Below are 56,649 nucleotides of genomic sequence, written 5' to 3'. Positions count from 1 at the left end.
CTGCAACAGGGAAACCCAGCCCTGGCGGGTATCCAGGCCAAAACCGGCGCTGATACTATCGCCGACAACCAGCAGTGTTCCCGCTGCCGCGCTCTGGGTCAGGCAATACAGGGCCAGACCGGCACTCAACCACCACACTCGCATCGGATTCTCCATGAGCCCCAGCATTCTCGTTGCGCAGAACCTTAGCAAAGTGGTCCCTAGCGCGGAAGGTGACCTGACCATCCTGCACGCGCTGTCCCTCGACCTGGCCCAGGGCGACAGCCTGGCCATCGTCGGCGCCTCGGGCTCGGGCAAGTCGACCCTGCTTGGCCTGCTCGCCGGCCTCGACCGACCCAGTGCCGGCCAGGTCATCCTCGCCGGCCACGACCTGGGGCCGCTGGATGAAGACCAACGCGCGCGGGTACGCGCCGAACATGTGGGCTTCGTGTTCCAGTCGTTCCAGCTGCTCGACAGCCTCAATGCGCTGGAAAACGTCATGCTGCCGCTGGAGCTGGACGGCCGCCGTGATGCCCGCGAACACGCGCGCACCCTGCTCGAGCGGGTCGGTCTGGGCAAGCGCCTGAGCCACACTCCTCGCCAGCTGTCGGGTGGCGAACAGCAACGGGTGGCCATCGCCCGTGCCTTCGCCGCACAACCGGCCGTGCTGTTCGCCGACGAACCCACCGGTAACCTCGACAGCCATACCGGCGAGCGCATCAGCGACCTGCTGTTCGAACTGAACAAGGAACGCGGCACCACCCTGGTGCTGGTGACCCATGATGAACGCCTGGCCCGGCGCTGCCGCCGCCAGATCCGCCTGGATGCGGGCCGACTGGTGGCCCCGGTGGAGGCCTGATGACCCACATGCCGCTGTCCCGCCTGGGCGGCCTGGCCCTGCGCCAGTTGCTGCGCGACATTCGCGCCAGCGAAGTGCGCGTGCTGTTCTTCGCCCTGATGGTGGCGGTGGCGGCCAGCACTGCCATCGGCTATTTCGGTGCCCGCCTCAACGGCGCCATGCAACTGCGCGCCAGCGAGTTTCTCGGTGCCGATCTGGTGCTGCAGGGCAGCGCCCCGGCCCGCGACCAGCAGATTGATGCCGGCAAGGCGCTTGGCTTACGCCACGCCCAGGTGGTCGAGTTCACCAGCGTGGTCGGCGGCGACAACGGCATCCAGCTGTCCAGCGTCAAGGCCACCGATGGCGCGTACCCGTTGCGCGGGCAAGTACGCAGTGCCGCGGAGCCCTATGCCGCAGAAACCCCGGGCGGCGGCCCGGCACCTGGCGAAGCATGGGTCGAACCACGCTTGCTGGCGGCACTGGGGCTGAAGGTTGGCGACAGCATCGACGTGGGCATGAAGACGCTGCGCATGTCCCGCGTACTCACCTACGAACCGGACCGCGCCAACAACTTCTACAGCCTTACCCCACGGGTAATGATGAACCTGGCCGACCTGCAGGCCACCGGCGTGATCCAACCGGGCAGCCGGGTCACCTACCGCGACCTGTGGCGCGGCGATGCCGAAGCGTTGGCGCAGTACCGCGGGGCGCTGAAAAAGAACCTGGCCGCCAACCAGCGCCTGCGCGACACCCGCGATGGCAACCAGCAGGTCGGCGGCGCCCTGGGCAAGGCCGAGCGCTACCTGAACATGGCCAGCCTGGTGGCGGTGCTGCTGGCAGGCGTCGCCGTGGCCCTGTCGGCCAGCCGCTATGCCGCACGCCGCCTGGACGCCAGCGCCCTGCTGCGCTGCCTGGGCCTTTCGCGCCGCCAGGCACTGGGTCTGTACTGCCTGCAATTGGCCATGCTCGGCCTGGTCGCCGCGGTGGCCGGCGCCCTGCTCGGCTGGCTGGCCCAGTTGGGCCTGTTCCGCCTGCTGCATGGCCTGCTGCCAAGCGTGGTGCCTGCAGGCGGCATCGTCCCGGCCCTGGCCGGCATCGCTACCGGGCTGGTGGCCCTGGCCGGCTTCGCCCTGCCGCCAATTGCCGCCCTGGGCCAGGTGCCGCCATTACGCGTGCTACGCCGCGACCTGCTGCCGATACCGCCCAGCAGCTGGCTGGTGTACGGCGCGGCCCTGTTCGCCCTGGGCCTGATCATGTGGCGCCTGAGCCTCGACCTGCTGCTCACCTTCGCCCTGCTCGGAGGCGGCCTGGTCGCCGCACTGCTGCTCGGTGGCCTGCTGCTACTCGGTTTGCGCAGCCTGCGCCAATTGCTGGCCGGGGCCACACTGACCTGGCGCCTGGGGCTGGGCCAACTGCTGCGCCACCCTATGGCCGCCGCCGGCCAGGCCCTGGCCTTTGGCCTGATCCTGCTGGCCATGGCCCTGGTCGCCCTGCTGCGCGCAGAACTGCTCGACACCTGGCAAGCTCAGTTGCCCAAGGATGCGCCCAACCATTTCGCCCTGAACATCCTGCCGGATGATCGTGAGCCCTTCGCCCAACATCTGCAGCAGGTCAATGCCACCTCGGCACCGCTATACCCGGTGACACCTGGCCGCCTGGTGCGCATCAATGAGCAACCGGTGCAACAGGTGGTCAGCAAGGACTCGGCAGGCGAGCGCGCGGTGCAGCGCGACCTCAGCCTGACCTGGGCGGCCGAACTGCCTGAAGGCAATGCTCTGAAGGCCGGCAACTGGTGGCAGGCGTTGCCAGCCGAGGATGAAGTCCCCGGTGTATCGGTAGAGGCGGAACTGGCCAGCAGCCTGAAGCTGCAACTGGGCGACCTGCTGACCTTCGACATCGGCGGCCAGCAGCGCCAGGCCCGGGTCAGCAGCCTGCGCAGCGTGCACTGGGACAGCTTCCAGCCGAACTTCTACATGATCTTCCAGCCCGGCACGTTGCAGGGGCTGCCGACTACCTACCTGACCAGCTTCTATCTGGCACCGGGTCATGACCTGGAGGTAGTGGCGCTATCACGAGCGTTCCCGGCGGTGACCATCCTGCAGGTGGACGCCTTGCTCGAACAGCTGCGCAGCATCCTCGCCCAGGTGACGCTGGCGGTGGAGTATGTGTTGCTGTTCGTGCTGGCAGCCGGGCTGGCGGTACTGTTCGCCGGCTTGCAGGCGACACTGGACGAACGCATCCGCCAGGGCGCCTTGCTGCGCGCGCTGGGCGCGGCGCGACCATTGCTGGTCAGGGCGCGCCGGATCGAATTCGGCTTGCTTGGTGCAGCCAGCGGTTTGCTGGCGGCGGTCGGGTGTGAGCTGATTACCCTGGTGCTGTACCGCTATGCCTTCGACCTGCAATGGAGCCCACATCCGTGGTTGCTGGTATTGCCGCTGGCAGGGGCGCTGCTGGTGGGCGGTGCGGGGGTGCTGGGGACACGGCGGGCGTTGAATGCCAGCCCGTTGGCGGTTTTACGCGAGAGTTGATGACTGCCTGTGCCGGCCGCTTCGCGGGCTTGCCCGCTCCCACAGGTTCACCACATAACGTGAAACCTGTGTCGGACCTGTGGGTGCGGGTTTACCCGCGAAGAGGCCGGCACAGGCAGTATCAACTCACTGACCGTAAGTGATGCTGTTCACATACCAGGTCGCTTCACCGGTAGGCGTGTGCACCACCACCTCGTCACCCTCCTCCTTCTTCAGCAAGGCGCGGGCCATGGGCGAGTCGATCGATATGTAGTCATTGCGCCCATAGATCTCGTCATAACCGACAATGCGAAACTTCATGGTTTCGCCCTCGTCGTTCTCGACCTCCACCCAGGCACCAAAAAACACCTTGCCCTCCTGCTGCGGCGAGTAGGCCACCACCTTCACATCTTCAAGACGCTTGCGCAGATAGCGCACCCGACGATCGATCTCGCGCAGCAGCTTCTTGTTGTACTGGTAGTCGGCGTTCTCACTGCGGTCGCCCAACGACGCTGCCCAGGTAACCTTCTGGGTAATCTCCGGGCGATACACCCGCCACAGGTGGTCCAGTTCTTTCTTCAGCGCCTCATGGCCTTCCGTGGTGATGATGTTGGTACTCAACAGCGCACTCCTCAGCGGCGGGTAATCAGGCCTTGGCGCGCAATGCGGGTGAGGTGGCCGATGATTTCGGCGGCCTCGTCCTGCGCCGGTGCCTGGATCACGGCCAGGTCGAAACGGTCATTGCCATACTGCGCGAGGTGGCAGCCGGTATCGGCGAACTGGATCAGAAAGGCGCGCGCCTGGCCCTTGCGTCGGGACAGGCCTTCCAGGTGACGTAAAAGAGTGGGTTGATGCTGGCCGCCGAGCAGAATACGCGGTGTACGGGACGCCTGGCTGGCAGGCAAAGGGGTCAGACAGACACTGGTACGTGGGCAACTCATGGAGCTTCTCTCCGCCTCGCGAATCCCGCTGGGCAGCGGTGGGAGGCGTCACCGAACCAGCGCTTTAGCGGTATTTCGGATGACCCGGAAAGGGGCTTTCCTGCGCCCCGCAAGTAGCTGTTTAAATCGGCGCAGACGGTATGCTAGAGCGATGAGTTACAAGTTGCAAGCTACGAGCCGCAAGTAGTGGCAGGCCGATACTCGGCCTGCTCTTGCTTGCGGCTTGTAGCTTGCAGTTCCTTACCGGGCGATCAGACGGTCCAGCGAGAAGCGGCCCGCGCCTTCGATCAGCACCGCGACGGTACCGGCCAACAGGGCCAGGCCGAATTCGTAGCCGTTATTGGACATGAACAGGCCGTTGCCGATGTGCACCGAGAAAATCGCTACCACCAAGGTTACTGTCAGCGCCAAGGCCGCCGGGCGGGCCAGCAGGCCGATCACCAGGGCAAGGCCGCCGAAGAACTCGGCGCTACCAGACAGCAGTGCCATCAGGTAACCCGGGGCCAGGCCGATGCTTTCCATCCACTGGCCGGTGCCTTCCAGGCCATAGCCGCCGAACATGCCGAACAGTTTTTGCGCGCCATGCGCCATGAAGATGATGCCAACCAGGATACGGATGACGCTGAGGCCAGCGCCGGCGCGGGTGGAGAACAGGGCGTTGAGGAGAGCGTTGTTCATGTCGAAGTTTCCTTGAAGCTGGGAAGTTGTGTTGGGATGGGCGCCATCATAATCAATTCAATAGATATGAAAATCGCAAAAAATCCACATTAACAATCGATAAAATCGATTTGTCACCGCTTCGCCACGCGCTCCAGCGCAGCACGCTCCCGGTTGAACGCCACAAAGTACTTGTTGACGCTGTTGACGAAATTGACCGGCCCCATCCCCACCTGCTCCATGGCAATGCGTTCGGTCTGGAAGAACCACTGGTTGCCATTCAACCCGCGCCGCCGCGCCTCGGCGCGCATGGCCTGGACCCGCTCGGGGCCCAGGTTGTAGGCTGCCAGCACGAAGGCCATGCGCTCGCGTTCGTTGATCTTGGCACTGGCAAAGAACTTGCGCCGGATCAGCGCCAGGTAGCGGGCGCTGGCCTGGACATTGCCATCCACCGTGGCGGTGTTGCTCACCCCCACGCGCTGCGCTGCGGACGGCGTGATCTGCATCAGGCCATGGGCCCCACCGGTGCCGCGCGCGGCCGGGTTGAGCGTCGACTCCTTGAAGGCCAGCGCGGCCAGGTTGAGCCAGTCGATCTGCTGCGCCTCACCGTGTTTCTGCAGTACTGCCCGCAGCGCGGTCAGGCGCTGGCGATTCTTGCTGGCCAGCGGGTTGTGCACCCGATACTGGCGGCGGTAGATGCGCTCGAACGCGGCGTCCTGGTTGTCCGGCGCTCGGTAGCCCTGCAGAAAGCGATCCACCGTGGCCAGCAACTGCGGCGCATCGCGCCCCACATACCATCGCATGGCTTGCGGGGCCCCAAGCTTCACGCGGCTGTCCAGGCGCAGGCGCGGCATCACCCGGGCCCAGCGCCGGGCAATCGGCTGCTCGACCACAGTCAGGTGATAGATACCGGCCTGGACCATTTCCAGCACATCCTCTACCGCCAGGGTCGAGTCGACCCACTCCACCTTGATCGGTGCGCGCTTGCGCAGCGCCAGTTGCTGGTTGACCTGCTGAATCAACGGGCCGGCAGCACTGGCGCTGGTCAAGGCCACGGTACGCCCGGACAACTGCTCGACATGGCTGAAGCTGCGTTCACCCTTACGCCCCACCAGCAGCAGCGGCACCTGGTCGAGCACCGGCGCGCTGCTGCTGACCCCACGCACCATGCCGGGGTCGAGCAGCTCGCCCGGTGCGGCCAGGTCACCCTCGCAACGGGCCAAGGCGCCCAGCAGCTGCTCCTTGGCCCGCGGGATCAGCTTGAGCTGGATCTCCTGGCCATCGGCGGCGCGGGCATTGAGGTAATGCTCCAGGGCACGCAGGCGATAGTATTCGATGCCGACAGGCTCGCCCTTGACCTCACCGGAGCTGTTGCGGCTCTGGTTGACCAGCACACGCAGCACCTGGCTGGTGCGAATCTGTTGCAGGTCACGGACCTTGGCCGGCGGAATGTTCTGCTGCGGTCCTGGCACGCGCGCGTGGGCAGGCACTGTCAAGGTCAGCCCAAGCGTCAGCAGGAAAATGAGCCAGCATCGCAGCATGCGAAAACGTGTCCGTGGTCGGTGGGCGGCATCCATGGGGTTGCACCGCCAAGAGAGAAATGACGGCAAAAGACCACGGCAACAGTATGAAGTTCTTGGTTTTTTCAGAAAAACGCGGTTTTTGCTATGCTGGCCGACCCGCGGCACGAGGTAGCACCATGCAACTGATCGATATCGGCGTCAACCTGACCAACAGCAGTTTCCACAACCAGCAGGCGGCAATCGTCGAGCGTGCCCTTGAGGCCGGGGTCACGCAAATGGTGCTGACGGGCACCAGCCTGGCAGTCAGCGAACAGGCGCTGGAGCTATGCCAGCAACTGGATGCGAGCGGCGCGCACCTGTTCGCCACGGCAGGCGTACACCCCCATGATGCCAAGGCCTGGGATGCCGACAGCGAGCGCCAGTTGCGCCAATTGCTGAATGAACCGCGTGTGCGCGCCGTGGGTGAATGCGGTCTGGACTTCAACCGCGACTTCTCCCCTCGCCCGCTGCAGGAAAAAGCCCTGGAGGCACAGCTGGCGCTGGCTGCCGAGCTACGCCTGCCAGTATTCCTGCACGAACGCGACGCCAGCGATCGCCTGCTGGCGATCCTCAAGGATTACCGCGACAGTCTGGCCGGCGCGGTGGTGCACTGCTTTACCGGCGAACGCGACGCGCTGTTCGCCTACCTGGACATGGACCTGCACATCGGTATAACCGGCTGGATCTGCGACGAACGCCGCGGAACCCACCTGCATCCGCTGGTGGGCAACATTGCCGAGGGGCGGCTGATGCTGGAGAGCGATGCGCCCTACCTGCTGCCGCGCAGCCTGCGGCCCAAGCCGAAGAACGGGCGCAACGAGCCGGCGTTCCTGCAGGAAGTGTTACGCGAAGTGGCCTTGCACCGGGATGAGTCGGCCGAGCATACGGCGGCACATACCACGGCAACGGCGCGGGCGTTTTTCCAACTCCCCTGAACCCGACGCGCCCCTTTGTAGGAGCAGCCTTGTGCTGCGAAGAGGCCATAACAGCTACAACATTCGATTGGCCTTACCTGCCCCTTCGCAGCACAAGGCTGCTCCTACAGGGGCTGGTGCTTGGTGTTGATATGCATCAACAAATTCCATGGCGCACGCCGGCACAATGATGGCACCTTGCCAATATTGTTCCCGCTCAACTCAGAGAAGACCTGCCCATGGGTGCCTGGCTTAGCAATGTTTCCCTGAAGTACAAGTTCTGGGCCGTCAACGCGGTGGCCTTTGTCACGACCTTGCTGCTGGTGCTCTATGCCGTGCACCTGGAGCAGCGCGCACGCGCCGAGGCCGCTCAGGCCCAGGCTGCGGCGCAGGCCCAACTACTGGCTGCCTGGCCGGCCGGGCAGCCGCTACCCCGCCAGCCCAATGTCATCAACTGGTCGGCCGGGCAAACGCCTAGCTTCGCAGGTGAACCCCTTGAGGCCCTGCGCAACGCCCAAGGCTGGGTCGAACTGCCCGCCGCCCGGCTCTTCGGCAACAACCCAGTACATGGCGCGCAGGTGCTGCGCAACGGCGATCAGCAAATGGCTGTGCTGGCCCAGTCGCCGAGTCTGCGCCAGGTGTTCTTCGACCGCTTCAGCAACTACGCGGTGTGCGTACTGGTCCTGATGCTGGCCATGCTCGGCGCCTCGCAACTGCTGATCCGCTTCCTGCTCAGCCAGCTCAATACTCTCAAGGACGTGATGCTGCACGTGGAAAAAACCGGCGACCTGTCGGCCCGCGTGCCACTGGCCTGTGGCGACGAGGTCGGCCAGATGGCCGGGGCCTTCAATGCCATGCAGGCGACCTACCACCGCGTGGTCAGTACCGTCGCCCACACCGCCGCACAACTGGACTCCGGTGCCGCACGCCTGGCAGCGAGCATGAGCGATGTGCGCCACGGCATGCTCGGCCAGCAGAGCGAGACCGACCAGGCCGCTACCGCCATCAACGAAATGTCGGCGACAGTGCACCACATCGCCCAGCATGCTGGCGCCACCCGTGACCTGTCACAAACCGCCGACACCCTGGCCGGTAGCGGCCAGGAGGTGGTCAGCCGGGTGCAAGATTCGATTTCCGGGCTGTCCAGCGGCGTGCAGCAAACCGCCGAGATGATTCGCCAACTGGCCGAAGACAGCCAGAAGATCAACGGCGTGGTCAGTGTGATCCACAGCATCGCCGAGCAGACCAACCTGCTGGCGCTCAACGCCGCCATCGAAGCAGCGCGCGCCGGCGACCTGGGCCGCGGCTTTGCCGTGGTGGCCGATGAAGTGCGCAACCTGGCCAAGCGCGTGCAAACCTCCACCGACGAGATCACCACCATGGTCTCGGCCCTGCAGTCGGGCACCCGCGATGCGGTGGAATTCATGCAGGAAAGCTCGTACAAGGCCGACGACTGTGTCAGGCAGGCCCGAGAGGCCGGTGAAGCACTGGCCGAGATTACCGGTGCCGTGGCGCAGATGCGAGAAAGTAACACCCAGATTGCCGTGGCAGCCGAGCAGCAAAGCCAGGTGGCCGAGGAAATGAACCGCGCCGTGGTGAGTATCCGCGATGTCACCGAACAAACCGTGCAGCAGACCGTGGGCTCGGCGACGACCAGCAGCGAACTGGCGACCCTGGCCGGCGAATTGAACAAGGCCATTGGCCAACTCAAGCTATAGTCATCATAGCCAGCCTCGATTGGCCCCCGTCCGGGGGCCGCACTACGCTTTGGGCATGACCGAGAGGAAATACCCATGAGCAAACGTCTGCCCAACCTGCCCGCTTGGCAATGGCGCGGCTACCACCATAACCACCGCCACCCGACCAACCTGGTGCTGCACCTGATCGCCGTGCCGTTGTTCATCCTCGGGGCGTTGCTGATTCTGTCCGGCCTGCTCGGCCTGGATCTGGGCCAGATTGCCGTTGGCATCATTGCGCTGATCGCCGGCCTGGGTCTACAGCGCCAGGGCCATCGCCTGGAAGCCGAGCAACCCGAGCCCTTCGCCAACCGCAAGGATGCCGTGCAACGCCTGCTGACCGAGCAGTTCATCACCTTTCCGCGCTTCTTGCTGAGCGGGGCCTGGTGGAAGGCCTGGCGGGAGCGGCATAAACATCGGCGCTGATGCCATTGGGGCTGCTCTGCAGCCCAATCGCGACGCAAGGCCGTTCCCACAAAATCGCGCATGGCCTGAAATTTACACGATCCCTGTGGGAGCGGCCTTGTGTCGCGAAAGGAGCGCAACGCGCTCCCCCGGCTCGGTCAGGCAAACACGGTAACCGTCTGCCGGCTCAAGGCCAGCAACTCGCCCTGCGCCGTCCTCAAGGCGGCGGCAGCATGCCCATATCCATCTCGCGCATGTTCGGTTTCCACGCAATAACGGCACCAGTCCAGGGTGGACAACTTCGCCGTGGGCTGCATGAATTCAATGGTCCAGGTCAACGTACTGCCGGCAGCGGGCTGCTTGAGAAATGGCATCAGGCTCGGTGGCCAGGCATCGACCAATGCCAGCAGGTGCGCCTCGTTGACCGGTTCTTCGGCCACTCCACGCAAACGTACCCAGCCACCCATCTGGCGCGACTGATTGCCACTGAACGGCAACCCACCCACCGCCCAGCGCAAGGCCACATGTTGCATGAACTCCGGGGTAACGCCTTTGATGTGGGGTAGCTCGGGGGCTGCGTCTTCGAGCGCTTTCATTTCCGTGGCGGGCAACGCCGGCAAATCGACCACCGACGGCCGCCCTGCACCGAAGTTGCCCTGCACCAAGGTCACCACCTGGCCGTCTTGAACGGCACGGCCCAGCAAGGTGCTGACAGCCTTGCCTTCACGCAGCACCTCCACATCGAAGCGGATTGGCACGTCCGCCGCGGCCGGCGCCACAAAGCTGATGGCCAACGAACGCACAGGGCGCTCATCGGAGATTTTCTGGCGCATGGCCTCATACACCATGGCCGCCATCAGCCCGCCAAAGGCGGCGCGACCCTGGGCCCAGCTTGGCGGGACGCTCACAGCTTCGGGGTTGGCCCGCACGGCGTCGAGCAGTTGGTTGAAATTCATTGGCCGGCTCCTGCCTGCAGCGAGAAAGGTCTGCTCATCCTAGCCAGCAAACCCTTGCCGATCAGCCCGCATATCGGTCATTTTTCGGGCTTTCGCCGCGCCAGCGCCTGCTGCAGTGCATCCAGCGTCACATCCGAACGGCGCTCGGCCTCGTGCAATTCCTGCTCCCAGGCGGCCTTGCAGGGTGCCAGGTCGGCATGGTCGCGGGCCTGCAGCAACCATTGCAGGCGATCGTGCCAGTCACCGAGGTCGCCCTGGGCCTGCTTCAGCAAGCGCCGCAACTGTTTGCCCGCATGGTCGAGCTGCGGATAGGCCTCGTCGCCATAGCGCGCACGCTTGATCAGCAAACGCAGGCGGTGGCGGTCGTGGGACGGGTCCTGCAACGCTTTGTGCAACTTGCGCCACTGTTTGACCAGGCGTTTGTCGATACGCTTTTCCAGCGCCTTGACCAGCCCTTCGCGGCCGGCTGCCCGCAGGAACAGCGGAAACGCGTCGACAATCGCCAGCACCCGGGTCAGCTGCGGGCTGGCGGCAACATTGGCGAAGGTCCTGCCACGCCCTTCCAGGCGCCGCTGCCCGGCCTCGGCAAAACCACGCCCGATCAATTCCGCCGCCAGCACCTCACGGTCACGCAGCGGCGTGGTGAGGGTACCCAACATCCTGGCGGCGTCCTCCAGTTGCTCCACCCCCGGCAGCCCACGCAGCGGTCGCAGCAGGCTGCGCAGACGCCGCAGCGTGGTGCGCAGGTCGTGCAAGGCCTCACTGTCAGTATCAGCAGCCAGGCGTTCGCGGCAGGCCAGCAGGCGCACCTGCAAGGCCACTATCTGGGCAACCACATGATCGAGCATGGCAGACATTGAAAGACGCTCCTTGGTCAGCGCCCGGCGCGAGACTCACGAATGTAGAAGCGGGCCTTTTCGGCTTTTCTGGTACAGCTTTCATAACCTTCGAACTGCTGCTGGGTCTTGGCCCCGGTCAGCAGCGACAAGGCCTTGGAGTAACTCACGGCACCGGCAAAGCCTTCGGCCTTGGCCAGGTCCAGCTCCTTCCAGGCGGCATCCAGCTGGGTCGCACAACTCTCGCGATAGGCCGTCTTGCCTGCGCAGCCAGCAAGGGCCAAGGCAATCAGTGGAAGGCAGATCCAGGCTTTCATCGGTAATACCTCAATGGAAAAAACGGTGGCTGTTCGACGCCCCGGCAACAAAAAAGTGCCCTGCCCAGCCAGCTTTGCCTGGCCAGTTTTATTACACTAGCTCAGTGCGATGTACATTGAAGCACAGGCAGCGATGGGTGCATTGTAGGACCATGGTTGCACTGGCCGGGGAATGTTCATGAGCAAGCGCGTGGCACTGGTACTGGGATCGGGCGGAGCCCGGGGGTATGCACACATCGGCGTGATCGAGGAAATCGAGCGCCGCGGCTACGACATCGCCTGCATCGCCGGCTGCTCCATGGGTGCGGTGATTGGCGGCATCTATGCCGCCGGCAAGCTGGAAGAATACCGAAACTGGATCGAGAGCCTCGACTACCTGGATGTGTTACGCCTGGTCGATGTCAGCTTTCGCCTCGGCGCAATTCGCGGCGACAAGGTGTTCGGGCAAATCCGCAAGATCGTCGGCGAGATCAACATCGAGCAGTTGCGCATCCCCTACACGGCAGTTGCAGCCGACCTCACCAACCAGCAGGAAATCTGGTTCCAGGAGGGCTGCCTGCACCAGGCGATGCGCGCCTCGGCGGCCATCCCCAGCCTGTTCACGCCGGTGATGCAAGGCAACCGCATGCTGGTCGACGGCGGCATCCTCAACCCACTACCAATCGTGCCGGTGGTGTCCAGCCACTGCGACCTGATCATTGCGGTAAACCTCAACGCCACCAACCAGAAGCAGTACCAGTTGCCGGTGATCGAACGCCCGGCAGCATTCAAGATGCGTTTCGATGCCCTGCTCAGTTCGCTGGGGTCGCGCTTGCCGTTCCGGCGCAAGCCTGCGGAGGAACTGATCCGTATCGAGCAGGAAATCGTCGCCGAAGGGCTGGCGCCGCCGAACCCGTGGCTGGCCGATACCGCCGACCCGGAAGGCCAGCAACCGGCCGCGGCGCCGGAGCGCGAGGGCGCGCCGAAGTCGGCGACCGGCTCGTTCATCATCGACAACGTGGGGCCCGCTTCGCTGCTGGATTTGATCAACCAGAGTTTCGAGGTCATGCAAACCTCGTTGGCACAGTACAAGATCGCCGGCTATCCACCGGATGTACTGATCAACGTGCCCAAACGGGTGTGCCGGTTCTTCGAGTTCTACAAGGCGCCGGAGCTGATTGCCCTGGGGCGGGAGATTGCGCGGGATACGCTGGACAGCTATGAAGGGACGAAGCGCTAGGCCTTGTGATGCCTGTGCCGGCCTCTTCGCGGGTAAACCCGCTCCCACAGGTACCGCGCCGGGTTCAAGGTCAGCGCGGTACCCGCGAAGAGGCCGGCACAGACAACAGAAACGAAACAGGCCGCACTGGGCGGCCTGTTCGTTCATGCTTCCATCACCTTAGTAACGGGTGATGTCCGCCTTGGCTTCCAGCTGCTTGCGGTACGCCGCGAAGTCCTGCTGGCCTGCACGCGACGCGAGGTAGCGGCGGATCTGCTGCTTCTCTTCGTCAGTGGCAGTAGCGCCTTCGTTGACACCCTTGAGCTGCAGTACCACCAGGCTACCGTCACGCAGCACCACACTGCCATATACCGGCTTGTCCTTGGCCTGTGGCTTGCCCAGACGGAACAGCGCCTGCAGCTCGGCCGGGTCGATACCGTCCTCGCCGCGGGTGACTGCTTCATAGGCCTTCCAGCCCTGCCCTTCGTGCACGCTGCCCGCCGCGATGGAACCGTCACGCAGACCGGCAATCAGCTTGTCCGCCTTGGCTTTGAGCTCGGCAGTTGCCTTTTCTTTGGCCAGGTGTTCGCGGATGTTCCCGGCCACGGCTTCCAGCGGCAGCTGCTCCGGCTTGCGGTGCTCCTTGACACGCAGCACCACAGTGGTTTCCGGGTCGAGCTCGATGGCGGTGCTGTTGGCACCCTCCTCCAGCACTTCTTCGGAGAATGCGGCCTGCACTACCGAACGGTTGGCAGTGATGCCTTCGCCACCCTCGCGGCCGAAGGCTGCGGAGGTGTGTACCTTCAGGTTCAGGTCCTGGGCCGGCTGGGCCAGGTCGGAAGCCTCGTAGGCGGCATCCTGCAATTGCTTGCTGGCGTCGACGTAACGCTGCTCGACCAGCGGGATCTTCAGGTCACGGGTCAGCTTGTCCTTCAGGCTGGCGAAGCTCGGCACTTCCGGCGCCTGAACGCCCAACAGCTTGATCAGGTGGTAGCCGAACTCGGTGCGTACCGGCGCCGAGACCTGGCCATCTTGCAGTTTGTACAGCGCATCCTCGAACGCCGGGTCATAAACGCCTGGGCCGGCGAAGCCAAGGTCACCACCGCTGTTGGCCGAACCCGGATCCTGGGAGTACTCCTTGGCCAGCGCGGCAAAGTCTTCACCCTTGGCCAGGCGCTGCTCGATCTCTTCAGCGCGGGCCTTGGCCTGGGCATCGGTGACCTTGTCGTTGACCTCGATGAGGATGTGCGCGGCATGGCGCTGCTCGGCGAGGTTGGCGATTTCCTTCTCGTACTGGGCCTTGAGCTCTTCGTCGGTCACCTTGACCTGGTCGAAGAACGCCGACTTCTTCAGCTCGACATAGTCGATCACCACCTGGTCAGGCGACATGAACTCCTTGGCGTGCTGGTCGTAGTGTGTCTTGACCTCTTCATCGCTGACCTTGACCGCGGCCGGGTCGGCCTTGAAGGTCAGGGAGGCGAAGTCACGGGTCTGCTTCTCAAGGCGGGCAAAGGCATCGACCTGCTGGTCGGTGACGAAGCTGCTGCCGGCAAGGCCGGTGCGCAGCTGACCGATGAGCATTTCCTCGGCCAGCATGTCGCGGAACTGCATGCGGCCATAGCCCATCTGGCGAATGACCTGGTCGAAACGGTCGGCACTGAACTTGCCGTCCACCTGGAATTCCGGCGTCTGCAGGATTACCTGATCTAGCGCGGCCTCGGAGAAGGCGAACTTGGCATCTTCGGCGCCTTGCAGCAGCAGCTTGCGGCTGATCAGGCCCTTCAGTGCCTCTTCACGCAGCAATTTGTCGTCCAGCAGTGCCGGGTCGAAATCCTTGCCCAACTGTTGCATCAGCTGACGGCGCTGCATGTCGGCCGCCTGGCTCAGCTCGTTCTGGCTGATGGTCTGGCCGTTCACCTTGGCGGCGTCCTGGCTGTGGGTGGCGGCCTGGAAAATGGCTTCGAAGCCGGTCAACGCCATCAACACGACGATTAGGCCGATGATGGTCTTGGCAATCCAACCTTGTGAATTGTCCCTGATATTTTGCAGCATGCGTCCCCCAGAAACGGCTGTACCACTGCGTCGACAACCGCGGAGCGTGGGTAGAAACCTGATAAAAGAAAGGCGCATCCGAGGATGCGCCTTTTCTTAGCAAACGTGTCAGGCGGGAACGTTTGCACCCCGCCATCACCGTGCTCGAACCTGGCCAGGCCAGGTCCGGCTGAAAGAGACGACTTAGTTGACGGCGTCTTTCAGGCCTTTGCCAGCCTTGAAGCCTGGAACCTTGGCGGCAGCGATCTTGATCGCGTTACCGGTTTGCGGGTTGCGGCCGGTGCGCTCTGCACGCTCCTTGACCGAGAAGGTACCGAAGCCAACCAGTACCACATCGTCACCTTGCTTCAGGGCGCCGGTGACGGATTCGATGACTGCGTCCAGCGCACGGCCGGCTACAGCTTTCGGGATGTCAGCAGATGCGGCGATAGCGTCAATCAGTTCCGACTTGTTCACTCTAAGTCCCCTTATTTCTCAATTGAGTTTGTTTCTAAGTATGTAATGAAAAGCTTATGAAACGTGTGCTGGGTGGCCTGATGACAATAGCGTGCCGCTTTATAGCAAGGCCCCGAAAAAACTGTCAAGGAAAGCCCCCCAGCCAAAAACTACTAGTGCGTGCTGATTCTTTCCTTAGCATCGCCGTCGCGCTTTTCATCTTTCGCGACAATCTCCGGAGCCACATCTGGCAAGGGCTCCGGGGCGTATTGCAGCGCAATTTGCAGGACTTCGTCAATCCATTTGACTGGTTTGATCTGCAGATCCTGTTTGATATTTTCAGGAATCTCCTTCAGATCGCGAACATTCTCCTCGGGAATGATCACCGTCTTGATCCCGCCACGGTGTGCCGCCAGCAGTTTTTCCTTCAGCCCGCCAATGGCCAGCACCTGACCACGCAGGGTGATTTCGCCGGTCATGGCCACGTCGGCACGTACCGGAATCTGCGTAAGCGCCGACACCAGTGCGGTGCACATGCCAATACCGGCACTTGGGCCGTCCTTCGGCGTGGCGCCTTCAGGCATGTGGATATGCACGTCATGCTTCTCATGGAAGTCAGCGGCGATACCCAGGCTGCGGGCACGGCTGCGCACCACGGTCTGCGCGGCGGTGATCGACTCGACCATGACGTCGCCCAGCGAGCCGGTCTTGATCAGTTGGCCCTTCCCGGGAATGACCACGGCTTCGATGGTCAGCAACTCGCCGCCCACCTGGGTCCAGGCCAGGCCGGTGACTTGGCCGATCTGGTCCTGCTGCTCGGCCAGGCCATAGCGGAACTTGCGCACGCCCAGCAGGTGCTCCAGCTGCTCGCTGGCCACCTTGACCTTGACCTGCTTCTGCCCGGTATGTTCCTTGACCACCTTGCGGCAGACCTTGGCGATTTGCCGCTCCAGCCCACGCACACCGGCTTCGCGGGTGTAGTAGCGAATGATGTCGCGGATCGCCGAGACATCGACCTCCAGCTCTTCCTTCTTCAGGCCGTTTGCCTTGACCTGCTTGGGCACCAGGTACTTGACCGCGATGTTGATCTTCTCGTCCTCGGTGTAGCCGGGCAGGCGGATGACCTCCATCCGGTCGAGCAGCGCCGGCGGGATATTCATCGAGTTCGAGGTACACAGGAACATCACGTCCGAGAGATCGTAGTCAACCTCCAGGTAGTGATCGTTGAAGTTGTGGTTCTGCTCCGGATCGAGCACTTCGAGCAGTGCCGAGGCCGGGTCGCCACGCATGTCGCTGCCCATCTTGTCGATTTCGTCCAGCAGGAACAGCGGGTTGCGCACTCCCACCTTGGTCATCTTCTGGATCAGACGGCCAGGCATGGAACCGATGTAGGTACGGCGGTGGCCACGGATCTCGGCCTCGTCACGCACACCACCCAGGGCCATGCGCACGAACTTGCGGTTGGTGGCAGCGGCGATCGACTCGGCCAGCGAGGTCTTGCCGACGCCGGGCGGGCCGACCAGGCACAGTACCGGGCCGCGGATTTTCTTGACGCGCTTTTGTACGGCAAGGTACTCGAGGATGCGTTCCTTGACCTCCTCCAGGCCATAGTGGTCGGCATCGAGAATTTCCTCGGCCTTGGCCAAGTCCAGGCGCACCTTGCTCTGGGCCTTCCAAGGCACCTGCACCAGCCAGTCGAGGTAGGAGCGGACCACGGTGGCCTCGGCCGACATCGGCGACATCTGCTTGAGCTTGTTCAGCTCGGCCTGGGCCTTGGCCAGGGCGTCCTTGGGCAGGCCAGCGGCTTCGATGCGTTTTTTCAGCTCTTCGACTTCGTTGTGGCCTTCGTCGCCATCGCCGAGCTCTTTCTGAATGGCCTTCATCTGCTCATTCAGGTAGTACTCACGCTGGCTGCGCTCCATCTGCTTCTTGACCCGACCGCGAATGCGCTTTTCGACTTGCAGCAGGTCGATTTCGGCATCCAGCAGCGCCAGTACATGCTCGACACGGGTCGGCAGGTCGACGATTTCGAGAATTTCCTGTTTCTGCTCGATCTTCAGGGCCATGTGTGCAGCCATGGTATCGACCAGGCGCCCTGGCTCTTCGATGCTATTCAACGAAGACAGCACTTCGGCAGGGACTTTCTTGCCCAACTGCACATATTGCTCGAACTGCGACAGCAGCGTGCGCACGAACACTTCCGATTCGCGCTCTGCGGCGTCGACTTCGTCGATCAGGGAAACTTCGGCACGGATGTGCCCTTCTACTTCGCTGAAACGCTCGACAGCGCCGCGCTGCTCGCCCTCGACCAGCACCTTTACAGTGCCATCGGGCAGTTTCAGCAATTGCAGCACGGTGGCAACGGTACCGACGCGGTACAGGGCATCCTCGCCGGGGTCGTCATCAGCTGGGTTTTTCTGGGCAAGCAGAAGGATCTGCTTTTCGCCCGTCATCGCCGCCTCGAGGGCTTCGATGGACTTTTCGCGCCCCACGAACAGCGGGATGACCATGTGCGGGTAAACAACGACATCGCGCAATGGCAAAAGAGGCAAGTCGAGGGTGGTCTTCATGATTTCGCCTCTACAGCGGCCTTATGGCCGGAAACCGGTGGAAATGATGCTTGGACCTAATGTGGGGGCACACTTGGGAAATTACAAGCGCTAGCGCAGGAAAAGCAGAAAGGGGCCCGTAGGCCCCCTTCTTGCTTGCAACCGTCAACCGGTCATTGCCTGGATCAGGCGTCCGGTGCGGCCTTGGCTTGCGGCTCGCTGTTTTCGTAGATCATCAGCGGCTGCGAGGTGCCATCGATGACGCTCTCGTCGATCACCACCTTGCTGACATCCTTCTTCGAAGGAATCTCGTACATGGTGTCGAGCAGCACGCCTTCGAGGATCGAACGCAGGCCACGGGCACCGGTCTTGCGCTCCAGGGCCTTGCGCGCCACGGCCTTGAGCGCATCACTGCGGAACTCGAGGTCGACGTTTTCCATCTCGAACAGCTTGGCATACTGCTTGGTCAAGGCGTTCTTCGGCTCGGTGAGAATCTGCATCAGCGCAGCCTCGTCCAGCTCGTCGAGGGTTGCCAGTACCGGCAGGCGGCCGACGAACTCCGGGATCAGGCCAAACTTGACCAGATCGTCCGGCTCGACCTCACGCAGGGACTCGCCAACCTTCTTGCCCTCTTCCTTGCTGCGTACTTCGGCGCCAAAACCGATGCCACCCTTGGTGGAGCGGTTCTGGATGACCTTTTCCAGGCCGGAGAAGGCGCCACCGCAGATGAACAGGATGTTGCGGGTATCGACCTGCAGGAATTCCTGTTGCGGGTGCTTGCGGCCGCCTTGCGGCGGAACCGAAGCCACGGTGCCTTCGATCAGCTTCAGCAGTGCCTGCTGCACACCCTCGCCCGAGACGTCACGGGTGATGGACGGGTTGTCCGACTTGCGCGAGATCTTGTCGATCTCGTCGATGTAGACAATGCCCATCTGGGCCTTTTCCACGTCGTAGTCGCACTTCTGCAACAGCTTCTGGATGATGTTCTCGACGTCCTCACCCACGTAACCGGCTTCGGTCAGGGTGGTGGCGTCAGCAATGGTGAACGGTACGTTCAACAGGCGTGCAAGGGTTTCGGCAAGCAGGGTCTTGCCCGAGCCGGTCGGCCCGATGAGCAGGATGTTGCTCTTGCCGAGTTCGACTTCGTCACCCTTCTTGTCACGCTGGTTCAGGCGCTTGTAGTGGTTGTACACCGCTACGGCAAGCACCTTCTTCGCGCGCTCCTGACCAATGACGTACTGGTCCAGGATACCGCTGATTTCTTTCGGCGAAGGCAATTTGTGCGCGCTGCTCTCGGCCTGGGCTTCCTGCACCTCCTCACGGATGATGTCGTTGCACAGGTCGACGCACTCGTCGCAGATAAATACCGAGGGCCCGGCAATCAGTTTGCGCACTTCGTGCTGGCTTTTGCCGCAGAAGGAGCAATAAAGCAATTTGCCGCTGTCCTCGCCGTTACGGGTGTCAGTCATTCGATCGATCCAATCCGGTAGGCTTGCAACACAAGATGAAGGCAATTGCGGGCTTTTTCAAGTCCGCAGGTAGGCGCTTTCCGCGCCCACCTGCTCTGGCACCCCGGTTCAGGAGGCCAGTTGCCGCTTGTCGTAGACCGAGTCGATCAGGCCGTACTCGGCTGCGCGCGAGGCGCTCATGAAGTTGTCACGCTCGGTGTCGCGCTTGATGGTCTCGAGCTCCTGGCCAGTGTGGTAGGCCAGCAGTTCGTTCAGACGGGCCTTGATATTGAGGATTTCCTGGGCGTGGATCTCGATATCGGTGGCCTGACCCTGGAAGCCGCCCAGCGGCTGGTGGATCATCACGCGCGAATTTGGCAGGCAGTGACGCTTGCCCTTGGCACCTGCAGCCAGCAGGAAGGCGCCCATGCTGCAGGCCTGGCCGATGCAGATGGTCGAGACGTCCGGCTTGATGAACTGCATGGTGTCGTAGATCGACATGCCGGCGGTAACGGAACCGCCCGGCGAGTTGATGTACAGATGGATATCCTTGTCCGGGTTTTCCGCTTCAAGGAACAGCAGTTGCGCCACGACGAGGTTGGCCATGTAGTCCTCTACCGGGCCAACCAGGAAGATTACACGCTCCTTCAACAGGCGCGAGTAGATGTCGTAAGCGCGTTCGCCACGGGCGGACTGCTCGATAACCATCGGGACCAGGCCGCCTGCGGCCTGGATGTCAGAGCTCTGCTGAATATAAGAATTGCGGGACATGTCCTGCGCTCACTCCCAAATAGTCATGGCTTGAATACGCACAAGCCAGCGCGAAGGCTGGCTTGTGGGGGTTTCCTACGAGAGAAGCCTGTTACTCAGCGGCGGCAGGAGCCTGTGCTGGCTTAACGGCATCTTCGTACGAGACCGACTTGTCGGTCACAGTCGCTTTCTGCAGAACAGTATCTACAACTTGTTCTTCCAGCACAACCGAACGGACTTCGTTCAGTTGCTGGTCGTTCTTGTAGTACCAGGCGATGACCTGCTCAGGCTCTTGGTAAGCCGAAGCCATTTCCTCGATCATTTCGCGAACCTTGCCTTCGTCCGGCTTCAGTTCGAATTGCTTGACCACTTCAGCCACGATCAGACCCAGGACCACGCGGCGCTTGGCTTGCTCTTCGAACAGCTCGGCCGGCAGTTGCTCAGGCTTGATGTTGCCACCGAACTGCTGAACAGCCTGCACGCGCAGACGGTTGACTTCGTTTTCCAGCAGGGCTTTCGGCACTTCGATCGGGTTGGCAGCCAGCAGACCGTCCATGACCTGGTTCTTCACCTTGGCCTTGATGGCCTGGCGCAGTTCACGCTCCATGTTCTTGCGAACTTCGGTGCGGAAGCCTTCCAGGGTCGATTCCTTGATGCCGAACTGGGCGAAGAACTCTTCGTTCAGCTCTGGCAGCACAGGAGCGGCAACGCTGTTGACGGTGATGGTGAACTCGGCGGCTTTGCCAGCCAGGTCCAGGTTCTGGTAGTCCTCAGGGAAGGTCACGTTGACAACGCGCTCTTCACCAGCCTTGGCGCCAACCAGGCCGTCTTCGAAGCCAGGGATCATGCGGCCGGAGCCCAGTACCAGCTGGGTGCCCTTGGCCGAACCACCGGCGAACACTTCACCGTCGACCTTGCCGACGAAGTCGATGTTGACCTGGTCGTCATTCTGCGCAGCGCGCTCGACGGCCTCGAAGCGGGTGTTCTGCTTGCGCAGCACTTCCAGCATGTTGTCCAGGTCGGCGTCAGCCACTTCGGCGCTCAGGCGCTCGACGTTGATCGACTCGAGGCCGCCAACGGTGAATTCCGGGAACACTTCGAAGATGGCGACGAATTCCAGGTCCTTGCCCTTTTCGAAGGACTTCGGCTCTACCGCAGGGGCACCAGCCGGGTTCAGCTTCTGCTCGACGATGGCTTCGTAGAAGGAAGCCTGGACCAAGTCACCGAAGGCCTCTTGGCGGGCATCGGCCTCGAAACGCTGACGGATCACGCTCATCGGCACTTTGCCTGGGCGGAAGCCGGCAACCTTGGCGCGCTTGGCAGTCTGTTGCAGACGCTTGTTGACTTCGTTCTCGACACGCTCGGCCGGAACGGCGATGGTCATGCGACGCTCGAGAGCGGAAGTGTTTTCAACAGAAACTTGCATGGATATTCCTCGTTGCACAGACGTTAGCCGGCGTTAGCCCGACTCCAGAATCAAGGGCAAGCATTCTAGTGAGTCGCGCAGCAGAAGTCACCCCACTCGGGACGACGGGAAACCACGCCGGTCGATTAACTTTCCAGGCCCGCACGACATGACGCCGGGCCCGCTTCAAAGGGGGCCGCACGACGCCCGGGGCGACCTGCAGCCGAAATACCTTGTCAAACAACTGCCACGAACGAATTCGCTTCCTTATTCAGGATCGATTTCGTTGAACTGGCAGTACTCCTCCCACTCCATCCCCAGCGCCTCGGCGACCTCGCGGTGCGTCTCCAGGCGCATGACCTGCAGTTGCTCCGGGGTTTCGGCGATCAGTTGCAGGGCCAGCTCCCAAGGCTGGATACCCTGCTCCTCGGCCGCATCCTCGAATGCCCATTCGATCTGCTGGGCCCGCTCGCGCGGATCCAGCTCGCGGATCTCTTCGAGCAGCTGCGGATTGGCCTCGGCAAAGCGCTGTAGCGCCAGGGCCTGACGGGCTTCTTTTGCGATCATCGGGTTGTTCCTCTGCCGGCCAAATGGGCCGATGTTTCAACCGGCTGAAATCTAACAGCTTTTATTGGGGTGCCACCAGAGGATTGCAAGGGGGAATTGCGTCGCGGTCGCTAGTTTCTGGCGTGAGGTTTGGGGCGCCTGTGAGATCGAGCGCCGCCCGCGCGGCGCTTCGCGGGACAAGCCCGCTCCCACATTTGTTGCAACGTGCCGAACCTGACAGGCCATGGTTGTCAGCCTTGGTGGCATGGCTGTAGTTCTGGGTTGGCACTACTGCCGCTCCACTTGTCTCAAGCCTTGCACCAAGGCTGGCAACGCCTCTCCCACAGGCATGGCCACGTTGCAACAAATGTGGGAGCGGGCTTGTCCCGCGAAGCGCCGCGCGGGCGGCGCTCGATCTCACAGGCGCCAGAACACTCAAGACATGCACACCGCAGCCACACAACCCCAAAACAAAAAGGCGCCCGATCTCACGATCAAGGCGCCTTCGACAAATATGGGGTGGACGATGGGAATCGAACCCACGACAACTGGAATCACAATCCAGCGCTCTACCAACTGAGCTACGCCCACCATATTGCGGACTTGCGATGTTGCGATACAACCTTACAGAAGCATGGTGCGGACGAAGAGACTCGAACTCTTACAGCTTGCGCCGCTGGAACCTAAATCCAGTGTGTCTACCAATTTCACCACGTCCGCGTAACGCTTAAAACAAAGGCGCCAGATGCTATCGAGGCGCCTTTGAAGAATATGGGGTGGACGATGGGAATCGAACCCACGACAACTGGAATCACAATCCAGCGCTCTACCAACTGAGCTACGCCCACCATATTGCATTACAGCCTACTTGCTTGCCAAAGCTGCCTAATGGCGCACCCGGCAGGACTCGAACCTGCGACCATCCGCTTAGAAGGCGGATGCTCTATCCAGCTGAGCTACGGGCGCTTAAGCTTGAAGCCTAACCGAACGAGACATTAACAGGTAACTGCTAAACCACTCATTCTGCCCGACTTCGCCAACCAGTGCTAGGCTGTGCCCGACAAGTGCGGCGAATCTTATAGGCGAGCCTGAAAGTCGTCAACACCTTTCTCAAAAAAATTTAAATTATTTAAGGGCTTAGGGGATTTGCCCGACCACCCGCCTTTGCCCTTGGCCCATGTCGTGCGAGAATGCGCCCTCTTTAATTGTTTCCTTCTCGATGGTTAATCACGCGTCTATGACTGCACACCTAATCGATGGCAAGGCGATCGCCGCCAGCCTGCGCCAGCAGATCGCTCAACGTGTCGTGGAGCGTCGCCAGCAAGGCCTGCGTACGCCGGGCCTGGCGGTGATCCTGGTCGGCACCGACCCCGCCTCCCAAGTCTATGTCTCGCACAAGCGCAAGGACTGCGAAGAGGTCGGCTTCATTTCGCAGGCGTTCGACCTGCCGAGCGAAACCACGCAGCAGGCCCTGACCGAGCTGATCGACCGCCTCAATGACGATCCGGCCGTCGACGGCATCCTGCTGCAACTGCCGCTGCCGGCGCACCTGGATGCCTCGCTGCTGCTCGAGCGCATCCGCCCGGACAAGGACGTGGACGGCTTCCACCCGTACAACATCGGCCGCCTGGCCCAGCGCATCCCGCTGCTACGCCCGTGCACGCCGAAGGGCATCATGACCCTGCTGGAAAGCACCGGCCAGGACCTGTACGGCATGAACGCGGTCATCGTCGGTGCATCCAACATCGTTGGCCGCCCGATGGCCATGGAGTTGCTGCTGGCCGGCTGCACCGTGACCGTCTGCCACCGTTTCACCAAGGACCTGGCCGGCCACGTCGGCCGCGCCGACCTGGTGGTCGTGGCCGCAGGCAAGCCGGGCCTGGTCAAGGGTGAGTGGATCAAGGAGGGTGCCATCGTCATCGACGTGGGCATCAACCGCCAGGACGACGGCAAGCTGGTCGGCGACGTGGTCTACGAGACCGCCCTGCCGCGCGCCGGCTGGATCACGCCGGTGCCGGGTGGCGTCGGGCCGATGACCAGGGCATGCCTGCTGGAGAACACGCTGTATGCGGCGGAAGAGCTGCACAAGTAATACCGCGTGATATGAAAACGGCACCTCTGGCAGGTGCCGTTTTTTTTTTGGCTGAAGTTTCTTGATGGCTGCACCGCCCTCTTCGCGGGTAAACCCGCTCCCACAGGGGACATCACAGCCTTCGTGGACTGCACGGTCCCTGTGGGAGCGGGTTTACCCGCGAAGAAGCCCGCGCGGTGCTCAGCCGATCACTTCCTGGCCGCCTCCCACGACTTCAGCAGTTCGCTGTAGCTGACCGTCTCGCCCTTGGGCTTTTCGTTGGCCAGTTTCGGTTTCGGCGCACCGGGCTGATCGAACCAGTATTGGGCATCCTTCTCCGGGTTCAGCTTCGGTGCGCAGGTGGCCTGGGCGTTGGAACGCTGCAAGCGCTCCATCATCCGGTCCTGGTCACGGGCCAGGCCGTCCAGCGCTTCCTGCGGGGTCTTCTCGCCACTGGCCACTTCGGCGATATGGCTCCACCACAACTGCGCCAACCTCGGGTAATCCGGCACGTTGGTACCGGTCGGTGTCCACTGTACCCGCGCCGGACTGCGGTAGAACTCCACCAGCCCGCCCAGCTTGGGTGCCAGCTCGGTCATGGCCTGGGAGTTGATGTCCGACTCGCGAATCGGCGTGAGGCCGACGATGGTCTTTTTCAGCGACACGGTCTTGGAGGTAACGAACTGGGCGTACAGCCACGCCGCCAGGCGTTGCTTCTCGGGGGTGGACTTGAAGAAGGTCCACGAGCCAGTGTCCTGGTAGCCCAGCTTCATCCCCTCCTCCCAGTACGGCCCCTTCGGCGAAGGCGCCATACGCCACTTCGGCGTGCCGTCGGCATTGACCACTGGCAACCCGGGTTTTGTCATGTCGGCGGTAAACGCGGTGTACCAGAAGATCTGCTGGGCAATGTTGCCCTGGGCCGGCACCGGGCCGGCTTCAGAGAAGGTCATGCCCTGGGCTTCCTTGGGCGCATAGGCACGCATCCAGTCTACGTACTTATGCGTGGCGTAGACGGCGGCCGGGCCGTTGGTGTCGCCGCCTCGGGTCACACTGGAGCCTACCGGGTGACAGTCCTCCACGCGGATGCCCCATTCGTCCACCGGCAAACCATTGGGCAAGCCCTTGTCGCCGCCGCCTGCCATGGAGAACCAGGCATCGGTGAAACGCCAGCCCAGCGACGGGTCTTTCTTGCCGTAGTCCATGTGCCCATAGACGCGTTTGCCGTCGATTTCCTTGACGTCTTCGGTGAAGAACCTGGCAATGTCCTCGTAGGCCGACCAGTTCACCGGTACACCCAGCTCGTAGCCGTATTTTTCCTTGAACCTGGCCTTCAGCTCTGGCCGCTCGAACCAGTCGGCACGGAACCAGTAAAGGTTGGCGAACTGCTGGTCGGGCAGTTGGTAGACCTTGCCATCCGGCGCGGTGGTGAAGGAGATGCCGATGAAGTCCTTCAGGTCCAGGGTCGGCGAAGTGTAGTCCTTGCCTTCGTTGGCCATCAGGTCGGTGATCGACTCCACCTTGCCGTAGCGAAAGTGCGTACCGATCAGGTCGGAGTCGTTGACCCAGCCGTCATAGATGTTTTTGTCCGACTGCATCTGCGTCTGCAGCTTTTCCACCACGTCGCCTTCCTGCAGCAGGTCGTGGGTCAGCTGGATACCGGTGATCTCGCTGAAGGCCTTGGCCAGCACCTTGGACTCGTATTCATGGGTGGTGATGGTTTCCGACACCACGTTGATCTTCATGCCACGGAACGGCTCGGCAGCCTTGATGAACCATTTCAACTCGGCCAGTTGCTGTTCGGGGGTGAGGGTCGAAGGCTTGAACTCACTGCCGAGCCACTTCTTCGCCGCGTCCTCGTACTGGTCTGCCCAGGCTGCGCCCTGCACGCTGGCCAGTACCAGCAACGCGGCCAGGGTCAAATGTCGCCTCTTGTACTTGTTGTCGAACATTGTGATCTCCCGTTTCAGTTATCCCACAGGGCCGCTCGCTCAGCCCCAGCGCAGCACCATCACCAGCCACGCCAGCGACAGCAGCGAGGCCACCCACAATGGCCACTCGCTGACACCAACCACCAGCAAATGCAGGTAGGCGCTGGCCAGCAGGCCGATGAACAAGCGGTCGCCACGGCTGGTGACCAGCGGCAGGAAGCCGCGTCGCTCCACGCAGGGGCGGCGCAGTTCGAGCAGGGTCATGCCCAGCAGCAGCACGCCAACGGCGGCGAAGAACAGCGCCGTCGGCAAGGTCCAGGCCATCCACTCCATGCCTTGCCCTCCTCACACCCGGCCCAGGGCAAAGCCCTTGGCCACATGGTTGCGCACGAACCAGATCACCAGCATGCCCGGCAAGATGGTCAGTACCCCCGCCGCCGCCAGCACGCCCCAGTCGATGCCCGAGGCCGACACGGTACGGGTCATCACTGCGGCGATCGGCTTGGCATTCACCGAGGTCAGGGTGCGCGCCAGCAGCAGCTCGACCCAGGAGAACATGAAACAGAAAAACGCCGTCACACCGATGCCCGAGCCAATCAGCGGAATGAAGATCTTCACGAAGAACCGCGGGAAACTGTAACCGTCGATGTAGGCCGTTTCGTCGATTTCCTTCGGCACACCGGACATGAAGCCCTCGAGAATCCACACCGCCAGCGGCACATTGAACAGGCAGTGGGCCAAGGCCACGGCGATATGGGTATCGAACAGGCCGATCGACGAATACAGCTGGAAGAACGGCAGCAGGAACACCGCTGGTGGCGCCATGCGGTTGGTCAGCAGCCAGAAGAACAGGTGCCGGTCACCGAGGAAGCGGTAGCGCGAGAACGCATACGCCGCTGGCAGCGCCACCAGCAGCGAAATCAGCGTGTTCAGGCATACGTAGTACAACGAATTGATGTAGCCGCTGTACCAGCTGGCATCGGTGAAGATCACCCGGTAGTTGTCGAGGGTGAACGCCTGTGGCCATAGGGTCAGGCCGCCGAGGATCTCGGCGTTGCTCTTGAACGACATGTTCAGCAGCCAGTAGATCGGCACTAGCAGGAAGAAGAAGTACACCAGCAGGGCCAGCGATTTACGCGTGCTCATGGCCTAGTCCTTGTCGGCATGGGTCATGGCTGTGTAGAAGAGCCACGACACCAGCAGGATGATCAGGAAGTACACCAGCGAGAACGCCGCCGCCGGGCCCAGGTCGAATTGCCCCACGGCCATGCGCGTGAGGGTCTGGCTGAGGAAGGTGGTAGCGTTGCCGGGCCCGCCACCGGTCAGCACGAAGGGCTCGGTGTAGATCATGAAGCTGTCCATGAAGCGCAGCATCACTGCAATCAGCAACACGCTCTTCAGCTTGGGCAACTGGATATGGCGGAACACCGCCCAGCCCGAGGCGCGATCGATACGCGCGGCCTGGTAGTACACATCGGGGATGGCGCGCAGCCCCGAATAACAGAGCAACGCCACCAGCGACGTCCAGTGCCACACGTCCATCACCAGCACGGTCAGCCAGGCGTCGAACGGGTCACCGGCGTAGTTGTAGCTGACGCCGAGCCTGGCCAGGGTGGCGCCGAGAAGGCCGATGTCGGCACGGCCGAAAATCTGCCAGATGGTGCCAACCACGTTCCACGGGATCAGCAGCGGGATGGCCATGACGATCAGGCACACCGAGGCCATGCGCCCCTTGGTCGGCATGGTCAGGGCAATGGCGATACCCAGCGGGATCTCGATCAGCAGCACGCAGGCGGAATAGATGAACTGGCGCAGCAGTGCATCGTGCAAAGCTGGGTCGCGCAGTACCTGGCGGTACCAGTCGGCGCCGACGAAGTAACGGTTGGACTGGTCGAAGATGTCCTGCACCGAGTAGTTGACCACCGTCATCATCGGCACCACCGCACTGAAAGCCACCAGCAGGAACACCGGCAGCACCAGCCACCAGGCCTTGTTGTTCGGCACCTTGTTCATGGCCCGGCCTCCAGCAGCACATCGTCGAAGTACAGCATCAGCCACTGCGCCGGAAGGCTGACCCAGGCCTGAGCCACCGGAAGCGGGCGGTCCTCGCCCAGGCGCGCCTTGAGCGTGACACCGCCCAGTTCGAGGGTGACGATGCGGTAGGTGCCCAGGTCCTCGACGTCCAGCACCCGCGCCGGGTAGGCGTCATCGAACGGGCTGTCCCACAGCTGCACGAATTCCGGGCGGATGCCCACTTGCAGGCGACCACCGCCTTTCGCCGCCAGGCGCTCTCGCAGATGCTCTCGTAGATGCCCGGGCAGCACCAGGTGAATCTCGCCAAACGCCACCCCGTCCGCTTCGGCGCGCACTTCGATCAGGTTCATTCCCGGGCTGCCGATGAAGTAACCGACGAAGGTATGCCGCGGCCGCTCGAACAGTTCGCGTGGGGTACCGAACTGGACGATGCGCCCGCCGTGCATGACCGCGATCTTGTCGGCGAACGTCGAGGCCTCCAACTGGTCGTGGGTGACGTAGATCATGGTGATGTTGAACTGCTCGTGGATCTGCTTGAGCTTGCGCCGCAGCTTCCACTTCAGGTGCGGGTCGATCACTGTCAGCGGCTCGTCGAACAGGATCGCCGACACGTCATCGCGCACCAGGCCACGTCCCATGGAGACCTTCTGTTTTTCGTCGGCACTGAGGTTGCGCGCCTTCTTGCGCAGCACGGCCGACAGGTCGAGCACTTCGGCAATCTCCTCCACCCGGGCCTGCACCCGGGCTTCGTCCAGCCCCTGGTTGCGCAAGGGAAACGCCAGGTTGTCGAACACCGTCATGGTGTCGTACACCACGGGGAACTGGAATACCTGCGCAATGTTGCGTGCCTGCGGTGACAGCTGGTTGACCGGCTTGCCGTCGAACAGCACCTCGCCGTGGGACGGTGTCAGCAGCCCGGAGATGATGTTGAGCAAGGTCGACTTGCCGCAGCCCGACGGCCCGAGCAACGCGTAGGCACCGCCCTGCTCCCACACGTGCTCCAGCGCGTGCAGGGCATAGTCCGCCTCGCTGACGGGCTGGCGGCTGTAGCTGTGCGCCAGTTGGCGCAGGCGGATTTCGGCCATCACCCTCTCCTTGCCTGGCGCAGCCCCGGGGCCTGCACCAGTGCCCCGGCGCTGTCGAACACGAACAGCTTGTGGGTGGGAATGAACACGCGGATCGGCGTATCCACCTGGTATTCGTGCACCCCTGGCAGGTGCAGGATCATGCGCCAGTATTCATTGCGCACATGCAGGAAGGTCTCTGAACCACTGATCTCGGCCAGTTCCACCAGCACCGACAATTCCAGGTCGTCGTCATGGGCCGGCACCAGGCTGATGTGGCTGGGCCGCACACCAAAGCGGTAGTCACCCTCGGCAAGCGGCTGCAAGTCGGCATTACGGGCAAAGTGCACGGCCTGGGCCAGGCTCACGTCGTTGCCGCTGATATGGCCAGGCACCAGGTTGATCGGTGGTTCGGAAAACAGCTCGGCAGCCAGCACGCTGCCCGGGCGCTGGTAGACCTCAGCGGTAGGCCCGCTCTGGACGATACGGCCCTCATGCACGAGGGTGGTGGTGCCGCCCAACGCCAGCGCCTCGTTGGGCTCGGTGGTGGCATACACGGCTATGCAGTGGCGCGCCGCGAACAACTCACGCAGTTCCTGACGCAGGCCCTCGCGCAGTTTGTAGTCGAGGTTGACCAGTGGTTCGTCGAACAGGATCAGCGAGGCATCCTTGACCAGCGCCCGGGCCATCGCCGTGCGTTGCTGCTGGCCACCGGACAGCTCCAGCGGCAGACGCTGGAGGTAGGCTTCGATGCGCAGCATCTCGGCGGTTTCCTGCACGCGCCGGCGGATCTGGGGCTCGTCCATGCGTGCCTGGCGCAGCGGTGACGCAATATTCTCGTACACGCTAAGGGTCGGGTAATTGATGAACTGCTGATACACCATCGACACATTGCGCTGGCGCACCGGTACGCCAGTCACGTCCTGACCATCCATCAGCACCCGCCCCCGGTCCGGGCGGTCGAGCCCGGCCATCAGGCGCATCAGGCTGGTCTTGCCGGCCAGGGTGCGGCCCAGCAGTACGTTGAACGAGCCGGGCTCGAAACGCAGTGAGGCATCGACTATCCAGGCCTGGTTGTCGACGCTGCGGCTGACCTGTTCCAGCACCAGAGACATGGCGTGGCCTTCTTGTGGTTATTGTCTGGCGGGCACAGCCAGTTTCGTGCCAGTTGTACCGCGATCCTCTAGCCTGGGGCCTGGCCGGCAACCCTGGCCGGTTGCAGGTTCACAAGTGAACACAAGCACTGAACAACTGAACACTTGCCGGTTTGACATTGAACAACCGTGCACAACACTGAACATCGGTCGGCCCCATGACAACAATCACACAGGACAGGCCCATGGCCGCATCCGCTTCGACCCATGCTCAACTGATCCAGGCCTCCTGGGCCCGCTGTCGCGACCACGGCCTGCAACCCCAGCACGCCCCGGACTTCGACTGCCTGACCCGCACCGAGCTGAGCGCCCTGCTGGAGCGACGCCAGGCCCTGCTGCGCCTGACCCGCGAAACGGTGCTGCCGCAATATGCGCACCTGCTGGGCAATGCCAGCTACCTGGTGATGCTGGCCGATGCCAGCGGCTGCCTGCTCGACAGCTGGGGCTCGCGGCGTTTCATCGAACCATGCCAGCAGCACGGTTTCAGCGCCGGAGCCCACTGGCACGAGCGCGGTGTCGGCACCAATGCCCTTGGCACCGCACTGGTCTGCGCCGAAGCGATCCACGTTGGCCAGGACGAACACTTCCTGCGCCAGAACCGCTATATGTCCAGCGCCGCGACGCCGCTGTTCGACGCCACGCGGCAACTGGTCGGGGTGCTCGACGTAGCCAGCGACGGCTATCTGCCCGCCAGCCAGACGCTAGGCCTGGTGCGCATGATGGGCCAGAGCCTGGAGAACCACCTGATCCTCGCCGAGCATGCCGACCAGCACGCGCAACTGATCTTCAACAGCGCTTCCGACAACCTCGACAGCCCATGGGCCGGCCTGCTGGTGTTCGATGAGCAAGGTCAGGTGCTGGCCGCCAACCACCGGGCCGATAGCCTGCTCGGTAGCAACCCGCTACGGCAGAATATCGAGCAACTGTTCCAGTTGCCCCTGCAACAGCTGCTCAGCCATCCCCGGCAACAGCCCTTCGCCTTGCAGGCCACCGGGCGCAACCGCTTTCATTGCCAATGGCAGCCGCCGCGAGAGGTCCCCACCCGCCCCGCTGCCAGCAGCGCTGAGCCGCGCCTGGAGAAGGCCCTGGCACAGGCCGCCCTGCTGCTGGAAAAGGACATTCCGGTGCTGGTGCAGGGGGAAACCGGCGTGGGCAAGGAAGTATTCGTCGACACCCTGCACCGGGCCAGCAGCCGTGCCAGCCAGCCGCTGGTCGCCGTCAACTGCGCGGCGATCCCGGCCGAGCTGGTGGAGTCGGAGCTGTTCGGCTACGACAAGGGCGCGTTCACCGGCGCCCATCAAAAGGGCAACCCGGGGCTGATCCGCAAGGCCCACCACGGCATCCTGTTTCTCGACGAAATCGGCGACATGCCGTTGCTTACCCAGGCCCGCCTGCTGCGCGTGCTGCAGACGCGCAGCATCCAGCCGCTGGGCAGCGGCGAACCGGTGGCGGTTGATATCCGCGTGGTATCGGCGAGCAACCGCGACCTGGCTGAAGAGGTACGTGCCGGGCGCTTTCGCCAGGACCTTTATTACCGCATCGCCGGGCTGGCGGTGGTGTTGCCGCCGTTGCGCGAGCGCGGTGATCGCCGGCAACTGATCGAGCAGGTGCATGCCCGCTACCGTGACCCCGGGCAGCCTGCACGGCTGCCTGCGGCTATTATCGACCTGCTCGATCAGCACCCCTGGCCAGGCAATGTGCGCGAACTGGTGAGCGTACTGCAGGTGGCGCTGGCTTTGGCGGGCAATGGGCCTGTCGGCCTGGAACACTTACCTGCGGGTTTTCTCGCCGAGTCGCAGGTACCTGTGCAGGTCGCGACCGAAGAGGCGGACCTGCACCTGCTGGTGGCGCAAGCCAACGGCAACCTCTCGGCGGTGGCGCGCGGGTTGGGGATCAGCCGCACCACACTGTACAAGCGGTTGCGTGAGCGATGATTGCCTTGGCCTGTGCCGGCGATAGGGGCGGTACAGGCACCCACAGCCGATTCGGCTGCCAGCGCAGCGAAATCAGCCAAAGCCGCTGCCGCCACAGCCCATTACAGCCAGCTTTACCTCCCCACCCGCCGCACAATGAAACCGGAGCCCACTCTGGAAGCGTCGCCGCAGGGAGACCCCTCATGACCCGCTATATCGATGTGCAAGACCTGGCCCGCATGGTCAACCGTAAAGGCCTGCCCACGTGCCTGCTGGAAATGGCCGAGTACATCCGTCAGGACTACCTGCGCTGGCCCGCCTTCGAAAAATGTGCCCGGGTGGCCAACCATTCGCCAGATGGTGTAATCGAGCTGATGCCGGTCTCGGACGCCAGCCGCTACGCCTTCAAGTACGTCAACGGCCACCCGAAAAACACGCGCCATGGCCTGCCCACAGTGATGGCCTTCGGTGCCTTGGCCAGTGTCGATACCGGTGCACCGCTGCTGCTCAGCGAAATGACACTGACCACCGCCATCCGCACCGCGGCCACCTCAGCCCTGGCCGCCCGCTACCTGGCGCGCGAAGACAGCCGCAGCATGGCGCTGATCGGCAACGGCTCGCAGAGCGAATTCCAGGCCATCGCCTTCAATGCCCTGCTGGGCATCGATGAAATCCGCCTGTTCGACATCGACCCGGCCGCCTCGGCCAAGCTGGTCGCCAACCTGGCCAACCGCCCCGGCCTCAAGCTGAGCATCGCCAGCTCCGTGGCCGAAGCGGTGCGCGGTGCCGATATCGTTACCACGGTGACCGCCGACAAGGCCTGCGCCACCATACTCACCCCGGAGATGATCGAGCCGGGCATGCACCTGAACGCCGTGGGCGGTGACTGCCCAGGCAAGACCGAGCTGCACCGGGCGATTGTCGAACGGGCCCGGGTGATCGTCGAATACGAGCCGCAGAGTCGGGTGGAAGGCGAGATCCAGCAGATGCCGGCGGACTCGCCAGCGACCGAGTTCTGGCGAGTGGTTGCCGGGGAAGCCAAGGGGCGTGAGAGCGCCGAACAGGTGACGCTGTTCGACTCGGTGGGGTTTGCCCTGGAGGATTATTCGGCGTTGCGCTACGTGCTGGATACGGCGCAGGCGCTGGATATCGGCACGGACATCGGGCTGGTGCCGGTGCTGGAGGATCCGAAGGATTTGTATGGGTTGTTGCAGCCGCGGATGGTGGAGCTGCGGGCGGTAAACAAGGCTGACTCGGTCTGCGCCTGATAGACCTTGGGGCTGCTGCGCAGCCCTTTCGCGACACAAGGCCGCTCCCACAAAAGTCCGCCGCCATCCTAAAGGGTGCGCGATCCCTGTGGGAGCGGCCTTGTGTCGCGAAAGGGCCGCGCAGCGGCCCCCTTTACCGCCTAACCTGTCCCATGCCCTCTTCTGAAAGAAGCCCAAGCGCATGGACACCAAGGACGCCAACGCCCACCCCCTCGACCGCATCGACGAAGCGATCATCGACATCCTGCGCCACGACGGCCGCATCACCTTCGAAAAACTCTCCAGCCTCGTCCACCTCACCCCGCGCCCGTGCCTGGAGCGTGTACGCAAGCTGGAGCGCCGCGGCGTGATCCGCGGCTATGGGGCGATCATCGACCTGCAGAAGGTGGCGCCCGGGGTGTCGCTGCTGGTGCTGGTCGCCCTGTCCAACCAAAGCGGGCGCGCCGCGCAAAAGGCCTTCGAAGCCACCCTGCGCAACTGCCCGGAAGTACACGAATGCCAGTTGATCAGCGGCCACTTCGACTACAGCCTGCGCCTGCGCTGCCGTGACATGGAACACTACCGGCTGCTCAGCGAAAGCTGGATGAACGACGACTCCCTGCACATCGACAAGCTGGTGGCGCACCCGGTGCTGGCCGAGGTCAAGCCGATGGCCCGCTGACGCGCGCTGACGGGTCGCGCCATTGCACCGGCTGCCGGTAGGCCTGCGCCCAGGCTTCCACCGCACTGGCCTGCATAGGCCGGGCGATGCAGTAGCCCTGCGCAAGCTCGCAGCCCAGGCCCATCAGCACCCGACCGTGCTCGACGCTCTCCAGCCCTTCGGCAATTACCTCGCGGCCAAACGCCCGCGCCAGGCCGATCACCGCCCTGGTCAGCGCCAGGTCGTCCTGGTCATGCAGGATGTCGCGCACGAACGACTGGTCGATCTTGATCGTCTGGGTCGGCAAGCGCTTCAGGTAGCTCAGCGACGAATAGCCAGTGCCGAAGTCGTCCAGGGAGAAGCGCACACCCAGCGCGCGGCAGGCATCGAGGCAGCGGCTGACATGCTGCAGATTGTCGATGGCCACCGACTCGACGATTTCCAGGTCCAGCCGCGCCGGGTCCACCTCCGGGTACGCCGCCAGCAACTGCTGCAGGCGCTTGGCAAAGTCACCGCGCTGCAAATGCCGCGCGGCGATATTCACGCTCAGTGACCAGGGCCGCCCCTGGCGTTGCCACGCCTGCAACTGGTTCAGCGCCTGGTCGAGCACCCACTCGCCGATTTCCACAATCAGGTCGGTCTGTTCAACCCAGGGCAGGAAATCACCAGGCGGCACCAGCCCGCGGCCTGGCCGCTGCCAGCGCAGCAAGCCTTCGAAACCCAGCACCTGGCCGCTGCGCAGGTTGACCTTGGGCTGGTAATACAGACACAGCTCGCCGTCGTGCAGGGCCCGGCGCACCCGCGCCACAGTCTGGTGGGTAGCCTTGAGCTCCTGCTCCTGGGACACGTCGAACAGGTGATAGCGGTTACGCCCACGCTGTTTGGCCACGTACATGGCCTGGTCGGCATGGCGCACCAGGGTGTCGGCGTCTTCGTCATCCTGCGGGTACAGGGTCACGCCGATACTGGCGCTGAGCGACAGGCGGTGCTCGCGCACCACATAGGGCGCCGCCAGTGCGCCCAGCACCCGGCGCAACGCCGCATGCAGCTGGCGGTCTTCGTCGACGTCGCGCAGGATCAGCACGAATTCGTCCCCAGACAGCCGGGCCACCGCGTCACCACCGCGCAGGATGTGCTTGAGCCGCTGCGCCACCTCGACCAGCAGCAGGTCGCCAATGGCATGCCCGTAGCCGTCGTTGACCGCCTTGAAGCCATCCAGGTCGAGCATGCACACCGCCAGCGGAATGTCTTCACGGCGCGAGTAGGCCAGGGCCTGGTTCAGCAGGTCGGACAAGTAGGCGCGGTTGGGCAGGCCGGTGAGTACGTCGTGGCCCACCCGCCATTGCAAGGCATGCAGCAGCTGGCGCTTCTCGGTAACGTCGAAACGGATCGACACGTACTTGCGCACCTGGCCGGTAAGCGGGTCGACCAGCGGCACCATGGTGCTGTCGACCCAGTACAGCGAGCCGTCCTTGGCGCGGTTGCAGATTTCGCCCTTCCATACCCGGCCGGCGGCCAGCGCCCGCCACATGCCAACGAAGAACTCCGGCTCGTGCAAGCCTGAGTTGAGTATGCGGTGGTTGGCGCCCAGCAGCTCCTCGCGGCTGTAGCCCGAGATGCTGCAGAACTGCTGGTTGACGTAGGTGATGGTCCCACGCAGGTCGGTTTCGGAAAAGATCGCGGCCGCATCCACGGCCGCACGATAGATGTCATCCATAAAGCATCCTGCCTTAGCGGTTGAAGCGCTCCACGAGGGCACGCAATCCGGCGCACACCTTTTCCAGTTCAGCGCCGCGCAAGGCGGCGACGTTGGCGCTTTGGGCGCTGTGCTGGGCAATGCCGGCCACGCCGTTGATCTGCCGTGAGACGTCTGCGGCCACTGCCGACTGCTGCTGCGATGCCGTAGCCATCTGCTGGCTCATGTCACTGATGCGCTGCACCGCGTCACGAATGCCATGCAGCGCCTGCCGGGCTTCCTGCACCTGGGCAACGCCCTGCTCGGCGCCGTCGATGCCTTGACTGGCGATTGCCACGGCTTCCTCGGCGCCACTGCGCAGGGCATCGATGATGGCCTGGATGTGCAAGGTCGACTGCCGGGTCTTGTCGGCCAGTGCCCGCACCTCGTCGGCGACCACGGCAAAGCCACGGCCCTGCTCGCCCGCACGGGCCGCCTCGATGGCCGCATTGAGGGCCAGCAGGTTGGTCTGCTCGGCAATGCCACGGATCATCCCGGTGGCCTCGGCAATAGCACCGGTCTGACCAGCCAGGTGGCTGACCGCCTGGTTGATCTGGACCACGGTACCGGCAAGGGTGCGAATCGCCGCGCCACTGGCATCGGCGACCTGGCTGCCCTGCTCGGCCAGCAGATGCGCGGTGTGGGCCTCGGTGGCGGTTAGCTGCACATGCTTGGCTACTTCGCCGATGGATGCTGCCATCTGGTTCATGGCGGTGGCGCTCAGGTCGGTTTCCGCGCGCTGCTCCAGCAAGGCCGCCTCGGTACTGCGCGACAACTGCCCGGCATCATGGGCGGCCACGGCCATCTGCGCCGCGAGGTCGCTCAACCGTGTCAGCGCGGTTTTAAGCCGTGCCTCCTCACTGATCAGCATCAGTTCCAGTTGCCCGGCGGCACCGGGCAGGTCGCTGTAGGTCAAGGCAGCGATCGGGTCGGCGAAAGTGCCGACGGCCCCCTTCACAACCTGCTGTATCTGCCGCGCGACGGCATCGCGCGTCCACAGGCCATAGGCCAGGAACAACCCCACAGTCAGCCCCTGACCCACCGCGCCTGGCCACAGCTGGTTGGCGCCCAGCGCCAGCAGCCCGCCCGCCAGCGGCAAGGCCAGGGCCTGCGCCAGCAACGTCAGCCGGCTTGGCCACGACAACACAGCCTGGCCATTGCGCAGGCGCGCATACAGGGCCTCGGCGCGGGCCACCTGCTCACGCGTGGGGCAGACCCGCACCGACTCATAGCCAACCACCCGCCCGGCCTCGAGGATTGGCGTGACATAGGCATTGACCCAGTAGTAGTCGCCGTTGCGGCAGCGGTTCTTGACGATACCCATCCAGCTCTTGCCGGCCTTCAGGTAGCGCCACATCAGCTCGTACACCGCTGCCGGCATGTCCGGGTGGCGCACCAGGTTATGCGGGCTGCCGATCAGTTCGGCCTCGCTGTACCCGCTGATGGCGGCGAATTCGGGGTTGCAGTAGGTGATCAGGCTGGCGGTGTCGGTAGCGGAAATAAGCCGCTGATCAGGGGGGAAACGTTGCTCGACCGGGGTGACCGGAAGGTTGAGACGCACTATGAGACTCCATTCATTCAAATGCCGGGAGTCTGCTTGTAGGCGTTTATCAGGATGAACACCCCGCAACCGCCCCCATAGTGACTACCCAGTCAGGCGCGGATTCTACGAATTCATCCGTATAAATCAAATAAACCTTACGAATCATGGAGTTATAAAAAATAGCAAGGTCATCATGGCGCTTGGCAAGTTGATTGCACCGATGCCCTGGTCACTAGGCCAAAGGCTGATCTGATTCATGTGCGCAGCCCCTGTGGGAGCGGCGGTTCACCCGCGAACGGCCGCACCACGACCTGATCCAACCACATGCACCGAACTAGAGCCAGCCAGGCCGGATTGCCCCACAACTGGTCAGACCGGTAAGGCCAAAAAACCTTGCAATGTCGGATTTTTCGCGCTTTCATGGCTTCGCGCTGAACAAACCGGTAAGACCACAATAATTAAGTCCTGCGCTCTTTCGCCCCGTGCGGCTACCGAAGCAAGGACACCGATCAGAGATCCCTCCCATGCTCAAATGGTGCTCGCGTTCGATCTTCCTGCAAGTCGTGCTCGGCCTTGCCCTCGGCATCGCCTGCGGTCTCAGCTTCCCCGACCTCTCCCTGCAACTCAAACCCCTTGGCGACGGCTTCATCAAGCTGATCAAGATGCTCATCGGCCTGATCGTGTTCTGCGTGGTGGTCAGCGGCATCTCGGGCGCCGGCGACCTGAAGAAGGTCGGGCGCATCGGCCTGAAGTCGGTGATCTACTTCGAGGTGCTGACCACCCTGGCGCTGGTGATCGGCCTGGTGTTCGCCTTCACCAGCGGCATCGGCAGCGGCGCAAACATCCACCTGGACCAACTGTCCAGCGCCGACGCCAGCGCCCTGGCCGAACGCGGCCAGCACATCCACGGCGCCACGGCGTTCTTCATGGACCTGATCCCCACTTCGGTGATCGGTGCCTTCGCCGATAACAACATCCTTCAGGTGCTGTTGTTCTCGGTACTGTTCGGCAGCGCGCTGAACCTGGTGGGCGACTCCGCAGCCGGCATCTCGCGGCTGATCAACGAACTGAGCCACGTGATCTTCCGCATCATGGGCATGATCGTGCGCCTGGCCCCCATCGGTGTGTTTGGCGCCATCGCCTTCACCACCAGCAAGTACGGCCTGGCATCGCTGCAACACCTGGGCGGGCTGGTGGCGCTGTTCTACCTGACCTGCGCCGGCTTCGTACTGATCGTGCTGGGCACGGTCATGCGCCTGTCGGGCCTGAAGCTGCTGCCGCTGATCAAGTACCTGCGGGAAGAGCTGACCATCGTGCTGGGCACCGCCTCGTCCGATGCCGTACTGCCACAGATCATGCGCAAGCTGGAGCACCTGGGTATCGGCAGTTCCACCGTCGGCCTGGTAATCCCCACTGGCTATTCGTTCAATCTCGATGGTTTCTCCATCTACCTGACCCTGGCCATCGTGTTTATTGCCAACGCCACCGGCACGCCACTGGCAATGACCGACTTGTTGACCATCCTGCTGGTGTCGCTGGTGACTTCCAAGGGCGCTCACGGCATCCCAGGCTCGGCGCTGGTGATTCTCGCCGCTACCCTGACCGCCGTACCGGCAATCCCGGTGGTTGGCCTGGTACTGGTATTGGCGGTGGACTGGTTCATGGGCATCGGCCGGGCACTGACCAACCTGATCGGCAACTGCGTGGCCACAGTGGCCATCGCCCGCTGGGAGAAGGACATCGACCTGGAGCGTGCGCACAACGTGCTCGACGGCAAGCCCGGCTTCGCCCCCACGCCCCGCAAGCAGCCCAACACCCATCAACAGGAATTCTGAGCGAACGTGGCCGGCACTGATGCCGGCCCTTCCAGGAGCGAACCGTGATCAGCTCATCGACCGTCGTCAACTCAGTGGTGGAAAAACTGCGCCAGGCCCTCGCCCGCGGCCAATGGCGTACCGGCGACATGCTACCAGGCCAGCGCGAACTGGCCGAACAACTGGGCATCAGCCGCCCCAGCCTGCGCGAAGCGGTGACCGTGCTGGAAACCCTGGGCCTGGTGCGCTCGCTGCCGGGCAAGGGCGTGCTGGTGCTGGATGCCGATTCCGCCGCCCAGGAACAGGGCCTGGACACCAGCGCCGCAGCCAGCCTGGCTGACGTGCTGGAACTACGCTACACCCTTGAACCCTTCATCGTCGGCCTGGTGGCGCAGTCGGCCAACAGCCAGGACATCGGCCAGCTGCGCCTGACCCTGATGGACATGCGTGAAGCGCTGGAGGCCGATGACAGCGAAGCCGGAGTCAGGGCCTACATCGCCTTCCATGAAGCACTGTTCGCCTTGACCACCAACCCGATCTTCCAGAGTGTGGTGCAACAGACCGGCAATGCCCTCAAACAGAGCGCCGACATGCTGCGCAATTCGCCAGAGCACCTGGCCGCCCGACTGAAGGAAAACGAAGCGGTGGTGCGCGCCATACGCGAACGCAGCAGCGCCCAGGCCAGTGCCCAGATGCGCCAGCACATCCTGGCCGAAGGGCTGCGCATGGGCATCCCGTTGAACATCCCGGACGAACACCCGCATCCATGACCCAAGGAGAGCGACCATGAACGCCGCCCCCCACTTGCCGACCCTGCTCGCGGCCGGCGAAACCCGCCTGTCGGCCGAGCAGATCTACCCGCGGCTGTTCGATGCCATCCTCGAACAGCGCCTGCCACCTGGCAGCCTGTTGCCCGAACAGGCGCTGGGCCATGCCTTTGGTGTCAGCCGTACAGTGATCCGCCGCGTGCTCGGGCGCCTGTCCGACCAGCAGGTGGTGGTGCAGCGCCCCAGCCACACTGCGCATTTGGCCGCGCCCGACCCGGAGCAGGCACGCCAGGTACTCAGCGCCCGGCGCCTGGCCGAAACCACGCTGATCACCTTGGCCGCGCAACGCGCCCGGCCAGTGCAGATTCGCCAGCTGCGGCAACTGGTGGAACGCGAGCGCCAGCACCATGAAAACGGCGAGCGTTGTGCGGCGATCCGCCTGGGCGGCGAGTTTCACCTGAAACTGGCGCAAGTGGCCGCCAATGCGCCACTGGCGCGGTTTCTCAATGGCCTGGTGCCGATGACCTCGCTGATCATCGCCCGCTACGAGTCGCCGTGCTGCGACCACTGCGCGTGGGAGGAACATGCGGCGATCATCGATGCCGTGGAGTACGGTGATGCCGAGGCGGCGCTAGGGCTGATGCACAAGCACCTCGACCGCCTGGAAGAAAAGCTCGACCTGGATTGACCCGGGCCGCGCCGGCGATGGGCTGCACGGCAGCCCCCTCAACCCCACCCTATACTCCGAGAACCACCCCAGCTTCTATCAGGGAGGCGGTTGCGTGAGCACTCGAGTCCTCCTGCTGCTGTGCCTGCTGCTGGCCCTGGGGGGCTGTGCAGGCAAGCCCCCACCTGCCCCGCCGCCACCCGTGGTGCTGCCCCCCGCCACCTGGCAACGCATCGACCAGGAGCTGATCGAAGCCTCGGTCGGCGCTGCCAGCTCGGCCAACGACTATGCCCGGCGCTCCATGCGAGTGTGGAAGGAACAGGTACAACAGCGCACCGAAAGCGACTTCATCCCCTGGTTCACCGGTTACTGGACCCAGCAATGGCTGACCCTCAAGGTGGCCTGGTACAAGATCGACAGCGGCGAGGGCCGGGAACCGGCGGAAAAACGCCTGGCGCTGTACCTGCAGGAGCAGTATCACAAACGGGTGATCGAACCGGTGGCCAAGCAGATCAACCCCGAAGGCATCCGCGACCGTGCCTGCGAGCTTTACCTGCAACTGCTCGGCCAGCAGCTGCCGGCCATCATCAGCCGCTACCACGCGCCACCCGAGCAGTTCAGCCAGCGCCTCAACCGCATCCCTGCCATCGCCCTGGGGCCGCCGGATGCACGCGATGCCAGCCTGTATCAACTGCTGCGGGCCAAGTCGCTGGCCCAGCAACCAGCCTGGCAAGCCATGCGCCAACACCTGCATCGGCAGGCCAGCAAAGGCCCCGCGAAGACCGATGTCGGGCTCAACTCGGTGGCCAACCAGGCCAGCGAAAAGCTCGGCGCCACCCTGGCCCCGCGGGGTATCGCCAGTGCCGTGGCGTCAGCGGTAGGCAAGGTGGCGGGGGCAATGATTTCGATTGCGGCAGCCGGCTACGGGGTCATGACCCATGACCGTGAACACCCGCAGATGGTCGAGCAGTTGCGGGTGATTCTCAACGTGGCGCTGAGCCAGGAATGGCAGGAACTGATGGAGAACCGCCAGAGTGGGGCCATGTCGGGGGTGTACTATCTGTCTGGGCAGGTCGAGGACAGTTTGCTGGCCAGTGCGCCGCAGCCGGCTGAACAACCGGTTGAGCAGCAGGTGAAGCAACAACAGGAACCTTTGATCATTCGCCTGCCGCCTTAATGGTTGACTGTTCCGGCCTCTTCGCAGCACAAGGCTGCTCCTACAGCGACCGCACCGGCCTGAAGGTTGTGCGGTCGCTTTAGGAGCAGCCTTGTGCTGCGAAGAGGCCGGAACAGGTTGAATCAGGCTGCTGCCATTGCCGAACTGGGCAAGCCAAAGATCCGGTCGAACGCCCAGTTATAGGCAAAGGTGTAGCACGGCACCAGCACGATGAACGCCATGTCCACCAGCAATGCCTCCAGCAGTGTCATGTCCAGCCACCAGGCAATCAGCGGGATCAGGTACACCACCAGGGTCAGCTGGAAGCCGATGGCATGCGCGACCCGCCGCGCCACGCTACGCCCGCGTTTGGCCTGGCGGCTCTCCCACCACTCGAACAAGGTGTTGTAGATCAGGTTCCAGAGCATGGCGATGGTGGTGATCATTACCGCCAAAGGCCCGGTATGCGACGCCTGGGTGTCCGACAGGTAGGCCAGCCCGAGGGTCGACATGCACAACCCGATCAGTTCATAGAAAGTCACGTAGACCAGTTTGCGTTTGAGTCCCTGCACCCGGGGTTACCTCCAATGACAAAAGCGATGGGGCGCGATCATGCTTCATCGGACTTGACAGCAAAAGTCAGCAGCTGTCAGATCCCCTGACAGGAGGCTGCCATGACCTTTTCCAGCGACAATATCCAGCTGTTTCTCGCCGTGCTCGACCGCGGTTCGTTCTCGGCCGCTGCGCGCGCCTTGCAGCGGGTACCTTCGGCCGTGAGCATGGCCATCGGAAACCTTGAGGCCGAACTGGGCTATACCTTGTTCGAGCGTGGCCCCCGCGAAGTCCGCCCGACCGCGCAGGCCATGGCGCTGGAACCCCATGCCCGGCTGATCGCCGAGCAACTGGGGCTGCTGCAGGTGCATGCTCTTGAGCTGTCCCAGGGGCTGGAGAGCAGCCTGACCCTGGCCGTGGTGCCGGACATCGACCACCGCCCGCTGCTGGCGGCCATCGCTCGCCTGGGTGAGCGCCACCCGCTACTGGACATCGCCCTGCTCAGTGCCCCGCAGGAAGAAGCCTTGCACCTGCTGGACAGCGGCCGCGCCGACCTCTGCATCGCCTTTGCCGGGCTGCAGGTCGATGCCCGTCGTGGCTTCCAGCACATCGGCATGGAGTCGCTGATAGCCACCCTGTCCCCCGCCCACCCGGCCTTGCGCGAAGGGCGTATCCACTACCTCGAAGACCTGACCCGGGTGCGCCAGATACTGGTACGCAGCCGGGACTTGCCGCTGGCCGACCCACGCCCGCTGATAGGCGCCACGCACTGGTCCACCGACAGCTTCGACCTCGCCCTGCAGATGGTGGAAGCCGGCCTGGGCTGGGGTGACTTGCCGCTGTCGCGGGTCGCGCCACTGCTGGCCAGCGGGCGCCTGGTGCGCCTGGATTTTCGCAACACCCGCAACGAACTGCAGTTGCCGGTACACATTTTGTGGCGCAAGCAACAACCGTTGCAGCAGGCTGCACGCCTGTTGATCGAGCAGTTGTGTAGCCGGTGATTACCGTCTGTCGAAACGACCGTAAGAATTTTCTGTAAGAGCTTCAATCTTTTACCCCTTGAGCCGATATCCCGGTCGATAGGTTCCGCAATGCGTCATGAGCGCGCTGCGTCCTCCCCTCACTGGCCCAAGGTCTCGAAACATGAACCTGAAATTTCGCCACAAGATCCTGCTCAGCGCCTGCGGCGTCGTGGTCCTGGCATTTGCCCTGTTCACGCTCTACAACGACTACCTGCAACGCAATACCATCCGCCAGAACATCGAAGCTTCGGTGCAGCAGTCGGGCGCACTGACCGCCAGCAGTGTGCAGAACTGGATGAGCGGGCGCATCCTGGTCCTGGAAAACCTGGCCCAGGACATCGCCCAGCAAGGCGCTGGCGACACCCTGGACGGGCTGATCGAGCAGCCGTCCTATACGCGCAATTTCCTGTTCACCTACCTGGGCCAGGCCAACGGTGCGTTCACTCAGCGCCCCAATGCGCAGATGCCCGCCGGTTACGACCCACGTCAGCGCCCGTGGTACGGCGCCGCTGCCAGCGCCGGGCAGTCCGTGCTGACTGCCCCGTACCAAGGCGCTGTCGGCGGCCTGATGGTAACCATCGCCACGCCTGTGAAAAGCAAGGGCAATGGCGAACTGATGGGTGTGGTCGGCGGTGACGTCACCCTCGACACCCTGGTCGAGATCATCAACTCGGTCGATTTCGGCGGCATCGGCCACGCCTTCCTGGCCGACAGCAATGGCCAGGTAATCGTCAGCCCCGACAAAGACCAGGTGATGAAGAACCTCAAGGACATCTACCCCGGCAGCAACCTGCAAGTCGCCGCCGGCATGCAGGATGTCACCCTCAATGGCCAGGACCGCATCATCTCCTTCGCCCCGGTGGCCGGCCTGCCTTCGGCACAGTGGTACATCGGCCTGTCGATCGACAAGGACAAGGCCTACGCCGCGCTCAGCCAGTTCCGCACCTCGGCAATCATCGCCATGCTGATTGCCGTGGCCGCCATCGCCGGCCTGCTCGGCCTGCTGATCCCGGTGCTGATGAACCCGCTGACCACCATGGGCCGCGCCATGCGTGACATTGCCGAGGGCGAAGGTGACCTTACCCGTCGCCTGACCGTGCAGAACAAGGACGAGTTCGGCGAACTGGCCACTTCGTTCAACCGCTTTGTCGAGCGCATTCATGCCTCGATCAGCGAAGTGTCTTCGGCCACCCGCCTGGTGCACGACCTGTCGGAGAAGGTGGTCAATGCCTCCAATGCGTCGATCATCGGTTCCGAAGAGCAAAGCATGCGCACCAACAGCGTGGCCGCTGCGATCAATGAGCTGGGGGCCGCCACCCAGGAAATCGCCCGCAACGCCGCCGATGCATCGCAGCATGCCAGCGGTGCCAGCGAGCAGGCCCACGGTGGCCGTGAAGTGGTCGAAGAAGCGATCAGCGCCATGACCGCCCTGTCGCAGCGCATCAGCGAGTCCTGCGCGCAAATCGAAACGCTCAACGCCAGCACTGACGAAATCGGCAAGATCCTCGACGTGATCAAGGGCATCTCGCAGCAGACCAACCTGCTGGCACTCAACGCCGCCATCGAAGCGGCCCGTGCCGGTGAAGCTGGCCGTGGCTTTGCCGTGGTGGCCGACGAGGTCCGCAACCTGGCGCACCGCACCCAGGAATCGGCGGAAGAAATCCACCGCATGATCACCAGCCTGCAGGTGGGTTCACGCGAAGCGGTGCACACCATGAACACCAGCCAGGTTTCCAGCGAGCAGACCGTGCAGGTTGCCAACCAGGCCGGTGAACGCCTGGCCAGCGTGACCCAGCGCATTGGCGAGATCGATGGCATGAACCAGTCGGTGGCTACCGCTACCGAAGAGCAGACCGCCGTGGTCGAGAGCCTCAACCTGGACATCACCCAGATCAACGCCCTGAACCAGCAAGGGGTGGAGAACCTCAACGAGACCCTGCGCCATTGCGACCAACTGGCCCAGCAGGCCGGGCGGTTGAAGCAACTGGTGGGCAGTTTCAGAATCTGATGGCCTCAGGGGCGCAAGGCCGCTCCCACAGGTGCCATACGGTTCTTGTGGGAGCGGCCTTGTGTCGCGACTGGGCTGTGCAGCAGCCTCCTACGCCACCGCCGCTTTAACCACTCTGCTCCGTCTGACCCAGGCCAGCAGCACCGCCGCCATCAGCACAAAGCCCAGGTAGCCGAACAACGGGTACACCTCACCCACCAGGCTAATGAACCCCACCAGACTGCAGCCGAACGCCACCACCCCGGTCACCACCGAGCCCCAGCGAAACTTCGCCGTACCCGCCGGCATCAGCCGCGAGAGGAACGAGAACAACGTACCTACCGCAGTGTTGACGATCATGCCGAAGATGATCAGGCACATCACCAGCCCCAGCAGTGGCGACACTTCGTTGGCGATCGACAGCATCGGCATCGGCAGGTCAGCCACACTGTCCAGGCGCGACAGCAGTCCGGCACTCATCACCAGCATCAGACCGCCCAGTGCTGCACCACCGAGCAGTCCACCCCATACCGCGGTTTTCTCGCCCTTGGCCGAACCGCCCAGAATGGCCAGGATCGGCGCGCCGGCAACGATGTTGTACGACACATACAAGAACGCCCCCAGCAACCAGTGGCGGGTGCCGGCCTGTTGCTGGCTGGCCAGCTGGTCGAGCTGGGCGAAACTCTGCTCCCGGCTGAATACGGCGTACAACGCAATCGCCGATGCCACCAGGATCAGCAGCGGCGTGATGGCACCAATGGCGAGTATCACCTTGCGCACGTCCAGGCACACGATGCCCACCACCACCAGCGTCACCAGCACGCTGCCAGCCAGTGCCGGGATGCCGAACTGCTGCTCCAGCAAGGCACCACCACCGGCCAGCATGACCACGGTGACGGCGAACATGAAAAAGGTGATCAGCCAGTCGACGAACAGCCCCAGGTGACGGCCGCAGATGGCCTGGATCACATCCTTGTGCGAGGTAGCCTGCTGGCGATTGCCCAAACCCGCCAAGGCCATGCCGAGGAAAGTGAACAAGGCCGCGCTGACCAGCGCACCGACCAACCCCCACACCCCGAAATCGACAAAGAACAACAGCAGTTCCCGACCCGAAGCGAACCCCGCCCCCACAATCACGCCGACAAATGCGCCGGCGATCTTCAGCTGCTCTTGCATGTGCACCTCTGGATTTATTGTTGTTGTCTTAATGCCACCACATCGCTTTTGTGGGAGCGGCCTTGTGTCGCGAAAGGGCCGCAGAGCGGGCCCGACGATCTATGCAGCAATGCAGAAATCCTGGGGCCGCTCCGCGCCCCTTTCGCAACGCAAGGCCGCTCCCACATGGGCCCTTTGTTCGGTCACAAATCGCCGACAAACGCCTGCACTTCGATCTCCACATCCACCCCTAGCGCCAATGCCGAGGCCACGGTCGAGCGCACTGGCAGCGCTGCACCGAAGAATTCCTTGTAAACCTCGTTGAAGCCGGCGAAGTGGCTCATGTCCGACAGCCACACCGTGGCCTTGACCACCTGGTCGAAACGCGCGCCGCAAGCCGCCAGGCTTTCGGCGATACGCTCACAGGCCGCACGGGTCTGGGTCTGGATGTCACCGCGCACCACTTCGCCGCCGGCACTCATCGGCACCTGGCCGGAGAGAAACAGGAAGCCACCGGCTTTCACCGCACGGGAAAACGGAAACGGCAGGCTGCTGGGGAAGCGCTGGATGTCATTGCTCATGGGATGCTCCTTTCAGGGTTGCTGGAAACGGGCCGGGGACAGGCGCTCGGGCACCACCCCCTGACTGACAAGGCCAGGACACAGGGGTTGGCCCAGCAGCAGGTCAGCGGCAAGGCGCGAGGCGCCCGCAGCCGACTGAATGCCATAGCCACCTTGTGCCGCCAGCCAGAAGAATGCTGGCACGTGTGTATCGAAACCGATCACCAGGTCGCCGTCGGCGACGAACGAGCGCAGCCCGGCCCAGGTATGGCTCGGCCGGCGGATCGTCAGGGTGGTCATGGTTTCGATGTTGTAGATGCCCAAAGCCACGTCAAGCTCCTCGGGCGCAGCGTCCTGGGGTTCGACCGGGTCGGCATTGGCCGGCGAACCCAGCAGTTGGCCGGCGTCGGGCTTGAAGTAGAAGCTTTCGTCGACGCCGATCACCGCCGGCCAGCGGGCGAAGTCCTGGTCTACCGGGCCGGGGAAGGTAAAGGCACTGCGCCGACAAGGTTGCAGGCCGATACGCGCCACACCGCACTGCTCGGCCACGCAGTCGGCCCAGGCGCCTGCTGCATTGACCAGCTGACGCGCCTGCACGCGAGTGCCATCGCCCAGTTCCACCTGCCACAGGTCATCCAGGTACCAGGCCTGGATCAGCTCGGCGTTGCAGCGCAGTTCGCCGCCAGCGGTGCGATAGCCACGCAAGAAGCCCTGGTGCAGGGCATGCACGTCCAGGTCCATGGCACCCGCTTCGAGCACCGCACCGGCCAAGGTCTCGCCACGCAGGCTCGGCACCAGGGCCAGGGCCGCATCGCGATCGAGCAGGCTGACCTCGGTACCATTGGCCAGGTTCTGCGCATGGGTCTGCTCGAGCAGCGCGCGCTGTTCCAGGCTGGCGACGTACAGACAGCCGCGTGGTTCCAGCAGCGGGTGCTCGCAGAAACCCTGCGGTGGTGCTTCGTAGAAGGCCCGGCTGGCACGCGTCAGCGCCTGGATCTGCGGGGTGCCGTAGGCCTCCATGAACATGGCTGCCGAACGCCCGGTGGAATGGTAGCCAGGCTGTGCCTCGCGCTCGAGCAGCAGCACCTTCTGCTGGCCGGCCAGGCGATAGCCCAGGGATGCACCGGCAATGCCGGCGCCGATGATCAGGGTGTCGTAGATCGGTGTCATGCACGCTCCCGCCAGGCGAATTATCATTTATGAGAATTCTAATATATGAGAATTTACGAATGCGCAAGGGTCCAAGGTAAGATGCCCGACCCATGCCGCATGCCGAGACCCCAGAATGCCCGCTGCCCTACCCCTGCTGGACCGTGCCGTAGTCGGCCAGCGCCTGCGCCAGGTGCGCAAGGCACGCCAGATGACCCTCAAGCAATTGTCCGAAGCCAGTGGTGTACCGCTGTCCACCTTGTCGAAGATGGAGCTGGCGCAGGTCTCGGTCAGCTACGAAAAACTCGCCGCCGCCGCCCGTGCGCTGAATGTCGACATTACCCAGCTATTACGCGCAAGCGGCGCGGTCACGGCGCCGGTACCGGTCACCGTGGTGGTCGATTCGCTGCCGGCGGCGGCAGGCTACTCGACCGGCACCTATGACTACCACCCGATCGCCGGCGACTTCCCGGAACGCCGGATGACCCCCGCCTATGCCCGCATCATTGCCCGGGAACGCGGCCAGTTCGACGATTTTATCCGCCATCCCGGACAAGAGTTCGCGCTCGTGCTAAGCGGGCGCGTCCGGATCGAGTTCGAAACCGGCGAAGCGGTAAGCATCGGGCCGCAGGAGACAGCGTATTTCGACAGCCAGGTGGGGCATATCTACCTGTCGGAAAGTGACGATGGCGCAGATGCACATGTGATGGTGGTGATGACTGATCGCTGACAAGCCCTCATGAAAGCAACTGCCTTGCTAAAAATCCGAAAACTGGCGCGATCCCCTGTGGGAGCGGGTTTACCCGCGAACACGGGCGAAGCCCGTGCCATCCACCGCGGCGCCTGCTTCGCGGGTAAACCCGCTCCCACAGGGAACCTATTCAGCCCCTGACTCGGTTATAACCTAATAACGAACAAGTCTATTTAGCTATAAAAAAATCTATATGCTGGCTGCATCCGATAACGGGCAAAGTTGGGCAGTCGAGTAGCGTATGGATGTAGGTTCTTTCGGTTTCACCATTGCAGGCCTGATCGTGGGTTTCATCGTCGGCATGACCGGCGTCGGTGGCGGCTCACTGATGACCCCGATTCTGTTGTGGTTTGGCATCAGCCCGGCAACGGCCGTCGGCACCGACCTGCTCTATGCCGCCATTACCAAGGCCAGTGGTGTCTGGGTGCATGCACGCAACAAGAACGTCGACTGGAGGATCACCGGCCTGCTCAGCCTGGGCAGCGTGCCCGCGGCGGCGCTGACCCTGTGGTTCCTCAGTACCCTGCACACCGATACCTCGGCGCTCAACGCCGTCATCAAGCAAGGCCTGGCAGTGGTGCTGATCCTGACCGCGCTGGCCATCCTGTTCAAATCACGTCTGCAGGCCTTCGCCAACCGCCACGCCGGTGACCACTACCACCTCAGCGACCGCAGTCTGAACACCCTTACCGTGCTCACCGGCGTGGTGCTGGGGGTTATGGTCACCCTCACCTCCATCGGCGCAGGTGCACTGGGTACCGTGGCGCTGTTCCTGCTGTACCCGTTCCTGGTCACCCGCCGCCTGGTCGGTACCGAAATCGCTCACGCCGTGCCGCTGACCCTGGTCGCGGGCCTGGGCCATGCGGGCATGGGCAACATGGACTGGTCGCTGCTGGGCTACCTGCTGCTGGGCTCGCTGCCAGGCATCTATCTGGGCAGCCACCTCACCGGGCGGATTTCCGACCACGTACTGCGTCCATGCCTGGCGGCGATGCTGCTGCTGATCGGCTACAAACTGGCGTTCTGACCTTCAGCCCAGGCGCAGGCGCCACTGCCCGGTCAGGCTCAGCTCTAGGCGCGACAGCGGCAACACGTCGATCCGCTGGCTGGCACTCATCGGGCACCCAAGCACCTGCACCAGCACGGCGCGCATGACCAACGGGTGGGTAACCGCCAGCCATTCACCCGGCCTGTCGAAGGCCGCCAGCCAGGCGGCCATGCGCTGGCAAAGCACGGCAAATGACTCACCGCCGTGCACATCACTGGCCGGGTCCCGCAGCCATTCGGCCAACGCCTGCGGTTGCTCGGTTTGCAACTGCTTCAACGTCAGCCCTTGCCAACGCCCCAGGTCGCAATCGGCCAAAGCCGGCTCGACCTGTACCGGCCCCGAAAGCCATGCCGCCGTCTCGCAGGCTCGCCGCTCTGGCGCAGTCAGCACCGGCACACCGGAAAGGTCGGCGAAAGGCTGTTGGACCAATGGCAGGACACTGTCGTCCGCACGGTGCAGGCGCCCGGTCTTCTGGGCCTGGGTCAGGGCGTGGCAGATCAGGGTCAGGCGGACGGCTTTCACCGGGTTTATCTCTCAGCGGGCTGGGGCGCATGGTTTAGCATGCTGTGGCAATTTTTGCCGCAACATTATGGCACCGGCTGCGCCGGTGTTCCGGGCAAGCCCGCTCCCACAGGGTGGGAGCAACTCTCTTGTGTTGCCTGTCAGAAGTTGATGTTCAGCGCAGCGAACACCGCCCTGCCCGGCTGGTTATAGGTATTTGCGCCCGAAGTACTGGCGTTACCGCCACGCAAGATCTGCTTGTCGAACACGTTGTTCACCCCCAACCGCACGTCGTAGTTGGCGTTGAACTTGTACCCGGTGCTCACATCCACCAGCCCGTAGGCTTCCACATCCTGTTGCGCCGCCTTGTCGTAGGCTTGCTGGGTACGGTCGTTGTAGGTCGGCGACTTCTGCTTGCCGAAGTAAGTACCCGCTACCTGGAAAGACAGCTTGTCGGTAGCGCGCCAGTCGAGGGTGGTGTTGACAGTGTATTCCGGGATCACCGACAGCGGCTCGCCGGTCTCGCGGTTGTCGTTGTCGAGCATCCAGGTCAGGTTGGTGTTCCAGTCCAGGGCCGGTGTCAGCTCGATGAACAGGTTGCCTTCGATGCCTTCCACCCGCGCCTTGCCGGCGTTGTCCCACTGGGTCACGCGGCTGCCAGTGCCGATGGTGTACAGCACATCGGTATCACCGATGATCTTGTTCTTGTAGTCGTTGCGAAAGTACGTGGCACTGGTGCGCCAGGTACCACGGTCGTAGAGCAGGCCGATTTCCTTGTTGACGCTGATCTCGGGCTTGAGGTCGGCGTTGCCCTGCAGGTAGCAGCCACCGTTGTTGGTCTGCTGCACGCTACAACCGTTACCGCGGCTGTACAGCAAGTAGTTGGGGTTGGACTGGTACAGGTTCGGGGTCTTGTAGGCGCGCGCAATGCCACCTTTGACCGACAATGCGTCGGTCAGCTTGTGCGACAGGTTCAGGCTGGGGCTGAAGTTGTCGCCGAAGGTTTCGTGATGGTCGAAACGCAGGCCCGGGGTGATGGTGGTGTCGCCGACAACGATGTTGTCCTCGGCGAACAGCGCATGGCTGCGGGCGGTCATCTTCGAGCTGCTGCGGTCGAAACCGACCAGCCCGTCATTACCCGTAGGGTCCGAGCTTTGCGGGCGCAGCGAGCCCTGGTCATTGAGCGTTTCATACAGGTATTCGCCGCCCAGGGTCAGCACATGTTCGATGCTGCCCATGGCGAAAGGCAGGTTCACTTCACTGCTCAGACGCGTGTTGCGCAGGCGCGACATGGCGGCGCCTTCGTCGTTGGGGGCACCTTCGGTGCGGCCTGCCAGGCCCTCGTTGAGGCGCCAGTTGCGCACGTACTCGTAGGCCAGCACGGTCTTGCTGGTACCCCAGGTGAAATCGCCCAGGTGGGTCAGGTCGTAGGTACTGCGTTGCATCACATTGGTTTCGTGGCCGTAGAGGCTGGACACGAAGTCGACGTCGCCACCGCCGTTGCTGTTCATGGTGTCGCCGGCAAAGATATTGCCCTGGCGGCTGTAGCCGGCACTGGCCTCGAGGCGGTGCTCGTCATTCAGCTTCCAGCTCAGCAGGCCATTGATATCCTTGTTGCGCACCCCTTCGCGGCCCGCCACCAGGGCACTGGTGGCATGCCCGGCGTTGATGTCCAGGCCGTCGGCGCCGGTCTTGGCCAGGCCGCCGTACAGGCGAAAGCCAAGGTTGTCGGTCAGGCCGCCCCCCAGGTTGAAGTTGGCGCGGCGGCTGGCACCTTCGGCGCTGTCTTCCGGCAGCTGGGTGTACAGGCTGACGCTACCCTTGAGTTCGTCGGTGGGGCGCTTGGTGATGATGTTGACCACCCCGCCCATGGCGCCAGAACCGTAGCGGGCGGCCGCCGGACCACGCAGGATCTCGATGCGCTCGACCGCTTCGGCCGGCACCCAGTTGGTTTCACCTCGGGTGTCACGGTCGCCGTTCCAGCCATAGCGCACGGCATTGCGTGCACTGGATGGCTTGCCGTCGATGAGGATCAGGGTGTTTTCCGGGCCCATGCCGCGCAGGTCGATCTGGCGGTTGTTGCCACGCGCGCCGCTGGCGCTGTTGCCGGTCAGGTTGACCCCAGGCTCGCGGCGGATGATGTCGGACAGGTCGTTGGCCGGCGGGTGGCGCCTGATGTCCTCGGCAGTGATGATCGACGTACCCAGAGCCTGCCGTGCCTCGCGCTCGGCTGTGACCAGGGTGTCCTGGATCACCAGCGCACTGTCGGCAACCGGCACCTCCAGCACCTCACCCACGCGCTCTTCTTCGGCCTGGGCCGTGCTGGCCACCATGACCGGCGATGCCAACGCGACGAACGCCAGGGCCAGGCTGTTGGGTGAAGTCTTGCACTGCATGGGTACATCTCCTGCGATTCATGAGCGAAACGGCACATCCCTGTCGGAAACCGGGAGCCCTCGCCCACCGGCCTCGCAAACACAGTTTGGCGGCCAACAGGGATGGTAAATATAGGTATTATCACCTGCGTTTAAATCTTATTTACGAAGTTTACAGGTTTGTAACTGCACCTTGATGAACCGATGGAGTTATCGACGCTGCGTCTATCCCCGATTTGCATCCTGCGTGATGGCTCCTACAGTTTCGAACGTAGCCCCTCTTCCGAGCCACCTGATGCGCAGCCACGAAGAAAGCCGCCCCACGATCCCCACAAGGCCCTTGTCGAAGATCCCTCGCAGTGTCTGGGCGTTGGGCTTTGTGTCGATGTTCATGGACATTTCCTCGGAAATGATTCACGCCCTGCTCCCGCTGTACATGGTCACCGTGCTCGGCACCTCGGTAGTGGCGGTGGGTTTTATCGAAGGTGTCGCCGAAGCGACCGCCTCGATCACCAAGGTGTTCTCCGGCGCCCTCAGCGACCGGCTGGGCAAACGCAAGCTGCTTACAGTGCTGGGCTATGGTCTGGGGGCGCTCACCAAGCCGGTGTTCCCCATGGCCTCCGGGCTGGAGTGGCTGACTGCGGCACGCTTCGTCGACCGGGTCGGCAAGGGCATTCGAGGGGCGCCGCGCGACGCACTGGTGGCCGATGTCACGCCAGCTGAACTGCGTGGTGCGGCCTTCGGCCTGCGCCAGGCGCTGGATACCGTGGGCGCCTTCCTTGGGCCGTTGCTGGCGATCCTGTTGATGTGGCTGACCGCGAGCCATTTCCAGACGGTGTTCTGGGTGGCGGTGATCCCGGCATTCGTTGCGGTGTACATCCTCATCGCCTTCGTGCGCGAACCCGAAACGCCGGCCACCACCCAGCCGGTGCGCTCACCGTTGGCACTGCACGAACTGGCTCGCCTTGGCCCGGCCTACTGGAGGCTGATCGGCCTGGCCGCGTTGTTCACCCTCGCCCGCTTCAGCGAAGCGTTTCTGCTGCTGCGCGCACAGGACATGGGCCTGGCGCCACTGTGGGCGCCGGCAGTGCTGGTGCTCATGGCCCTGGCCTACTCGCTGTCGGCCTACCCCGCCGGGGTACTGTCGGACCGCGCTGGCCGCCGCAGTGTGCTAATGACCGGGCTGGGGCTACTGGTCGCCGCCGACCTGTTGCTGGCCCTGCTGCCGGGCTGGGGCGGCCTGGCCATGGGGGTGGCCGCCTGGGGACTGCACCTGGGCTTCAGCCAAGGCATCTTTGCCGCCATGATCGCCGACAGCGCCCCCGTCGACCTGCGTGGTACGGCCTTCGGCCTGTTCAACCTGCTGACCGGGGTGGCGCTGCTGGTAGCCAGCGTGGTGGCCGGGTTGCTGTGGGATGGGGTCGGCTTTCAGGCGACGTTCCTGCTTGGCGCAGCGTGTGCTGGCGGCACCTTGGTCGGGGTTGCGTTGCTCAGATCAGGCCCGATCGCTGGCAAGCCGAACTAGACCAGCGCTGGCTGCTGCTCCAGTAACGACCAGCCGCCATGCCCATCCACCTCCAGCCGATGGGTATGGAACCCTGCCAGCGTACTGCGGTGTCCGACACTGACCAGCAACGCGCTCGGCATTTCCGTACGCAACAGTGAATACAGAGCATGCTCGAGCCCTTCGTCCATGGCTGAGGTGGACTCGTCGAGAAACACCACCTGAGGTCGGTTGAACAGCACCCGGGCAAACGCCAGGCGCTGCTGCTCACCGACCGAGAGAATGTGTGACCAGTCACAACTGACGTCCAGCCGCTCGGCCAGATGGGCCAGGTTGACCTGGCGCAAGGCCTGCTGCATCCGTGTTTCGTCCTCAGGCTTGCCGGCCGCCGGGTAGGCGATGACGGTACGCAGATCACCCAGCGGCAGGTACGGCCGCTGCGACAGGAACAGCGCCTGGTGGCCCAGCGGCCGCCTGACCTCACCCTCGGCATAAGGCCAGAGGCCCGCCAGCGCACGCAGCAGCGTGGTTTTGCCGCTGCCCGACGGCCCCTTGATCAACAGCGCCTGGCCGGCGTACAGCTCAAGGTCAAGGTCTGCGATAAGGGCATGCCCGTCGGGGCGCAGCACCTGCAGGCCGCTGATCGCCAAGGCATGCGCCTGGTCCTCGGTGATGACACGCGGCAAAGCGCTCGCCTGCTCATTGGCATCGAGGAACCCGGTCAGACGGTCGAGGGTGGCCCGATACTGGGCAAACGCATCATACGACTCGCGGAAGAACGACAACGAATCCTGCACCTGGCCAAAGGCCTGGGAGGTCTGCATGACATCGCCCAGCTTGATCGCCCCACTGAAGAAGCGCGGTGCCTGGAGAATGAACGGGAACACCACTGCAACCTGGCTCACGCCCAGGTTGAAACCACTGAATTTCAGGTTCCGGTACACCAGCGCCCAGGCATTCACGATCAAGGCACCAAAGCGCCCCAGCAAGGTGCCCCGCTCGACCTGCGCGCCTTGGTAGAAGGCGATGTTCTCGGCGTTTTCGCGCAGGCGCATCAGCGCGTAACGGAAGTTGGCGGTGAGCTTTTCGTTGAGGAAGTTCAGGCGGATCAGCGGGCGTCCGAGGCGAAAGGCGATCCAGGTGGCGACGATGACATAGAGGTACACAGCAAACACCATCGCCCGGGGGATCTCCACACCAGCCACAGCCAGCGGTGCCGACAGCCCCCAGAGAATCCCGGTGAACGCCACCAGTGACACCAGCGCGCTGACCGCGCCCAGGGCCAGGGTCACCGAGTTGCTGACAAAGGCGTTGACGTCCAGTTCGATACGCTGGTCGGGGTTGTCCACCGGCTCGGCGAGGAACTGGCCACGGTAGTAGGCATCGCCCTGCATCCAGTCGTGGGTCAGGCGCTCAGTCAGCCAGACCCGCCACTGGATGCTGAACGCCTGGCTTACATAGAAGGTGAACAGCGAACGCAGCACATGGATGGTGGCCAATACCGCGAAGACGCCAAGCAGGTACCAGAAGGCGGCCTGGTCAAGGCCCTGCAAGGCGCTGTAGAAGCCGTTGTACCAGAACGAGAACAGCACGTTCAGGCGCACCGAGAATAGCGTCAGTACCAGCAGCAGGGCGAACACCAGCAACGGCCGCCAACTGCGCCTGAAACTGAAATAGGGCCCGGCAAGCTGCCAGAACTGGCTGCCCCAGCGCGTACAGCGTACGGCCAGTGTGGCGGCTGCAGTGAAGCAGACAAGGGTGATGAACGAGGCGATTGCCAGCCAGCTCAGGCTCTCTTGCAGGGCCTGGTGCCAGTTCATTTCCATGATGGGTATCCGTGCTGAGTATTTCCGCGAGCGTAGCATTGACCTGTGATTCTTCAGGCATAAATGACGCACATTTCATGATTGCTTCTGGGAGCTACGCGGGCCCCTGTGGGAGCGGCTTTAGCCGCGAAGCAGGCTGCGCAGTGGATGGCACCGGCTTTGCCGGTATTCGCGGGTGAACCCGCTCCCACAGGGACCGCGTATGCGCGGGAGTTTTTGCGCCACAAAGACAAAACCCCTACCTGCATGCGCAGATAGGGGTTTTGCGAAATGAATCTTGACGATGACCTACTCTCACATGGGGAAGCCCCACACTACCATCGGCGATGCATCGTTTCACTACTGAGTTCGGGATGGGATCAGGTGGTTCCAATGCTCTATGGTCGTCAAGAAATTCTGTTGCCAGAAGGTCTGGGTAGACACTCCAGCGAATT

General features: G+C 63.3%; 49 protein-coding genes, 4 tRNA genes and 1 rRNA gene (1 of these 54 only partly in view). 19 read left to right on the top strand and 35 right to left on the bottom strand.

Features of this window, described 5'->3' with window-relative positions:
- On the bottom strand, positions 1-144 hold the start of the coding sequence (locus CAY82_RS10490) for an arylesterase (RefSeq protein ID WP_170931062.1). It extends 462 nt beyond the left edge of the window; 144 of the gene's 606 nt are visible here — the first part of the coding sequence; it begins with the start codon at positions 142-144; its stop codon lies off the left edge, out of view.
- A 10-nt stretch (positions 145-154) separates the two neighbouring features.
- Between CAY82_RS10490 and CAY82_RS10485 the strand changes: the two genes are divergently transcribed.
- Positions 155-838, top strand: a complete 684-nt coding sequence (locus CAY82_RS10485) for an ABC transporter ATP-binding protein (protein WP_087501130.1) — start codon at positions 155-157, stop codon at positions 836-838.
- Positions 838-3,345 carry an ABC transporter permease gene (locus CAY82_RS10480; protein ID WP_087501129.1) on the top strand — a complete coding sequence of 836 codons (2,508 nt, stop codon included), beginning with the start codon at positions 838-840 and terminating at the stop codon, positions 3,343-3,345. The genes CAY82_RS10485 and CAY82_RS10480 overlap by 1 nt, the downstream gene beginning before the upstream one ends.
- 126 nt (positions 3,346-3,471) lie before the next feature.
- Here CAY82_RS10480 and greB read toward each other — a convergent pair whose 3' ends face one another.
- From greB to CAY82_RS10460, 4 genes are all read right to left on the bottom strand, one after another.
- Positions 3,472-3,945: a transcription elongation factor GreB gene (gene greB / locus CAY82_RS10475; RefSeq protein ID WP_087501128.1), complete on the bottom strand. Its 474-nt coding sequence runs from the start codon at positions 3,943-3,945 to the stop codon at positions 3,472-3,474.
- An 11-nt stretch (positions 3,946-3,956) separates the two neighbouring features.
- The gene (locus CAY82_RS10470; RefSeq protein WP_087501127.1) at positions 3,957-4,265 is read right to left on the bottom strand and encodes a hypothetical protein; all 309 of its coding nucleotides are present in this window, start codon (positions 4,263-4,265) and stop codon (positions 3,957-3,959) included.
- A gap of 240 nt (positions 4,266-4,505) precedes the next feature.
- The gene (locus tag CAY82_RS10465; protein ID WP_087501126.1) at positions 4,506-4,943 is read right to left on the bottom strand and encodes a DoxX family protein; all 438 of its coding nucleotides are present in this window, start codon (positions 4,941-4,943) and stop codon (positions 4,506-4,508) included.
- Positions 4,944-5,056: 113 nt separating this feature from the next.
- Positions 5,057-6,463, bottom strand: coding sequence for a transglycosylase SLT domain-containing protein (locus tag CAY82_RS10460; RefSeq protein ID WP_087501125.1), 1,407 nt, complete (start codon positions 6,461-6,463; stop codon positions 5,057-5,059).
- Positions 6,464-6,621: 158 nt separating this feature from the next.
- Between CAY82_RS10460 and CAY82_RS10455 the strand changes: the two genes are divergently transcribed.
- From CAY82_RS10455 to CAY82_RS10445, 3 genes are all read left to right on the top strand, one after another.
- Positions 6,622-7,419: a TatD family hydrolase gene (locus CAY82_RS10455; protein ID WP_087501124.1), complete on the top strand. Its 798-nt coding sequence runs from the start codon at positions 6,622-6,624 to the stop codon at positions 7,417-7,419.
- Between the two features lie 218 nt (positions 7,420-7,637).
- Positions 7,638-9,116, top strand: coding sequence for a methyl-accepting chemotaxis protein (locus CAY82_RS10450; protein WP_087501123.1), 1,479 nt, complete (start codon positions 7,638-7,640; stop codon positions 9,114-9,116).
- A 75-nt stretch (positions 9,117-9,191) separates the two neighbouring features.
- Positions 9,192-9,560: an Mpo1-like protein gene (locus tag CAY82_RS10445; protein WP_087501122.1), complete on the top strand. Its 369-nt coding sequence runs from the start codon at positions 9,192-9,194 to the stop codon at positions 9,558-9,560.
- A 137-nt stretch (positions 9,561-9,697) separates the two neighbouring features.
- Here the strand turns inward: CAY82_RS10445 and CAY82_RS10440 are convergent, their stop codons facing one another.
- The 3 genes from CAY82_RS10440 to CAY82_RS10430 form a co-directional block, all read right to left on the bottom strand.
- On the bottom strand, positions 9,698-10,495 hold the full coding sequence (locus CAY82_RS10440; protein WP_087501121.1) for an acyl-CoA thioesterase II: 798 nt from the start codon (positions 10,493-10,495) through the stop codon (positions 9,698-9,700).
- Positions 10,496-10,572: 77 nt separating this feature from the next.
- A complete protein-coding gene (locus tag CAY82_RS10435) occupies positions 10,573-11,352 on the bottom strand; it encodes a CHAD domain-containing protein (RefSeq protein WP_087501120.1) in 780 nt (259 codons plus the stop codon).
- Between the two features lie 17 nt (positions 11,353-11,369).
- Positions 11,370-11,648 (bottom strand): hypothetical protein, encoded by a 279-nt coding sequence (locus CAY82_RS10430; RefSeq protein WP_003259403.1) that lies wholly within the window; start codon positions 11,646-11,648, stop codon positions 11,370-11,372.
- Between the two features lie 178 nt (positions 11,649-11,826).
- On the opposite strand from CAY82_RS10430, the gene CAY82_RS10425 reads away from it, so the two are divergent.
- Positions 11,827-12,867: a patatin-like phospholipase family protein gene (locus CAY82_RS10425; RefSeq protein WP_087501365.1), complete on the top strand. Its 1,041-nt coding sequence runs from the start codon at positions 11,827-11,829 to the stop codon at positions 12,865-12,867.
- A gap of 159 nt (positions 12,868-13,026) precedes the next feature.
- Here the strand turns inward: CAY82_RS10425 and CAY82_RS10420 are convergent, their stop codons facing one another.
- The 11 genes from CAY82_RS10420 to CAY82_RS10370 form a co-directional block, all read right to left on the bottom strand.
- On the bottom strand, positions 13,027-14,898 hold the full coding sequence (locus CAY82_RS10420) for a SurA N-terminal domain-containing protein (RefSeq protein ID WP_087501119.1): 1,872 nt from the start codon (positions 14,896-14,898) through the stop codon (positions 13,027-13,029).
- A 183-nt stretch (positions 14,899-15,081) separates the two neighbouring features.
- A complete protein-coding gene (locus CAY82_RS10415) occupies positions 15,082-15,354 on the bottom strand; it encodes an HU family DNA-binding protein (RefSeq protein WP_003259401.1) in 273 nt (90 codons plus the stop codon).
- 152 nt (positions 15,355-15,506) lie between these two features.
- Positions 15,507-17,903, bottom strand: coding sequence for an endopeptidase La (gene lon, locus CAY82_RS10410; protein WP_087501118.1), 2,397 nt, complete (start codon positions 17,901-17,903; stop codon positions 15,507-15,509).
- Positions 17,904-18,067: 164 nt separating this feature from the next.
- The gene (gene clpX / locus CAY82_RS10405) at positions 18,068-19,351 is read right to left on the bottom strand and encodes an ATP-dependent Clp protease ATP-binding subunit ClpX (protein ID WP_013971882.1); all 1,284 of its coding nucleotides are present in this window, start codon (positions 19,349-19,351) and stop codon (positions 18,068-18,070) included.
- Positions 19,352-19,459: 108 nt separating this feature from the next.
- Positions 19,460-20,101: an ATP-dependent Clp endopeptidase proteolytic subunit ClpP gene (clpP, locus tag CAY82_RS10400; RefSeq protein ID WP_003250240.1), complete on the bottom strand. Its 642-nt coding sequence runs from the start codon at positions 20,099-20,101 to the stop codon at positions 19,460-19,462.
- A gap of 91 nt (positions 20,102-20,192) precedes the next feature.
- On the bottom strand, positions 20,193-21,506 hold the full coding sequence (gene tig / locus CAY82_RS10395; protein ID WP_024086620.1) for a trigger factor: 1,314 nt from the start codon (positions 21,504-21,506) through the stop codon (positions 20,193-20,195).
- Between the two features lie 246 nt (positions 21,507-21,752).
- Positions 21,753-22,052, bottom strand: coding sequence for a DUF6388 family protein (locus CAY82_RS10390; RefSeq protein ID WP_087501117.1), 300 nt, complete (start codon positions 22,050-22,052; stop codon positions 21,753-21,755).
- Between the two features lie 494 nt (positions 22,053-22,546).
- Positions 22,547-22,622, bottom strand: a tRNA-His gene (locus tag CAY82_RS10385).
- A gap of 44 nt (positions 22,623-22,666) precedes the next feature.
- A tRNA-Leu gene (locus tag CAY82_RS10380) sits at positions 22,667-22,751 on the bottom strand.
- Between the two features lie 52 nt (positions 22,752-22,803).
- Positions 22,804-22,879: transfer RNA gene (locus CAY82_RS10375), tRNA-His, on the bottom strand.
- 41 nt (positions 22,880-22,920) lie between these two features.
- Positions 22,921-22,997: transfer RNA gene (locus tag CAY82_RS10370), tRNA-Arg, on the bottom strand.
- A 271-nt stretch (positions 22,998-23,268) separates the two neighbouring features.
- Between CAY82_RS10370 and folD the strand changes: the two genes are divergently transcribed.
- Complete coding sequence (folD, locus tag CAY82_RS10365) at positions 23,269-24,123, top strand: bifunctional methylenetetrahydrofolate dehydrogenase/methenyltetrahydrofolate cyclohydrolase FolD (RefSeq protein ID WP_087501116.1); 855 nt, start codon at positions 23,269-23,271, stop codon at positions 24,121-24,123.
- A 188-nt stretch (positions 24,124-24,311) separates the two neighbouring features.
- Here folD and CAY82_RS10360 read toward each other — a convergent pair whose 3' ends face one another.
- From CAY82_RS10360 to CAY82_RS10335, 6 genes are read right to left on the bottom strand one after another with little or no spacing between them, the layout of a single operon-like run.
- Positions 24,312-26,051, bottom strand: coding sequence for an ABC transporter substrate-binding protein (locus CAY82_RS10360; protein ID WP_087501115.1), 1,740 nt, complete (start codon positions 26,049-26,051; stop codon positions 24,312-24,314).
- A gap of 39 nt (positions 26,052-26,090) precedes the next feature.
- Entirely contained in the window at positions 26,091-26,363 is a 273-nt protein-coding gene (locus tag CAY82_RS10355) for a DUF2160 domain-containing protein (RefSeq protein WP_087501114.1), read from the bottom strand.
- A 12-nt stretch (positions 26,364-26,375) separates the two neighbouring features.
- Positions 26,376-27,176, bottom strand: a complete 801-nt coding sequence (locus tag CAY82_RS10350; protein ID WP_087501113.1) for a carbohydrate ABC transporter permease — start codon at positions 27,174-27,176, stop codon at positions 26,376-26,378.
- A 3-nt stretch (positions 27,177-27,179) separates the two neighbouring features.
- Entirely contained in the window at positions 27,180-28,043 is an 864-nt protein-coding gene (locus CAY82_RS10345) for a carbohydrate ABC transporter permease (RefSeq protein ID WP_087501112.1), read from the bottom strand.
- Positions 28,040-29,149, bottom strand: a complete 1,110-nt coding sequence (locus CAY82_RS10340; protein WP_087501111.1) for an ABC transporter ATP-binding protein — start codon at positions 29,147-29,149, stop codon at positions 28,040-28,042. The genes CAY82_RS10345 and CAY82_RS10340 overlap by 4 nt, the downstream gene beginning before the upstream one ends.
- Positions 29,149-30,243 carry an ABC transporter ATP-binding protein gene (locus tag CAY82_RS10335; RefSeq protein ID WP_087501110.1) on the bottom strand — a complete coding sequence of 365 codons (1,095 nt, stop codon included), beginning with the start codon at positions 30,241-30,243 and terminating at the stop codon, positions 29,149-29,151. The genes CAY82_RS10340 and CAY82_RS10335 overlap by 1 nt, the downstream gene beginning before the upstream one ends.
- Before the next feature lie 224 nt (positions 30,244-30,467).
- Here CAY82_RS10335 and CAY82_RS10330 point away from each other — a divergent pair, with 224 nt between their 5' ends.
- The 3 genes from CAY82_RS10330 (at position 30,468) to CAY82_RS10320 (ending at position 34,124) form a co-directional block, all read left to right on the top strand.
- Positions 30,468-32,216, top strand: coding sequence for a sigma-54-dependent Fis family transcriptional regulator (locus tag CAY82_RS10330; RefSeq protein WP_087501109.1), 1,749 nt, complete (start codon positions 30,468-30,470; stop codon positions 32,214-32,216).
- Between the two features lie 182 nt (positions 32,217-32,398).
- A complete protein-coding gene (locus CAY82_RS10325) occupies positions 32,399-33,463 on the top strand; it encodes an ornithine cyclodeaminase (RefSeq protein ID WP_087501108.1) in 1,065 nt (354 codons plus the stop codon).
- Positions 33,464-33,644: 181 nt separating this feature from the next.
- Positions 33,645-34,124 (top strand): Lrp/AsnC family transcriptional regulator, encoded by a 480-nt coding sequence (locus CAY82_RS10320; protein WP_087501107.1) that lies wholly within the window; start codon positions 33,645-33,647, stop codon positions 34,122-34,124.
- On the opposite strand, the gene CAY82_RS10315 is transcribed toward CAY82_RS10320, so the two are convergent.
- Positions 34,105-35,820 (bottom strand): bifunctional diguanylate cyclase/phosphodiesterase, encoded by a 1,716-nt coding sequence (locus tag CAY82_RS10315; RefSeq protein WP_087501106.1) that lies wholly within the window; start codon positions 35,818-35,820, stop codon positions 34,105-34,107. The genes CAY82_RS10320 and CAY82_RS10315 overlap by 20 nt on opposite strands.
- A 13-nt stretch (positions 35,821-35,833) precedes the next feature.
- Positions 35,834-37,399 carry a PAS domain-containing methyl-accepting chemotaxis protein gene (locus CAY82_RS10310; protein WP_087501105.1) on the bottom strand — a complete coding sequence of 522 codons (1,566 nt, stop codon included), beginning with the start codon at positions 37,397-37,399 and terminating at the stop codon, positions 35,834-35,836.
- Between the two features lie 506 nt (positions 37,400-37,905).
- Here CAY82_RS10310 and CAY82_RS10305 point away from each other — a divergent pair.
- The 4 genes from CAY82_RS10305 (at position 37,906) to CAY82_RS10290 (ending at position 41,806) form a co-directional block, all read left to right on the top strand.
- Positions 37,906-39,216: a C4-dicarboxylate transporter DctA gene (locus CAY82_RS10305; protein ID WP_087501104.1), complete on the top strand. Its 1,311-nt coding sequence runs from the start codon at positions 37,906-37,908 to the stop codon at positions 39,214-39,216.
- Between the two features lie 44 nt (positions 39,217-39,260).
- Positions 39,261-39,965, top strand: a complete 705-nt coding sequence (locus tag CAY82_RS10300; protein WP_087501103.1) for a FadR/GntR family transcriptional regulator — start codon at positions 39,261-39,263, stop codon at positions 39,963-39,965.
- Positions 39,966-39,981: 16 nt separating this feature from the next.
- Positions 39,982-40,650: a GntR family transcriptional regulator gene (locus CAY82_RS10295; protein WP_087501102.1), complete on the top strand. Its 669-nt coding sequence runs from the start codon at positions 39,982-39,984 to the stop codon at positions 40,648-40,650.
- 94 nt (positions 40,651-40,744) lie between these two features.
- A complete protein-coding gene (locus CAY82_RS10290) occupies positions 40,745-41,806 on the top strand; it encodes a hypothetical protein (protein ID WP_087501101.1) in 1,062 nt (353 codons plus the stop codon).
- 122 nt (positions 41,807-41,928) lie between these two features.
- On the opposite strand, the gene CAY82_RS10285 is transcribed toward CAY82_RS10290, so the two are convergent.
- Positions 41,929-42,357 carry a PACE efflux transporter gene (locus CAY82_RS10285; protein ID WP_087501100.1) on the bottom strand — a complete coding sequence of 143 codons (429 nt, stop codon included), beginning with the start codon at positions 42,355-42,357 and terminating at the stop codon, positions 41,929-41,931.
- A 102-nt stretch (positions 42,358-42,459) separates the two neighbouring features.
- On the opposite strand from CAY82_RS10285, the gene CAY82_RS10280 reads away from it, so the two are divergent.
- Positions 42,460-43,338: a LysR family transcriptional regulator gene (locus tag CAY82_RS10280; RefSeq protein WP_087501099.1), complete on the top strand. Its 879-nt coding sequence runs from the start codon at positions 42,460-42,462 to the stop codon at positions 43,336-43,338.
- 142 nt (positions 43,339-43,480) lie between these two features.
- Positions 43,481-45,367, top strand: coding sequence for a methyl-accepting chemotaxis protein McpA (gene mcpA / locus CAY82_RS10275; protein ID WP_063913988.1), 1,887 nt, complete (start codon positions 43,481-43,483; stop codon positions 45,365-45,367).
- Positions 45,368-45,457: 90 nt separating this feature from the next.
- On the opposite strand, the gene CAY82_RS10270 is transcribed toward mcpA, so the two are convergent.
- The 3 genes from CAY82_RS10270 to CAY82_RS10260 all read right to left on the bottom strand — a co-directional run bounded on the left by CAY82_RS10270 (position 45,458) and on the right by CAY82_RS10260 (position 48,231).
- Complete coding sequence (locus tag CAY82_RS10270; RefSeq protein WP_087501098.1) at positions 45,458-46,522, bottom strand: hypothetical protein; 1,065 nt, start codon at positions 46,520-46,522, stop codon at positions 45,458-45,460.
- 182 nt (positions 46,523-46,704) lie between these two features.
- Positions 46,705-47,082, bottom strand: a complete 378-nt coding sequence (locus tag CAY82_RS10265; protein WP_087501097.1) for a RidA family protein — start codon at positions 47,080-47,082, stop codon at positions 46,705-46,707.
- A gap of 12 nt (positions 47,083-47,094) precedes the next feature.
- Positions 47,095-48,231, bottom strand: coding sequence for an FAD-binding oxidoreductase (locus CAY82_RS10260; RefSeq protein WP_087501096.1), 1,137 nt, complete (start codon positions 48,229-48,231; stop codon positions 47,095-47,097).
- Between the two features lie 115 nt (positions 48,232-48,346).
- On the opposite strand from CAY82_RS10260, the gene CAY82_RS10255 reads away from it, so the two are divergent.
- Both CAY82_RS10255 and CAY82_RS10245 read left to right on the top strand, forming a co-directional pair.
- Positions 48,347-48,940, top strand: coding sequence for a helix-turn-helix domain-containing protein (locus CAY82_RS10255; protein ID WP_087501095.1), 594 nt, complete (start codon positions 48,347-48,349; stop codon positions 48,938-48,940).
- A gap of 262 nt (positions 48,941-49,202) precedes the next feature.
- Complete coding sequence (locus tag CAY82_RS10245; protein ID WP_087501093.1) at positions 49,203-49,988, top strand: sulfite exporter TauE/SafE family protein; 786 nt, start codon at positions 49,203-49,205, stop codon at positions 49,986-49,988.
- A gap of 3 nt (positions 49,989-49,991) precedes the next feature.
- Here the strand turns inward: CAY82_RS10245 and CAY82_RS10240 are convergent, their stop codons facing one another.
- Positions 49,992-50,531 (bottom strand): histidine phosphatase family protein, encoded by a 540-nt coding sequence (locus tag CAY82_RS10240; protein ID WP_087501092.1) that lies wholly within the window; start codon positions 50,529-50,531, stop codon positions 49,992-49,994.
- 140 nt (positions 50,532-50,671) lie between these two features.
- On the bottom strand, positions 50,672-52,906 hold the full coding sequence (locus CAY82_RS10235) for a TonB-dependent siderophore receptor (protein WP_087501091.1): 2,235 nt from the start codon (positions 52,904-52,906) through the stop codon (positions 50,672-50,674).
- 274 nt (positions 52,907-53,180) lie between these two features.
- Between CAY82_RS10235 and CAY82_RS10230 the strand changes: the two genes are divergently transcribed.
- Positions 53,181-54,410, top strand: coding sequence for an MFS transporter (locus CAY82_RS10230; protein ID WP_087501090.1), 1,230 nt, complete (start codon positions 53,181-53,183; stop codon positions 54,408-54,410).
- Here CAY82_RS10230 and CAY82_RS10225 read toward each other — a convergent pair.
- Both CAY82_RS10225 and rrf read right to left on the bottom strand, forming a co-directional pair.
- A complete protein-coding gene (locus CAY82_RS10225; protein WP_087501089.1) occupies positions 54,407-56,215 on the bottom strand; it encodes an ABC transporter ATP-binding protein/permease in 1,809 nt (602 codons plus the stop codon). The two genes, CAY82_RS10230 and CAY82_RS10225, sit on opposite strands and share 4 nt — an antisense overlap.
- 275 nt (positions 56,216-56,490) lie before the next feature.
- Positions 56,491-56,606: ribosomal RNA gene (gene rrf, locus CAY82_RS10220) — 5S ribosomal RNA — on the bottom strand.
- Positions 56,607-56,649 lie beyond the last annotated feature (43 nt).

Source organism: Pseudomonas sp. SID14000 (assembly GCF_002165135.1).
Lineage (GTDB): Bacteria > Pseudomonadota > Gammaproteobacteria > Pseudomonadales > Pseudomonadaceae > Aquipseudomonas.
Note: the sequence above shows the minus strand (reverse complement) of the source record. Positions and strands in the feature narration are given on the sequence as shown.

Excerpts from the sequence above, each read along its gene's own strand:
- CAY82_RS10485 (WP_087501130.1), top strand. The coding sequence starts at position 155 with ATGAGCCCCAGCATTCTCGTTGCGCAGAACCTTAGCAAAGTGGTCCCT.
- CAY82_RS10480 (WP_087501129.1), top strand. The coding sequence starts at position 838 with ATGACCCACATGCCGCTGTCCCGCCTGGGCGGCCTGGCCCTGCGCCAG.
- CAY82_RS10470 (WP_087501127.1), bottom strand. The coding sequence starts at position 4,265 with ATGAGTTGCCCACGTACCAGTGTCTGTCTGACCCCTTTGCCTGCCAGC.
- CAY82_RS10465 (WP_087501126.1), bottom strand. The coding sequence starts at position 4,943 with ATGAACAACGCTCTCCTCAACGCCCTGTTCTCCACCCGCGCCGGCGCT.
- CAY82_RS10460 (WP_087501125.1), bottom strand. The coding sequence starts at position 6,463 with ATGCTGCGATGCTGGCTCATTTTCCTGCTGACGCTTGGGCTGACCTTG.
- CAY82_RS10455 (WP_087501124.1), top strand. The coding sequence starts at position 6,622 with ATGCAACTGATCGATATCGGCGTCAACCTGACCAACAGCAGTTTCCAC.
- CAY82_RS10450 (WP_087501123.1), top strand. The coding sequence starts at position 7,638 with ATGGGTGCCTGGCTTAGCAATGTTTCCCTGAAGTACAAGTTCTGGGCC.
- CAY82_RS10445 (WP_087501122.1), top strand. The coding sequence starts at position 9,192 with ATGAGCAAACGTCTGCCCAACCTGCCCGCTTGGCAATGGCGCGGCTAC.
- CAY82_RS10440 (WP_087501121.1), bottom strand. The coding sequence starts at position 10,495 with ATGAATTTCAACCAACTGCTCGACGCCGTGCGGGCCAACCCCGAAGCT.
- CAY82_RS10435 (WP_087501120.1), bottom strand. The coding sequence starts at position 11,352 with ATGTCTGCCATGCTCGATCATGTGGTTGCCCAGATAGTGGCCTTGCAG.
- CAY82_RS10430 (WP_003259403.1), bottom strand. The coding sequence starts at position 11,648 with ATGAAAGCCTGGATCTGCCTTCCACTGATTGCCTTGGCCCTTGCTGGC.
- CAY82_RS10425 (WP_087501365.1), top strand. The coding sequence starts at position 11,827 with ATGAGCAAGCGCGTGGCACTGGTACTGGGATCGGGCGGAGCCCGGGGG.
- CAY82_RS10420 (WP_087501119.1), bottom strand. The coding sequence starts at position 14,898 with ATGCTGCAAAATATCAGGGACAATTCACAAGGTTGGATTGCCAAGACC.
- lon (WP_087501118.1), bottom strand. The coding sequence starts at position 17,903 with ATGAAGACCACCCTCGACTTGCCTCTTTTGCCATTGCGCGATGTCGTT.
- clpX (WP_013971882.1), bottom strand. The coding sequence starts at position 19,351 with ATGACTGACACCCGTAACGGCGAGGACAGCGGCAAATTGCTTTATTGC.
- clpP (WP_003250240.1), bottom strand. The coding sequence starts at position 20,101 with ATGTCCCGCAATTCTTATATTCAGCAGAGCTCTGACATCCAGGCCGCA.
- tig (WP_024086620.1), bottom strand. The coding sequence starts at position 21,506 with ATGCAAGTTTCTGTTGAAAACACTTCCGCTCTCGAGCGTCGCATGACC.
- CAY82_RS10390 (WP_087501117.1), bottom strand. The coding sequence starts at position 22,052 with ATGATCGCAAAAGAAGCCCGTCAGGCCCTGGCGCTACAGCGCTTTGCC.
- folD (WP_087501116.1), top strand. The coding sequence starts at position 23,269 with ATGACTGCACACCTAATCGATGGCAAGGCGATCGCCGCCAGCCTGCGC.
- CAY82_RS10360 (WP_087501115.1), bottom strand. The coding sequence starts at position 26,051 with ATGTTCGACAACAAGTACAAGAGGCGACATTTGACCCTGGCCGCGTTG.
- CAY82_RS10355 (WP_087501114.1), bottom strand. The coding sequence starts at position 26,363 with ATGGAGTGGATGGCCTGGACCTTGCCGACGGCGCTGTTCTTCGCCGCC.
- CAY82_RS10350 (WP_087501113.1), bottom strand. The coding sequence starts at position 27,176 with ATGAGCACGCGTAAATCGCTGGCCCTGCTGGTGTACTTCTTCTTCCTG.
- CAY82_RS10345 (WP_087501112.1), bottom strand. The coding sequence starts at position 28,043 with ATGAACAAGGTGCCGAACAACAAGGCCTGGTGGCTGGTGCTGCCGGTG.
- CAY82_RS10340 (WP_087501111.1), bottom strand. The coding sequence starts at position 29,149 with ATGGCCGAAATCCGCCTGCGCCAACTGGCGCACAGCTACAGCCGCCAG.
- CAY82_RS10335 (WP_087501110.1), bottom strand. The coding sequence starts at position 30,243 with ATGTCTCTGGTGCTGGAACAGGTCAGCCGCAGCGTCGACAACCAGGCC.
- CAY82_RS10330 (WP_087501109.1), top strand. The coding sequence starts at position 30,468 with ATGGCCGCATCCGCTTCGACCCATGCTCAACTGATCCAGGCCTCCTGG.
- CAY82_RS10325 (WP_087501108.1), top strand. The coding sequence starts at position 32,399 with ATGACCCGCTATATCGATGTGCAAGACCTGGCCCGCATGGTCAACCGT.
- CAY82_RS10320 (WP_087501107.1), top strand. The coding sequence starts at position 33,645 with ATGGACACCAAGGACGCCAACGCCCACCCCCTCGACCGCATCGACGAA.
- CAY82_RS10315 (WP_087501106.1), bottom strand. The coding sequence starts at position 35,820 with ATGGATGACATCTATCGTGCGGCCGTGGATGCGGCCGCGATCTTTTCC.
- CAY82_RS10305 (WP_087501104.1), top strand. The coding sequence starts at position 37,906 with ATGCTCAAATGGTGCTCGCGTTCGATCTTCCTGCAAGTCGTGCTCGGC.
- CAY82_RS10295 (WP_087501102.1), top strand. The coding sequence starts at position 39,982 with ATGAACGCCGCCCCCCACTTGCCGACCCTGCTCGCGGCCGGCGAAACC.
- CAY82_RS10280 (WP_087501099.1), top strand. The coding sequence starts at position 42,460 with ATGACCTTTTCCAGCGACAATATCCAGCTGTTTCTCGCCGTGCTCGAC.
- mcpA (WP_063913988.1), top strand. The coding sequence starts at position 43,481 with ATGAACCTGAAATTTCGCCACAAGATCCTGCTCAGCGCCTGCGGCGTC.
- CAY82_RS10270 (WP_087501098.1), bottom strand. The coding sequence starts at position 46,522 with ATGCAAGAGCAGCTGAAGATCGCCGGCGCATTTGTCGGCGTGATTGTG.
- CAY82_RS10265 (WP_087501097.1), bottom strand. The coding sequence starts at position 47,082 with ATGAGCAATGACATCCAGCGCTTCCCCAGCAGCCTGCCGTTTCCGTTT.
- CAY82_RS10260 (WP_087501096.1), bottom strand. The coding sequence starts at position 48,231 with ATGACACCGATCTACGACACCCTGATCATCGGCGCCGGCATTGCCGGT.
- CAY82_RS10255 (WP_087501095.1), top strand. The coding sequence starts at position 48,347 with ATGCCCGCTGCCCTACCCCTGCTGGACCGTGCCGTAGTCGGCCAGCGC.
- CAY82_RS10245 (WP_087501093.1), top strand. The coding sequence starts at position 49,203 with ATGGATGTAGGTTCTTTCGGTTTCACCATTGCAGGCCTGATCGTGGGT.
- CAY82_RS10235 (WP_087501091.1), bottom strand. The coding sequence starts at position 52,906 with ATGCAGTGCAAGACTTCACCCAACAGCCTGGCCCTGGCGTTCGTCGCG.
- CAY82_RS10230 (WP_087501090.1), top strand. The coding sequence starts at position 53,181 with ATGCGCAGCCACGAAGAAAGCCGCCCCACGATCCCCACAAGGCCCTTG.
- CAY82_RS10225 (WP_087501089.1), bottom strand. The coding sequence starts at position 56,215 with ATGGAAATGAACTGGCACCAGGCCCTGCAAGAGAGCCTGAGCTGGCTG.